This is a genomic window from Undibacterium sp. Ji83W (genome assembly GCF_049340385.1).
Lineage (GTDB): Bacteria > Pseudomonadota > Gammaproteobacteria > Burkholderiales > Burkholderiaceae_D > Undibacterium.
Genome location: NZ_JBMPOZ010000005.1, coordinates 172091 through 229761, shown reverse-complemented (window position 1 = coordinate 229761; position 57671 = coordinate 172091). Strand labels below are relative to the sequence as shown.

General features: G+C 51.4%; 49 protein-coding genes (2 of these 49 running past the window's edge). 29 read left to right on the top strand and 20 right to left on the bottom strand.

Annotation, left to right across the window (positions count from 1 at the left end; genetic code table 11):
• Both ACO0LD_RS11695 and ACO0LD_RS11690 read right to left on the bottom strand, forming a co-directional pair.
• Positions 1–686 carry the 5' portion of a sugar phosphate isomerase/epimerase family protein gene (locus tag ACO0LD_RS11695; RefSeq protein ID WP_423006861.1) on the bottom strand. It extends 145 nt beyond the left edge of the window, so 686 of the gene's 831 nt are visible here — the first part of the coding sequence; the start codon lies at positions 684–686; the stop codon falls past the left edge of the window.
• 6 nt (positions 687–692) lie between these two features.
• Complete coding sequence (locus ACO0LD_RS11690; protein WP_423006859.1) at positions 693–1532, bottom strand: phytanoyl-CoA dioxygenase family protein; 840 nt, start codon at positions 1530–1532, stop codon at positions 693–695.
• Between the two features lie 153 nt (positions 1533–1685).
• Here ACO0LD_RS11690 and ACO0LD_RS11685 point away from each other — a divergent pair, with 153 nt between their 5' ends.
• Both ACO0LD_RS11685 and ACO0LD_RS11680 read left to right on the top strand, forming a co-directional pair.
• Positions 1686–2615: a LysR family transcriptional regulator gene (locus tag ACO0LD_RS11685; RefSeq protein WP_423006857.1), complete on the top strand. Its 930-nt coding sequence runs from the start codon at positions 1686–1688 to the stop codon at positions 2613–2615.
• A 129-nt stretch (positions 2616–2744) separates the two neighbouring features.
• Positions 2745–3284, top strand: a complete 540-nt coding sequence (locus ACO0LD_RS11680) for a M50 family metallopeptidase (RefSeq protein WP_423006855.1) — start codon at positions 2745–2747, stop codon at positions 3282–3284.
• 12 nt (positions 3285–3296) lie between these two features.
• Here the strand turns inward: ACO0LD_RS11680 and ACO0LD_RS11675 are convergent, their stop codons facing one another.
• On the bottom strand, positions 3297–4733 hold the full coding sequence (locus ACO0LD_RS11675) for a PLP-dependent aminotransferase family protein (protein WP_423006853.1): 1437 nt from the start codon (positions 4731–4733) through the stop codon (positions 3297–3299).
• An 88-nt stretch (positions 4734–4821) separates the two neighbouring features.
• On the opposite strand from ACO0LD_RS11675, the gene ACO0LD_RS11670 reads away from it, so the two are divergent.
• Positions 4822–6075, top strand: coding sequence for a benzoate/H(+) symporter BenE family transporter (locus tag ACO0LD_RS11670; RefSeq protein ID WP_423006851.1), 1254 nt, complete (start codon positions 4822–4824; stop codon positions 6073–6075).
• Positions 6076–6085: 10 nt separating this feature from the next.
• On the opposite strand, the gene ACO0LD_RS11665 is transcribed toward ACO0LD_RS11670, so the two are convergent.
• From ACO0LD_RS11665 to ACO0LD_RS11655, 3 genes are all read right to left on the bottom strand, one after another.
• Positions 6086–8353, bottom strand: a complete 2268-nt coding sequence (locus ACO0LD_RS11665; RefSeq protein WP_423006849.1) for a CHASE2 domain-containing protein — start codon at positions 8351–8353, stop codon at positions 6086–6088.
• Positions 8354–8438: 85 nt separating this feature from the next.
• Positions 8439–10079 carry a GAF and HD-GYP domain-containing protein gene (locus ACO0LD_RS11660; RefSeq protein WP_423006847.1) on the bottom strand — a complete coding sequence of 547 codons (1641 nt, stop codon included), beginning with the start codon at positions 10077–10079 and terminating at the stop codon, positions 8439–8441.
• A gap of 144 nt (positions 10080–10223) precedes the next feature.
• Positions 10224–10988, bottom strand: a complete 765-nt coding sequence (locus ACO0LD_RS11655; RefSeq protein WP_423006845.1) for a 3',5'-cyclic-nucleotide phosphodiesterase — start codon at positions 10986–10988, stop codon at positions 10224–10226.
• Between the two features lie 377 nt (positions 10989–11365).
• On the opposite strand from ACO0LD_RS11655, the gene ACO0LD_RS11650 reads away from it, so the two are divergent.
• Both ACO0LD_RS11650 and ACO0LD_RS11645 read left to right on the top strand, forming a co-directional pair.
• Positions 11366–13738 carry an ATPase, T2SS/T4P/T4SS family gene (locus ACO0LD_RS11650; RefSeq protein WP_423006843.1) on the top strand — a complete coding sequence of 791 codons (2373 nt, stop codon included), beginning with the start codon at positions 11366–11368 and terminating at the stop codon, positions 13736–13738.
• A 95-nt stretch (positions 13739–13833) separates the two neighbouring features.
• Entirely contained in the window at positions 13834–14253 is a 420-nt protein-coding gene (locus ACO0LD_RS11645) for a VOC family protein (protein WP_423006841.1), read from the top strand.
• 424 nt (positions 14254–14677) lie between these two features.
• Here the strand turns inward: ACO0LD_RS11645 and pgi are convergent, their stop codons facing one another.
• Positions 14678–16384 (bottom strand): glucose-6-phosphate isomerase, encoded by a 1707-nt coding sequence (gene pgi, locus ACO0LD_RS11640; RefSeq protein WP_423006839.1) that lies wholly within the window; start codon positions 16382–16384, stop codon positions 14678–14680.
• Positions 16385–16533: 149 nt separating this feature from the next.
• On the opposite strand from pgi, the gene ACO0LD_RS11635 reads away from it, so the two are divergent.
• A complete protein-coding gene (locus ACO0LD_RS11635) occupies positions 16534–16980 on the top strand; it encodes a response regulator (RefSeq protein WP_423006837.1) in 447 nt (148 codons plus the stop codon).
• A 26-nt stretch (positions 16981–17006) separates the two neighbouring features.
• Here the strand turns inward: ACO0LD_RS11635 and rsmA are convergent, their stop codons facing one another.
• From rsmA to ACO0LD_RS11615, 4 genes are all read right to left on the bottom strand, one after another.
• On the bottom strand, positions 17007–17789 hold the full coding sequence (gene rsmA / locus ACO0LD_RS11630; RefSeq protein WP_423006835.1) for a 16S rRNA (adenine(1518)-N(6)/adenine(1519)-N(6))-dimethyltransferase RsmA: 783 nt from the start codon (positions 17787–17789) through the stop codon (positions 17007–17009).
• A 50-nt stretch (positions 17790–17839) separates the two neighbouring features.
• Positions 17840–18880: a 4-hydroxythreonine-4-phosphate dehydrogenase PdxA gene (pdxA, locus tag ACO0LD_RS11625; protein ID WP_423006833.1), complete on the bottom strand. Its 1041-nt coding sequence runs from the start codon at positions 18878–18880 to the stop codon at positions 17840–17842.
• Positions 18880–20238 carry a peptidylprolyl isomerase gene (locus tag ACO0LD_RS11620; protein WP_423006831.1) on the bottom strand — a complete coding sequence of 453 codons (1359 nt, stop codon included), beginning with the start codon at positions 20236–20238 and terminating at the stop codon, positions 18880–18882. Before ACO0LD_RS11620 ends, pdxA begins: the two co-directional genes overlap by 1 nt.
• Positions 20239–20424: 186 nt before the next feature.
• Entirely contained in the window at positions 20425–22767 is a 2343-nt protein-coding gene (locus ACO0LD_RS11615; RefSeq protein ID WP_423006829.1) for an LPS-assembly protein LptD, read from the bottom strand.
• Positions 22768–22914: 147 nt separating this feature from the next.
• Here ACO0LD_RS11615 and ACO0LD_RS11610 point away from each other — a divergent pair, with 147 nt between their 5' ends.
• From ACO0LD_RS11610 to ACO0LD_RS11595, 4 genes are read left to right on the top strand one after another with little or no spacing between them, the layout of a single operon-like run.
• Complete coding sequence (locus tag ACO0LD_RS11610) at positions 22915–23979, top strand: aminoglycoside phosphotransferase family protein (RefSeq protein ID WP_423006827.1); 1065 nt, start codon at positions 22915–22917, stop codon at positions 23977–23979.
• Positions 23980–23988: 9 nt separating this feature from the next.
• Positions 23989–24705 (top strand): N-acetylmuramate alpha-1-phosphate uridylyltransferase MurU, encoded by a 717-nt coding sequence (gene murU / locus ACO0LD_RS11605; protein WP_423006825.1) that lies wholly within the window; start codon positions 23989–23991, stop codon positions 24703–24705.
• An 8-nt stretch (positions 24706–24713) separates the two neighbouring features.
• The gene (locus ACO0LD_RS11600) at positions 24714–26099 is read left to right on the top strand and encodes an aminopeptidase P N-terminal domain-containing protein (protein ID WP_423006823.1); all 1386 of its coding nucleotides are present in this window, start codon (positions 24714–24716) and stop codon (positions 26097–26099) included.
• A gap of 14 nt (positions 26100–26113) precedes the next feature.
• Positions 26114–27295 carry an FAD-dependent monooxygenase gene (locus ACO0LD_RS11595; protein WP_423006821.1) on the top strand — a complete coding sequence of 394 codons (1182 nt, stop codon included), beginning with the start codon at positions 26114–26116 and terminating at the stop codon, positions 27293–27295.
• A 31-nt stretch (positions 27296–27326) separates the two neighbouring features.
• Here the strand turns inward: ACO0LD_RS11595 and ACO0LD_RS11590 are convergent, their stop codons facing one another.
• Positions 27327–28676: an MFS transporter gene (locus ACO0LD_RS11590; RefSeq protein ID WP_423006819.1), complete on the bottom strand. Its 1350-nt coding sequence runs from the start codon at positions 28674–28676 to the stop codon at positions 27327–27329.
• 181 nt (positions 28677–28857) lie between these two features.
• Between ACO0LD_RS11590 and cyoA the strand changes: the two genes are divergently transcribed.
• The 8 genes from cyoA to ACO0LD_RS11550 all read left to right on the top strand — a co-directional run bounded on the left by cyoA (position 28858) and on the right by ACO0LD_RS11550 (position 36403).
• Complete coding sequence (cyoA, locus tag ACO0LD_RS11585; protein ID WP_423006817.1) at positions 28858–29922, top strand: ubiquinol oxidase subunit II; 1065 nt, start codon at positions 28858–28860, stop codon at positions 29920–29922.
• Complete coding sequence (gene cyoB / locus ACO0LD_RS11580; protein ID WP_423006966.1) at positions 29922–31928, top strand: cytochrome o ubiquinol oxidase subunit I; 2007 nt, start codon at positions 29922–29924, stop codon at positions 31926–31928. The genes cyoA and cyoB overlap by 1 nt, the downstream gene beginning before the upstream one ends.
• Positions 31921–32595: a cytochrome o ubiquinol oxidase subunit III gene (gene cyoC, locus ACO0LD_RS11575; protein ID WP_423006815.1), complete on the top strand. Its 675-nt coding sequence runs from the start codon at positions 31921–31923 to the stop codon at positions 32593–32595. The genes cyoB and cyoC overlap by 8 nt, the downstream gene beginning before the upstream one ends.
• Entirely contained in the window at positions 32592–33119 is a 528-nt protein-coding gene (gene cyoD / locus ACO0LD_RS11570) for a cytochrome o ubiquinol oxidase subunit IV (RefSeq protein ID WP_423006814.1), read from the top strand. Before cyoC ends, cyoD begins: the two co-directional genes overlap by 4 nt.
• A 113-nt stretch (positions 33120–33232) precedes the next feature.
• Positions 33233–33985: an SURF1 family protein gene (locus tag ACO0LD_RS11565; protein WP_423006812.1), complete on the top strand. Its 753-nt coding sequence runs from the start codon at positions 33233–33235 to the stop codon at positions 33983–33985.
• 83 nt (positions 33986–34068) lie between these two features.
• Positions 34069–35421, top strand: coding sequence for an ATP-binding protein (locus ACO0LD_RS11560; RefSeq protein ID WP_423006810.1), 1353 nt, complete (start codon positions 34069–34071; stop codon positions 35419–35421).
• A gap of 138 nt (positions 35422–35559) precedes the next feature.
• Complete coding sequence (locus ACO0LD_RS11555; protein WP_162040025.1) at positions 35560–36096, top strand: response regulator transcription factor; 537 nt, start codon at positions 35560–35562, stop codon at positions 36094–36096.
• A 94-nt stretch (positions 36097–36190) separates the two neighbouring features.
• Entirely contained in the window at positions 36191–36403 is a 213-nt protein-coding gene (locus ACO0LD_RS11550; protein WP_423006808.1) for a hypothetical protein, read from the top strand.
• On the opposite strand, the gene ACO0LD_RS11545 is transcribed toward ACO0LD_RS11550, so the two are convergent.
• Positions 36400–36555 carry a hypothetical protein gene (locus ACO0LD_RS11545; protein ID WP_423006806.1) on the bottom strand — a complete coding sequence of 52 codons (156 nt, stop codon included), beginning with the start codon at positions 36553–36555 and terminating at the stop codon, positions 36400–36402. The two genes, ACO0LD_RS11550 and ACO0LD_RS11545, sit on opposite strands and share 4 nt — an antisense overlap.
• Positions 36556–36747: 192 nt before the next feature.
• Here ACO0LD_RS11545 and ACO0LD_RS11540 point away from each other — a divergent pair, with 192 nt between their 5' ends.
• The 4 genes from ACO0LD_RS11540 (at position 36748) to ACO0LD_RS11525 (ending at position 41550) form a co-directional block, all read left to right on the top strand.
• Positions 36748–38403 (top strand): S-layer protein, encoded by a 1656-nt coding sequence (locus ACO0LD_RS11540; RefSeq protein WP_423006804.1) that lies wholly within the window; start codon positions 36748–36750, stop codon positions 38401–38403.
• Between the two features lie 239 nt (positions 38404–38642).
• Positions 38643–39260, top strand: coding sequence for a LysE family translocator (locus ACO0LD_RS11535; RefSeq protein WP_423006802.1), 618 nt, complete (start codon positions 38643–38645; stop codon positions 39258–39260).
• A gap of 254 nt (positions 39261–39514) precedes the next feature.
• A complete protein-coding gene (locus tag ACO0LD_RS11530) occupies positions 39515–40657 on the top strand; it encodes an HD-GYP domain-containing protein (protein WP_423006800.1) in 1143 nt (380 codons plus the stop codon).
• A 68-nt stretch (positions 40658–40725) separates the two neighbouring features.
• Complete coding sequence (locus ACO0LD_RS11525; RefSeq protein ID WP_423006798.1) at positions 40726–41550, top strand: response regulator; 825 nt, start codon at positions 40726–40728, stop codon at positions 41548–41550.
• Position 41551: 1 nt separating this feature from the next.
• Here the strand turns inward: ACO0LD_RS11525 and ACO0LD_RS11520 are convergent, their stop codons facing one another.
• Positions 41552–42007: an Lrp/AsnC family transcriptional regulator gene (locus ACO0LD_RS11520; protein ID WP_162057814.1), complete on the bottom strand. Its 456-nt coding sequence runs from the start codon at positions 42005–42007 to the stop codon at positions 41552–41554.
• 370 nt (positions 42008–42377) lie between these two features.
• Between ACO0LD_RS11520 and ACO0LD_RS11515 the strand changes: the two genes are divergently transcribed.
• The gene (locus ACO0LD_RS11515; RefSeq protein ID WP_423006796.1) at positions 42378–43457 is read left to right on the top strand and encodes an ornithine cyclodeaminase; all 1080 of its coding nucleotides are present in this window, start codon (positions 42378–42380) and stop codon (positions 43455–43457) included.
• A gap of 35 nt (positions 43458–43492) precedes the next feature.
• Positions 43493–44404 carry an arginase gene (gene rocF, locus ACO0LD_RS11510; protein WP_423006794.1) on the top strand — a complete coding sequence of 304 codons (912 nt, stop codon included), beginning with the start codon at positions 43493–43495 and terminating at the stop codon, positions 44402–44404.
• Between the two features lie 21 nt (positions 44405–44425).
• Here the strand turns inward: rocF and ACO0LD_RS11505 are convergent, their stop codons facing one another.
• Both ACO0LD_RS11505 and cadR read right to left on the bottom strand, forming a co-directional pair.
• Positions 44426–45493 carry a DMT family transporter gene (locus ACO0LD_RS11505; RefSeq protein ID WP_423006792.1) on the bottom strand — a complete coding sequence of 356 codons (1068 nt, stop codon included), beginning with the start codon at positions 45491–45493 and terminating at the stop codon, positions 44426–44428.
• A 28-nt stretch (positions 45494–45521) separates the two neighbouring features.
• Positions 45522–45968, bottom strand: a complete 447-nt coding sequence (cadR, locus tag ACO0LD_RS11500; RefSeq protein ID WP_423006790.1) for a Cd(II)/Pb(II)-responsive transcriptional regulator — start codon at positions 45966–45968, stop codon at positions 45522–45524.
• A 208-nt stretch (positions 45969–46176) separates the two neighbouring features.
• Between cadR and ACO0LD_RS11495 the strand changes: the two genes are divergently transcribed.
• The 5 genes from ACO0LD_RS11495 (at position 46177) to ACO0LD_RS11475 (ending at position 55002) form a co-directional block, all read left to right on the top strand.
• A complete protein-coding gene (locus ACO0LD_RS11495; protein ID WP_423006788.1) occupies positions 46177–48480 on the top strand; it encodes a heavy metal translocating P-type ATPase in 2304 nt (767 codons plus the stop codon).
• A 33-nt stretch (positions 48481–48513) separates the two neighbouring features.
• The gene (locus ACO0LD_RS11490) at positions 48514–48870 is read left to right on the top strand and encodes a hypothetical protein (protein WP_423006786.1); all 357 of its coding nucleotides are present in this window, start codon (positions 48514–48516) and stop codon (positions 48868–48870) included.
• A gap of 146 nt (positions 48871–49016) precedes the next feature.
• Complete coding sequence (locus tag ACO0LD_RS11485; protein ID WP_423006784.1) at positions 49017–50297, top strand: TolC family protein; 1281 nt, start codon at positions 49017–49019, stop codon at positions 50295–50297.
• Between the two features lie 8 nt (positions 50298–50305).
• Positions 50306–51835 carry an efflux RND transporter periplasmic adaptor subunit gene (locus tag ACO0LD_RS11480; RefSeq protein WP_423006782.1) on the top strand — a complete coding sequence of 510 codons (1530 nt, stop codon included), beginning with the start codon at positions 50306–50308 and terminating at the stop codon, positions 51833–51835.
• A gap of 20 nt (positions 51836–51855) precedes the next feature.
• On the top strand, positions 51856–55002 hold the full coding sequence (locus tag ACO0LD_RS11475) for an efflux RND transporter permease subunit (RefSeq protein ID WP_423006780.1): 3147 nt from the start codon (positions 51856–51858) through the stop codon (positions 55000–55002).
• Between the two features lie 66 nt (positions 55003–55068).
• Here ACO0LD_RS11475 and ACO0LD_RS11470 read toward each other — a convergent pair whose 3' ends face one another.
• The 4 genes from ACO0LD_RS11470 to ACO0LD_RS11455 all read right to left on the bottom strand — a co-directional run.
• Positions 55069–56502 carry an NAD(P)(+) transhydrogenase (Re/Si-specific) subunit beta gene (locus ACO0LD_RS11470; protein ID WP_423006778.1) on the bottom strand — a complete coding sequence of 478 codons (1434 nt, stop codon included), beginning with the start codon at positions 56500–56502 and terminating at the stop codon, positions 55069–55071.
• Positions 56502–56825, bottom strand: a complete 324-nt coding sequence (locus tag ACO0LD_RS11465; RefSeq protein ID WP_423006776.1) for an NAD(P) transhydrogenase subunit alpha — start codon at positions 56823–56825, stop codon at positions 56502–56504. The genes ACO0LD_RS11470 and ACO0LD_RS11465 overlap by 1 nt, the downstream gene beginning before the upstream one ends.
• A gap of 85 nt (positions 56826–56910) precedes the next feature.
• A complete protein-coding gene (gene panD, locus ACO0LD_RS11460; protein ID WP_110255112.1) occupies positions 56911–57276 on the bottom strand; it encodes an aspartate 1-decarboxylase in 366 nt (121 codons plus the stop codon).
• Positions 57277–57317: 41 nt separating this feature from the next.
• Positions 57318–57671: the end of a Re/Si-specific NAD(P)(+) transhydrogenase subunit alpha gene (locus tag ACO0LD_RS11455; RefSeq protein WP_423006774.1), read on the bottom strand. It continues 762 nt past the right edge of the window; 354 of the gene's 1116 nt are visible here — the last part of the coding sequence; the start codon falls outside the window, past its right edge; the stop codon is at positions 57318–57320.

Sequence of the window (57671 nt, the reverse complement as noted above, 5' to 3'; positions counted from 1 at the left end):
CCGGAAGCGCGTTGCAGGCTGATGATAGCGTCCCACCAGGACAGATGTTGCTGCAAGGCTGCTGAATGTTCAGGCGCGCGAAAATCATTGACTTGTGGTCCCTGGCTATGGCCGACGCGGGCATGGATGTGGCGCACATGAGGGAATACTTTTTCCAGTAATTGCGCCTGGTCTTCCAGCAGGGATTCGCAGGCACAACACCAGTGTGAGAGGTCAGCATTAAGTTGCAATTGCGGGCGCTGCTCAAGATAAGGCAAGAGCAACATGGGATGCCCACTGAAGCGGCTGCGGTGAATTTCATGGACAATGGCGATACCGGTTTCAGCAGCTATCTCGTCAGCCAGGTCCAGCAATTCATTGTTTTGCGCCTGGCTGTAAAAGTCCTTGCCGGTATGCGTGTTTACGAACAGGGGTTTTGCTGCGCAGGCATTGCGTAACAAATCTACGAGTGCTTGCTTGTGCGCGGAAAAATCGCTGTGAAAAACAGTTTCCCATTGCTGGGCAATCAGTTTAAGTCCAGCATCGTCAATCGCTGTGGTCCATGCATCGCGTTCAGCCACATCCATCGGCAAAGACATTTCTATGCCATCAAAACCTGCTTCCAGTACCTTGCCAATGAAAGCTTCACGGCTCAGGTGAGCATTGCCCCAGTGCGGGGCGAAAATCAATACTTCAGAATTCATCATGGTTACTTACATAAAACCACGGACAGAGAAACTGGCATCGCGCTGTATCCAGTTTTGTGGCGAATAACTGGTCTTTCCATCCGTCACATGCAGGGTGTAGGCATGACGTGAAACTGCTGAGCGATTTGGTGCGCTGTAATGTGGCAGCAGACCATGGAAGCACACCAGGCTGCCTGCCTTGACTTCCAGCGGGATGGCTGTGCTGTCGTCTGGCCAAGGCATGCTGTCGAGTTTTTCTACCCGCACCTGATCACCTTCACGTACGAAGCGCTCACGCATGGGCGTGCGATGACCACCCGGTTCTGCCCACATGCAGCCATTTTCCAGCGTCGCATCTTCCAGCGCAAACCAGAAGGTGGTGACACTGACAGGATCAGTTTCAAAATAAGTCGCATCCTGGTGCCAGCGCACTTCACCGCCTATGCCAGGCTGCTTGAAGATATACATGGACTGGTAAATCTGTGGCTCTTGCAAACCCAGTTGTTCCGCCACTTTCGCCAGTGCAGTACCACGCGAAAACGCGCTGAAGACCGGATCAAGATCATGTATCGCATGGCCTATCTTGTTGATGGACAGGGATTTGGCCTGGCGCAGATTACCTTGCTCATCAAAAGCTTCTTCTTCAAAAAAACAACTGATGTTGTTGGCTGAATTCAGGAAGTAATGATCGACCTTTTTTTCCTGTTCCTTGGTCGTGAAGATGGATTTGGAAGATGCCGGATCAAATTCATCAACGATTTTGGCTGCACGCTCACGCAGGGCTGCGATTTCTTCGGCATTCTTGAAATTGGGGACGACGACGTAACCATCTTGCTGAAATTGCTGGATTTGTTGTGCGTTGAGCATGCTGACTCCTGGCTATAAATGCGGGGGAAGCAAAAGCCCCTCATTTATTGTGAGGCTTCAGCTTGATATGCATCAAGTGTAGCTAAATTAGCTTGTCATCCACAATACCAACAATAGTTGACAGATTGTCGTCAATTTGAAGACAATAGCCAGATGGACCAACTAAAAGCAATGGAAATCTTTGTCGAAGTGGCAAGGCAGCGCAGTTTTAGCGCGGCCGGACGCCACCTGGGCATCAGTCGCGCCATGGTCAGCAAACACATCATGCAACTGGAAGCTGAACTGGGCGCGCGGCTGCTGCACAGATCGACCCGCGAAGTCAGCCTGACTGAGTTGGGGCAGGCCTACCTGGAGCCTTGTAGCGCCAGCGTTGAACATGCACGGCAGGCACGGTTGGTAGTCAGCCAGGCGGGCAATGAGCTGGCCGGTGGCATACGCATACAGGCACCGAATAGCTTTGGCAGCGATTGGCTGGCCGATGCACTGGCGCGCTTTACTCTGCTCCACCCCATGCTGCAACCTACCCTGCATGTGGATGACAATTTGCTGGACCCGTTCAAGCATGGCTTTGACCTCAGCATACGGGTAGGCGGCATCCCTGACAGCCCCGGCTTGCATGCGCGCAGGCTGGCCCCCTGCCGCGGCCTGCTGTGTGCCAGCCCGGCCTACCTGGCAGAGCATGGCATGCCAGCACACCCGACAGAATTGAACCGGCACCGCTGCCTGCACTTCAGCCACCTTACACAGGGCAATACCTGGCATTTTGAACGCGATGGCGAAACCCTGGCGGTGGATATCACGCCCGGCTTTGCCTCAAACAATGGCAAGGTCTTGCACCAGGCGGCCCTGCGTGGGCTGGGCATAGTGTATGACACGACTTTTCTGGCATGGCGTGATTTAATTGATGGTCGGCTAGTTACTGTCTTACCAGACTGGGCTTTGCCGCTGAATGACTTCACTGCGCTTTATCCGGCCACCCGCAAGGTCAGCCCCAAGGTGCGGGCGTTGATTGATTTTCTGGTGGAAGAGTATCAGCCTGTGCCGGAATGGGATAAGGCCTTGCTGGCTGCCAAGCTCTTGTAGAATAACGTATCGATCAAAAACATTGGCTATATGGAATCAGGTTACTGGAAGCTCGCGCACTGGAAAAAGATACCAGTTTACGCACATTGGACTATCCTGCTTTGGTTTCCCTGGGCTTTGATACAGGGAATGAACTTAGTCTGGTTGTTCCCTGGCTTCCTGGCATTCGTCACCATACTGCTATTCCATGAATTTGGTCATGCGATTGCGGCAAGATATACAGACACCAAAGTTTATGCCATCAAACTATTCCTGATGCATGGTGAATGCACACATGAGTCACCGTATTATGAATCAGAGGATATTTTAATTGCCTGGGGCGGCGTGCTTGGGCAGTTGTTGCTCCTGGTATTGGCTATTGTAGCGCAATATCTGTTGTTCCATTTCTCACCTATGTGGATGTTTCAATTGTCCTCGGTGTTCGACGTCCTGACTAAAACCAATCTGATCATCATCGCATTCAATTTAATCCCGGTGAAGCCTTTGGATGGTGTCATCGCATGGCGGATCATCCCTTTCGTTTTACTGAAAATCCGCACCAGAAAGGCGGGCATCTTGTCCAGATTTGCCAAACGCCAGCAACCATCTGAGAGCAAAACTGAACAGCAAACTGAAGAGGAAAATGCAGACAAGATAGCCCAGGATTTATTTGACCGGCTAAAAAAGTAAACCGTATTTCATCTACATTTCTGAAACCAGCCTACCCAGGGTTTTGATACCCTGCTCCATCTCGCGCCCCCAGGGCCGCCCTATGTTCATGCGCAGATAATTTGCGTATTTACCGGCGCCAGAAAACAGGCTACCGGGTGTAAACGCTATGCCTTGCGCTACCGCCTGCCGCAGCAAAGGCAGGCTGTCTATATGTTCAGGCAATTCCAGCCATAACCACCACCCACCTGCCGGGCTGACGACTTGCGTACCCAAGGGGAAGTAGCGAGCTATGGCAGCGGTCGCCAGCGGGATATTGGCGGCCAGACGTTCGCGCAATTTGCGCAGGTGGGAAGGCAAGGCCCCGGATTGTATAAATTCTGCCAATACTGCCTGTTCAAACAAGGGTGTGATCAGGGAAGCGCTGAGTTTCAATGAATTGATCCTGGCCTGATAACGCCCACCTGCGATCCAGCCTATGCGAAATGCCGGGGCCAGGCTTTTGCTACAAGAACCGCAATAGATGACCCTGCCCTGCTTGTCCCAGGCCTTGATGGCTTGCGGTCTTTCCTGCTGATGCGAAAGGTCGCCGAAGACATCGTCTTCTATCAAGGCCAGGTCGTATTGTTCAACCAGACGCAGCAGGCGTTTCTTGTTTTTATCCGGCATGGCACAACCGAGGGGATTCTGGAAATTCGGCATTGCGACGATGGCGCGCACCGTGCCTTGATGTTCGAGCGCATATTCCAGCGCTTCCAGGCTGATGCCCTGGCCTGGCACGCAAGGGATTTCTATGGCCTTGATGCCGAGGTTTTCCAGCATTTGCAGCAAGCCAAAATAAACGGGAGATTCAACAATGACGGCATCACCTGGCTGGGCGACCGCACGCAGGGCCACACTCAGGGCTTCTGTGCTGCCATTGGTGATGAGCAGATCGCTGGCCTGCAAATCCATGCCTGCATTTTTTAACCAGTGTATGAGGCTGGTTTTCAGAACTGGCAAACCCGTACCACCGGGATAAACACCTATCAGCATGGGGTCTTGCCGCAGCAGGCGCTGGGCGATTTTGGCGAGAGCTTCGCAGGGATACCATTCTGGTGCGGCACTAGCCAGGTGCAGACCCAGATGCAGGGGTTGCGCTGTTAGAGAATATAGCTCCGTCATCCTGTGCTGCAGAGACATGAGTTTGTCGTACTCAACTGCCGGTGCCGCCTGGCTGTTTTTTTTCTGAGTAACTGTGCTTGTCGTTTGCCTGGTTTTCCAGTCAGCGACATAGATGCCAGACTTATTGCGCGCCTCGACCAGGCCCTGGCTTTCCAGGTAACGGTAACAACGTATCGCAGTAGAAACACTGACATGCTGCGTCTCTGCAATCAGGCGCACCGATGGCAGACGCTCGCCTACCTGATAGCGGCTAGCCCTGATGTCTGCACTGATGGCGTCTGCCAGCTGTCTGTAACTGTGCTGCATAACAGATACCTTGAATGTGAATCTGTATAGCATAAGACAGACTGATACTGTAAGTAAACGCCGGACTGCACTGAACTAGACTAGATGTATGAATACACCACACTCTCCCCCTCTCCTTGCCCCGGCAAATGCCATCAAGCCGGGTTTTGCCGCTACGGCGGCAGATTTTTTCCCTGCGGTGCTGGCTGGCCTGATTGCCGTGCTGATCTCCTACGCTGGCCCCATGTTGCTGATATTGCAGGCAGCACAAAGCGCAAAACTCACAACAGCGCAAACCAGTTCATGGATATGGGCTATCTCCATAGGATCTGGTCTGGTAGGCGTATGGATGAGCTGGCGGCACAAGATACCGGTGATTTGTGCCTGGAACACGCCAGGTGCGGCCTTGCTGGTGACGGGCCTGGCAACGGTGCCTTATCACCAGGCCATAGGTGCCTACCTGGTTGCAGCGGCGGCGATATGGCTGATAGGCATTACCGGCATCTTTGAAAAACTCATGGCAAAAATACCTAAAAGCCTGTGTGCAGCCATGCTGGCGGGTATCCTGTTCCGTTTTGGCGTCGATGTATTTGCCAATGCGCGTAGCGAGGTTGCTGGCGCACCCTGGCTCGTGACTGCCATGTTTGTGGCTTACCTGATATTCAAGCGCCGCAGTGCACGTTATGCCATCGTCCTGACTTTACTCAGTGGCGTCATGCTCTGGAGTGCACTGGGTTGGGGTGACAGCAACCAGGGTCAGTCTATTGCCGTGCAACTGGGTCTGACGATGCCAGTCTGGACCATGCCTGAATTTTCTTTAAGCGCCATCATCAGCCTCGGCTTGCCATTGGCGCTGCTATGTCTGACTGGCCAGCAGGTGCCCGGTGTGGCTGTCATGCGCGCCGCTGGTTTCGAACAGGCACCGACCAGCAAGCTGGTCAGTGCCACCGGTTTTGTCAGCATATTGCTAGCACCATTTGGCTCACATGGTGTCAACCTGGCGGCGATTACTGCAGCAATTTGCACAGGGCCAGAAGCGCACCAGCAGCCAGAAAAACGCTGGGTCGCCGGTGTTGCCTGCGGTGGTTTTTATTTATTGATAGGCAGTTTTGCCGGTTCCCTGACTGCCCTGTTCCTGCACCTGCCACATGCACTGGTCACCACGGTGGCTGGCCTGGCCTTGCTGGGCGCAATTCAGAATGGTCTGGTGAACGCCGTGCAGGAAACGACAGAACGTGAAGCTGCGCTGATCACCTTCATCGTCACTGCATCAAATATCAGCTTGCTGGGCCTGGGTTCTGCCTGTTGGGGCATAGTCTTGGGTGTCATCAGTTATTACCTGCTGCGGATAAAAGCCAAATAAGGTACTGGATTTATTCACTGAACTTGCTGACAAAGGTGGCCACCCCATCCCAGTCGGCAGGCAGCGGGTTTTGCCGGTAGTGGGCAATACGTTCCAGAAAGACCTGGGCAGCCAGGTCTTCTGCACAGACTTCCAGATATGAGCGGAAGGATTTTTCGGCAACATCCCACTGCTGCGCACGGAAATCATCGAGTGCCTGATGCCAGAGTTCCAGCAAGGCAAATTGTGCTTCGTCAAGCAAGGCCACACCGGCAATCGGTTCAAAGATCGATATGGGCCTGGTCTTGCCTTTGACTCTGACCCTGTCCAGCTCTCTATAAGCGAATTCTGGCGTGGCAGCTTTTGTCGCTTCACCGACCACGATGCCGACCCCGTACACTTTAGTGATTCCTTCCAGGCGGGAAGACAGATTCACTGCATCGCCCATGACGGTATACGCCAACCTGATCTGGGAACCCATATCGCCGACGCGTACTTCGCCAGTATTCAAGCCCACCCCTATCTTAAGTGCAGGCCAGCCGCGCTTGACAAAATCTTCACTCAGAGCTTGCGCAATAGACTGCATTTTCAGCGCACTTGCAACTGCCAGCCTTGCGTGATCTTCCAGACGCACTGGAGCTCCCCAGAAGGCCATAACACAATCACCTATGTATTTATCCAAGGTGCCGCGATTACCGCGTATTTCTTCCGACATCGCGGTCAGGTAGATGTTGATATATTCTCGCAAATCCGCTGCACTCAGCGTTTCGGAAATGGTCGTGAAACCACGCACATCTGAAAACATCACGGTCAGTTCACGAATTTCACCTGCCATGGTATAGCTGTCGGGTTCTTCTGCCATCACGGCAACCAGTTCCGGCGCTACATATTCACCAAAGCGCCTGACCACACCACGCAGCTTTCTGGATTCAACCAGATAACCCCAGGCGAGGTTAAAGACAAACAAGGCGGATATCAGCAGCAGTGCTGACGCCAGTGGAAGCACCAGATTGAAGGACTGGTACATCCAGTAATTGAATCCTATAACAACGACAAAGGTAAGCGACGTAAAGAAGATCGCCGCCAGCGCCTTGAAACGGCTCAGAGCAAATGTCAACAGCAATCCCAGCAAGATCACCTGCACTACTTCAAAAGCACGGCTGGTGTCTGGCCGTTGTTTGAAGTCGCCATCCAGTATTGAAGCGATCACGTTGGCATGCATCTCTACTCCAGGAAAATCCAGACCCACAGGCGCTGTGCGCAAGTCTTTCAAGCCCGCTGATGTAGTACCTATCAATACAATCTTATTAGCCAGTTTATTTTCTGGAAGCTGCTTTTTTATTACATCGGCTGCAGACACATACACAAAGCCGCCGCCGTGCGGCCCGCCCTTGCTTTTGTACTGAATCAAGGCTGTTAACAAAGGCTCCAAGGGAACCGTCAGCCTGGGGGTAGAATTGAGTTTGATGGCTTCGATATTGCCATATTCATTCAGGTAATTTTGCGAGTTCACTCCATCCGACTGCAAAAAAACCGGTTTGACTTTGCTCGCATTCAGCGCCACTCTGGCTGTGGCCAGGGACAATGATTCGTAATAAGCAGTACCAAATTTAGCTAACAGGGGAATGCGGCGGATCACCCCATCAGAATCAGGCGAAGGATTAAAGAAACCACCTGCAATAGCCGCTTTTTGTAATACCGGAAGATTGCTGATGTACTTGCTGAACACGGCTGATTCAAGGTGACGACCACCAAGTTCTTCATCAGTAAAAGCCGGAGTGGGTAACAGCCCTTTGGAAAGATCGTCTACCTCATTTGATAAAGAGAAACCAAGGACCACTGGACGCCCAGCCAAGGTTTTTGCCAACCGGTCATCAAAATCCAGTTGCGTCCTCAGGACATCCATTTGATTTACGAAACCCTGATCGCCCTTCAGTTCTTTCTTCGCCAGCTCTTCCAGAACCTGCAGTCCAGAGCTACCATCCGACTCAGGAAAAACTGCATCGACGCCAACAGCTCTTACATGATAGTCGTCCGTCAGCCTTTCTATCATGCTGGCAATAACGCTACGCTTCCATGGCCATTGTCCATATTCCTTGAGACTTTTTTCATCGATATTGACGATGACAATGGCATCATTGAGCTTGGTCGGCTGCACCCGCATGCGCATGTCATAGATAAAATGATCCATCCTGTCCACCAGAGTCACGGGGAGTATGGCATTTGCCTGCAACACCGCCACAAAGGTCAGCGTCAGACAGGCCAGCCACCGCACCATTTTATTGACCTGTCTACGCAAGTTGCATCTCCCTGTGAAGCTGTATCAAGTTCAGATATTGATGGGGCGAATCCTCAGGACCAAGCGCGGCTTTGATCAGACATCGCTACGCTTTGTACCCTGGCACCTTGCCCAGATCAACATTATCAATCTGCGTCTTGTCCATGAATCGTTCAGCATAAGTCAGGTAGACTTTTTTCTTGACGAAGATATTGAACAAGTCTGGATCAATATGGCCGTTCAGGGCAAAGCTGCCGAGGATGTGCAGGGATTCTGTCAGGGTTTTGCCGTCCTTGTAAGGGCGGTCTTTGGCTGTCAGGGCTTCAAAGATATCAGCGATCGCCATGATCTTGGCTTGCACTGACATTTGCTCACCGCGCAAGCCGCGTGGGTAGCCTTTACCATCCATGCGTTCATGGTGGCCACCAGCGTATTCAGGCACGTTTTGCAAATGCTTGGGCCAGGGCAAGGCTTCCAGCATCTTGATGGTGGTGGAGATATGATTATTGATGACGGCGCGCTCTTGCGCATTCAGGGTGCCCGCGCGCACGGACAGGTTTTCTGCTTCATCGACATTCAGGAAGGGCTGTACTGCACCATGTGCATCCGTTATTTGCCACGCAGCGATATCAGTCACACGTTGCAAATCTTCAGGGCTGGTTCTTTCTGAGCCTATATTCAATTTATGTAAAAAGTTTCTGGCATCTTCGATTTTAGCCAGCTCGGTTTGCAAGCCCTGTTCCAGTTCGGCGATCAGGTTTTCATTATTGACGCTGGCCTGGTAAAGGGCACATTTGCTTTTCAATACCCGGATCTCTGCATCGCGTTTCAAGACTTCAAAGCGGGTATCCAGCAAGTATATGCGGTCAAAAATGGTTTCCAGCTTGGTGGACTTTTCAACCACATGCACGGGCGTGGAAATCTTGCCGCAATCATGCAGGATGCCAGCCATCCACAATTCCTTGCGGTCTTTGTCCGTCATGGAAAAATGTGCCAGCGGCCCCTCCCGCGTTTCATGCACGGCGTTAGCCAGCAACATGGTCAGCTCAGGAACATGCTGGCAATGTCTACCAGTATGGGGGGACTTTTCATCAATGCCGATATTGATCAGATGTACCAGCGAGACAAACAGGTTTTCCAGCTGCGATATCAACTGCTGGTTGGTCAGCGCTATTGCAGCCTGCGATGCCAGGGCTTCAATAAAGCGCTGGTCGGTCTCGGTAAATGGGCAAGGTTCACCTGTGTTTGGATCTGTGGCATTGATGAGTTGCAGCACGCCTATCAATTCACCCTCGTGATCATGCATGGGCACGGTCAGCAGGGATTTGGTCTTGTAGTTGAATTGCTGGTCAAAATTGCGGGTACCAGAAAAATTGAATACACCTACGGTATAGACATCCTGGATATTGACGGACAGTTTGTAGTTGGCGGCATAGGCGGCCACTGCATTCAGGTTTCTGTTGCCATTGGCATCAATCAGGGGGATGTTGGGTATATCTACCGTATGCCCTTTCACCCCGCCCTGATACATGTTCAAACTATCATTCAGGGAGATATTGAAGCACAGGCTTTGTTTGTCTTTACTGGTACGGTATAGAGTGCCACCGTCGGCATAGGTAATGCTTTTTGCCGAGCGCAGTATGTTTTCCAGCAATAATGGGGTGTCGTGATTATTGCTCAACTCCAGGCTTAATTCCGTCAGTTTTTCCAGGCGTTGTGCAATTTCGCTACTGCTTAGTGCAGTCATAAACACTTTCTCCAGATCGTATTCAAATTCTTGCTTAACCATATTCGCTCATATTGGTACTTCATTATTTCCGCCATATGAACAATGCATGATTTCAGGCATCTCATTTCCAATCGCGTTTCAATTCGCGTTTCAAATAGCATTTCAAAAATTGAAGTGATCACCAATTTTCAGAGCTTTAAAATTCCTGTCCTTATTTTGCCCGAGTTCTGCCATGATTTGTGTTTCTTGCCCCGGTTTCAGGTGATAGATGTAAAACTCTATCTCAGCGGACACTGCTGCAATGTCATTGATAAGTGCCGCCGGACAAAAATGTTTGGAAAGCAGTGCCAGTTCAGCTTCTGCATTAGGAAAAGAACAATCGACAATCACCATATTCAAGGCAGCCTGCCCAGCCAGGTTTTCCCATAGTGCTGGCGTACTGCCCATATCACCGGTGAACAAAAAGCCCTTATCTGCAGAGCGCACCCAATAAGCGACTGAACCCGCGACATGGTCTACCGTATGGGAAGTAATCACGCGCTCACCCAGCGTCAGGGTACTGCCAGCCAGCATTTCCTGATATTGCATGGATGGTTGGTCAATATTCGGCAAAGTGCTGAAATCTGGCCAGATGATCCAGTTGAAGATATGGGTTTTCAAGGCATGCAAAACTTCTGCGGTGGCATGCACAGTGACTGGCTTGCTCCTTTTGCCAAATACGGCATCCATCAGCAATGCCAGACCAGCAACATGATCGAGATGGCTATGGCTGATAAACACATGGTCTATTGCCACCAATTGCTCCAGGGTGAGCCGTGACAAACCAGTGCCTGCATCCAGCAAGACATCACTGTCAATTAATAAGCTGGTCGTGTAGGGCTCACTGCCACCGATACCACCTGCACAGCCGAGAATTTGTAAGTTCATAAATACAAAAATAGTGTGCCTCTGTCCATCCAGGGCTTTGTTATCCCGAGGTCAACATTGCATCAATCCAGCCTCTGAGCAAGCTTAACACTTTCTTTGAAGACAAGAATATCTTCTACGCTATTCCTTCCCTGAAGATAGGCTAATTTGTCGCTTTACGCTATAAAGAGTTGACTTTGTGGTCAGACATTCGACTTCCGTGATACATTTTTGTAAAAATTGACTTAAGAGAATAATAATTTACAGTATCTTGCAATGACTGCCCTGTTAAAGCTGATAATTCAGCTATGGGTTTACGCTGCGGTTTTAAGCTAAGCTAGTAAGCAGCTTCCTAAACTGCTGCTTCAGGCTGCAGGACATGCAACAAAGGAAAACGAATGGCGGTAACTGCTCAAGTCGCAAATGCTCCACAGGACGGTCTGGACCACAGGCTGCAATTCTTTAAACGCCTGCAAGCCCTGACCAACAAGATACATGGGGCAGATGCTTTGGACCAGATCATGCTGGATGTGTCACCGGACATCTGCAATCTGTTTGAATGTGATCGCCTGACCATTTATGTCGTGGCCCAGGACAAGGTCACCCTGATTTCCAAGATCAAGACTGGCCTGAATTCTTTCAAGGACTTGCGCCTGTCCATTTCTGACCAGAGTATCGCTGGTCATGTCGCCCTGACCAAGACCATGATCAGCCTGCGCGATGTATATGACGACAATGAGTTGCGCTCACACTCCCCTACCCTGAAGTTCCAGCGCGCCGTTGATCAGCGTACCGGTTACCGCACCAAGCAGATGCTGGTCGCCCCCATAGTAGAAGCACAGAGCAATGATTTGCTGGGTGTAGTGCAATTCATCAACCATCGTCTGGGTGATGCTTTCACTGCCATCGCTGCCGAAGGCGTGCAAGCCCTGTGCGAAACCCTGGCCGTGGCCTTTACCCAAAAGAGCAAGGTGCTGCCAACCAATACACCGCGCACCAAATTTGATTTCCTGGTGTCGGAAGCCATATTGTCTGCGCAGGAAATGGAATTGGCCGTCAGGTCGGCACGTCGCAACCTGCTGGATCTGGAAGATGTACTGATCGATGAATTCCAGGTGCAGCGTGGGATTTTGGGACAGGCTTTGTCCAAATATTTCAATGTGCCGTATGAAGAATACAAGGCTGAGCGGATTATTCCTGTCGATCTGGTGAAACGCCTGAAACGCCAGTATGTGGAACAGAATTCCTGGCTGCCCATCATGGAAGACCAGAATGGCCTGACGGTCTTGGCGATAGACCCGGAACATACCAATACCACCCATGTCGTCAACCATGTGTTTGCTACGTCAAAAATCCATTACCGTGTCACCACCAAGAAAGAATTCCGCCAGACCATAGATCAATTTTTTGGTGGCGTTTCTGACGGCGGTTCGGTCGACGAATTGCTGTCCGGCATGGAGGATGATGACGAAGATCATAGCGGCCAGGCTATCGCCGAAGTATCCGCTGCAGTCGAAAATGAACTGGTCAAACTGATCAACAAGATCATTATCGATGCCTATCAACAGGGTGCATCAGACATCCATATCGAACCGCGCCCTGGTAAAGAAAAAACCCTGATACGCTTCCGCAAGGATGGCTCGCTGTCGCCATATATAGAAATACCATCAAGCTACCGCAGTGCCCTGCTGGCGCGTATCAAGATCATGTGTGACCTGGATATCTCGGAGCGCCGCAAGCCCCAGGATGGCAAGATCAAGTTCAAGAAATATGGTCCCTATGACATAGAACTGCGGGTTGCTACCATCCCGTCTTCTGGCGGCATGGAAGATGTGGTCATGCGTATACTGGCTGCAGGTGAGCCTATCCCTATCGATAAGCTGGGTGTATTGCCATACAATCTGGAACGCCTGAAAAATGTGGTCAGCAAACCCTATGGTCTGTTCTTTGTCTGCGGCCCTACAGGTTCCGGCAAGACCACGACACTGCACTCAGTCCTTAGCCATTTGAATACGCCAGAAACCAAGATCTGGACCGCCGAAGACCCGGTAGAAATCACCCAGAAAGGCCTGCGCCAGGTTCAGGTCAATCGCAAGGCCGGCATGGACTTTGCGACCGTCATGCGGGCTTTTTTGCGGGCTGATCCTGACATCATCATGGTCGGCGAAATGCGCGACAAGGAAACTGTTTCCATAGGTCTGGAAGCATCGCTGACGGGCCATCTGGTATTCGCCACCCTGCACACCAATAGTGCGCCGGAATCCATCGTCCGCTTGCTGGACATGGGCATGGACCCTTTCAATTTTGCCGATGCCTTGCTGGGCATACTGGCGCAACGTCTGACCAAGCGCCTGTGTGGCAAGTGCAAGGAAATTTATCATCCAGGTAAAGAAGAGGTGATGGAATTACTGGATGAGTACTGCCAGGAATTGCTGAATACCGAAAACTTCGTCAAAAATCCAGTGGAAGCCAAGAAAAAAGTCTTCACCACCTGGCAGACACAATATGCCGACAAGGCCGGTAAATTCACTTTATACAAGGCTGTGGGATGTGAGCATTGCTCAAAAGGTTATAAAGGCAGGCTAGGTTTGCATGAACTGATGGTAGCAAATGACATGGTCAAAAAACTGATACAAGACCATGCCCGCGTATCTGAATTACTGACTGCCGCACTGGCGGATGGCATGCTGACCCTGAAAATGGACGGTATAGAAAAAGTTCTTTCGGGACTAACCGATATGAAGCAAGTCAGGATAGTCTGCATAAAATAGTTTTCTGCAAAATCAGCTAAAATCCAGCCTATCTTCTGCACTGCCCTGAGTACGCATGGCAAACATGCTCAGGCAGGATTTTTTCGAAAGCAAACATGAAATATCTGCACACCATGGTGCGCGTCACCGATCTTGAGGCTTCCCTGCGTTTTTATCGCGATGCACTGGGTCTGGAACTGGTACACCAGAAAGAATATCCCAAAGGCCGCTTCACCCTCGTCTATCTGGCAGCCCCTGGCGACCATGATGCACAGGTTGAACTGACCTACAACTGGGACCCGGAAGAATATACCGGCGGCCGCAATTTCGGCCACCTGGCTTATCGTGTTGATGACATCTACCAGCTATGCCAGCGCCTGGCGGATCACGGCATCACCATCAATCGCCCACCACGTGATGGCCACATGGCATTTGTACGCTCGCCTGACAATATCTCGATAGAATTGCTGCAACAGGGCGAACCACTGACACCGGCTGAACCCTGGGCTTCGATGCCGAATACAGGTAGCTGGTAATCAGTCAGTAATATAAAAAACGCAGACTCTGGTCTGCGTTTTTATTTCAATTTTGGTGATCTGTGCGACGTGCTTCCTTATTCATGGCGCGTATCAATACAACCATACTCAATACGATGACGACTGAGACAACACCAAAAATTCCTGTCCACATAGACGCATCCTGAATTGATTTAAGAGCTTACTTTATATCAAGCAAGATTCTTTGCGTCAACTTTGCAAAGTGGGTTTCGAGGAATTTTAACTATTTCTTTCAATCACACCAGCTCCTTAAAACCTGTTTGCGATCTGTAGCGAGCGTGCGTCAGCGGGGTCAGGGTAACAAAAACGCAGCGCAAAAAGCGGAATGTACTTCTAGTACATGAGCATTTTGAGCAGCACATGAGCTCCAATCACGCTCGCGCTTAAGATCGGGAACAGGTTTTCAGACATGTCCATGCCTGCGGAAGTAAGCAATCAAGCCACTGGTCGATGTGTCCAGATGCGAGTCATAGTCCTGATTACCTAAAATCGCTGGCAAGAGGCGGTTAGCCAGTTGCTTGCCAAGCTCCACACCCCATTGATCAAAAGAGTTGATGCCCCAGATCACACCCTGGACAAACACCTTGTGCTCATACAGCGCCAGCAACATACCAAGCTGGAAAGGATCAAGACTGGGCATGAGTATCGTAGTCGATGGCTGGTTACCGGCAAATACCTTGTGCGGCAAGAGCTTGGCGATATTGGCATCGCTGAGGCCTGCTTGCGATAATTCCTCACGTGCTTGCGCCTCGGTCTTGCCAAAGGCCAGTGCAGCGCTCTGCGCCAGGCAATTTGCCAGCAAAGGTGCCTGGTGACCTGGCAGAGGATAATCACTGGATGCTGCCACCACAAAATCGCAGGGTATCAGCCAGCCCCCCTGGTGCAAAAGCTGGAAGAAGGCATGTTGACCATTCACACCTATCTCCCCCCAGACAATGGGGTTGGCGCGGCAAGTCAAGGCTTCACCATCGCGGCTGACAGTCTTGCCATTCGATTCCATTTCCAGCTGTTGCAGGAAGGCTGGTAAATGGCGTATTGATTCGTTATAAGGCAGGATGGCGGTGGTTTCTGCACCGAGAAAGTTGGTATTCCAGATCGAGATCAAGGCCAGCAAGACTGGCAAATTCTTTTCCAGCGGCGCATTGCAGAAATGCTTGTCCATGGTCTCAGCCCCGGCCAGCAGGCGCTCGAAGCCATTCATACCTATCGCCAGGGCAACTGACAGGCCAACAGCCGACCACAAAGAATAACGTCCGCCTACCCAATCCCAGATTTCCAGGATATTCGCATCCGGGATGCCAAACTCATGTGCCTTGCCCGGGCTGGACGTGACCGCAATGAAGTGCTTGCTGACCGCCCATTCCTCCATCGCGGCTGCCATCAGCCAGGTGCGGGCAGTCTGGGCATTGATGCTGGTTTCTTGCGTAGTGAAGGTTTTGGAGGCGACGATGAACAGGGTCGTGCGCGGATCGAGTTTTTCCAGCAAGGGAGCCAGGTGTGCACTATCGAGATTTGAGACATAGTAAAACGTCAGACCAGGATGCTGGAAAGCCGACAAGGCGCGCGTGGCCAACTTGGGGCCAAGGTCAGAGCCGCCTATACCTATGTTCACCACAGTCTGTATCGCATCACCCTTGAAGCCGCGCCACAAGCCACTGCGTACCCGTTCGACAATGTCACGCATTTGTTTGCGCACTGCCCTGACCTTGGGCATGACATCATCTGCTTCATTCGGGAACGGTGTGAAATCGGTATGCCGCAAAGCTGTGTGCAAGACTGCGCGGTCTTCACTGATATTGATTTTTTCACCGGCAAACATGCGGTCGCGCCACCCTTCCACTTTGGACAGCCGCGCCAGGGCAATCAGGCTATCCAGCGCAGACTGGTCTATGCGTTGCTTGGAATAATCCACCAGCAAGCCATCCAGCTCCACCGAAAAATGCCTGAACCTGTCGCTGTCGGCAGCAAACAACTCGCGCAGATGTTGCTGCTCCAGCCTTTGCTGATGTGCCAGCAGGGCTTGCCATTCGGGGGTATGGGTAATGTTCATGTTCTGTAATTCCTTGAGGTAAGTCTCTTGCCTCAGATTATAGGCCAGACAATTATGCATGCAGCCAGCTTATTTATTGTTAAAATAAACATTAATTAACTAATTCAAGTTTTTGCAGACAAAAACCTGAACTGGAATTATCGTAAACAGAAAATTAATGTGGCTCTGAATGTAATTCTGAATGTAGTTCTGAAAATCAGGGGAAACAGATGGACATGTTAGACAGACAGGACATAGGCATCTTTATCGTGGATGATAACGATATCAGTCGCTCCATGCTGCGGCATATCCTGCACAGTGAGGCGTTTAATGTCATCGGCGAGGCATCCAGCGGCGTGGCAGCGCTGGACTGGCTGGAAAAGACCATACCTGAAGTAGTGTGTCTGGATGTGATGATGCCTGACATCGGCGGCCTGGAAATTCTTGAACATATCAAGAAAATCTCGCCTGACACTGTGGTCCTGATGGTCACAGGCAGCAATAACAAGGAAACTGTAGTCAAGGCCATCAAGGCCGGGGCCAATGGCTTTATCGTCAAACCATTCAACCCTGCGACCTTGCTGCAGTCCGTGCATTATTCAGTGGGCAAATCCCACAAGCAATTGAAAACCCTGATAGACCGCAGAAAGGCCTGGCGTAACAGCGGGCTGCTATAAGAAGGATGAAGCAGGGTCAAGCAAAATCAGGCCTGGCGTGCACTCAACAAATTGGCCAGGGCGACGTAGGCTTCAACTGCGATGGTTTCGGGACGCAGTTGAGGATCAACGCCGCAAGCCAGCAAATCAGCTTCTGTCAGCAAACCAGCCACGCAATTGCGCACTACCTTGCGTCTTTGTGAAAAGGCCTTGGTGACGACTTCTTCCAGCTTTTTGATATCGCAAGGCAAGGCACCCGGCTTGGGTATCATGCGCACGATGGCTGATTCTACCCTTGGTGGTGGGTCAAAGGCCTCTGGCGGCACAATGAACATCAACTCCATATGGTAGCGCACTTGCAGCATGACCGACAGGCGGCCATAGGTCTTGCTGCCTGGCCCGGCGACCATGCGCTCAACCACTTCTTTTTGCAGCATGAAATGCTGGTCTTCTACCAGCGGTGCTATCTCGGCCAGATGAAACAGCAAAGGGCTGGAGATGTTATACGGCAGGTTGCCCACCACACGCAGCTTCTGACCTTCAGGCACAGGGATGCTGGCAAAATCAAATTGCAGAGCATCGCCCTCGTGGATGATGAGTTTTTCTGGCGAGAAGTTTTTCTTCAGGCGAGCGACCAAGTCACGGTCCAGCTCGACCACATGCAGTTGCGTCAGGCCATCCAGCAATTGGCGTGTCATGGCGGCAAGACCAGGGCCAATTTCCACCATGGTTTGACCAGGACGCGGATTGATGACGCGCGTGATATTGCTCAAGACCAATTCATCGGTCAGGAAATTCTGGCCAAAACGTTTGCGAGGGATATGTTTCATATTGATTCTTGCTTATTTTTGCTTATTTTTTGCTGGTGTTACTACTTATTTTACTTGTCTTGCTTGTTGACCATACTGGCAGCAACCCGCATCGCTACCAGCATGCTGCTGACATCCGCGAAGCCAGTGCCTTTGGCAGCCAGGTCCAGTGCCGTGCCATGATCAACTGAAGTACGTATCAGCGGCAGGCCAAGGGTGATATTCACACCCAGCCCAAAACTTGCATGCTTAAGCACAGGCAAACCCTGGTCATGGTACATGGCCAGTATGCAGTCAGCCTGCTCCAGGTATTTTTGCTGGAACAAGGTGTCGGCAGGATAAGGGCCGCTGACTTGCATGCCAGCCGCCTGGGCCTTTTTGATGACGGGCGTGATGATTTCGATTTCTTCCATGCCCAGATAACCGTTTTCACCCGCATGCGGGTTCAGGCCTGCTACCAGGATGCGCGGGTTTTCTATACCGAATTTGCTGCGCAAGTCGGCATGGATGATTTCTATCGTTTTCCACAAATCATCAAACTGTATGGCCGCAGCGACTTTACTGAGTGGCAAGTGTGTGGTTGCCAGCGCCACCCGCAAAGCTTGCGGCAGATGGGCATTGGCTTCACTGGCCAGCATCATGACGACACGGCCGGTATAGGTTTTCTCGGCGAAATATTCGGTATGGCCGCTAAAAGCGACACCGGCATCATTGATCGTGCTTTTTTGCAAGGGAGCCGTGACAACTGCTTCACACCATTTGCGCTGCACGCTTTCGATTGCGACATCCAGGGTCTGTAAAACCGCACGGCCATTGCGTGGGTCTAGCTGACCGGCAATGACAAAGGCATTCAAAGGGCAATCGATGATGGTCAGGCGCTCATTGCCAGAAGCAGGCAAGCCCTGATGACGCAAGGCTTGCAGTGACACCCCCATCATGCTGATGGTGGGGTCCAGCTCAGCTGCCAGCATGGACAGATAGGCGGTGTCGCCTATCAATACCGAGCGGATTTCATGCCTTAACTGCCAGGCCGCCCGTATTGCAATTTCAGGCCCTATGCCAGCCGGCTCGCCTACGGTTACCGCGATGACCGGCAAACTGGGCTGTGGCATTATTTTTCTTCCAGGCGGAAATCAACGTAGGCACGATCACGGATTTCACGCAACCAGTCTTGCAAGGCTTCATCTGATTTGCGTTCACGCACTGCCTGGCGGGCGGCGATACGTTGTCTGTCTTTTGACAATTCGTCTGTCTTGCGCTCTGTCACCTGGATCAGGTGCACACCAAATTGCGTGGTCACTGGCTCGCTAAGCTGATTAATCGCCAGTTTGTCCATGGCTTGTTCAAATTCTGGCAGAGTAGAGCCAGGGAACAACCAGCCCAGATCGCCACCTTTAGCGGCAGAACCATCTGCAGAGTGGGTCTTGGCCAAGTCTTCAAAAGTGGCTTCCTTGGCTTCTATCTTGCGCTTGAATTCCAGCAATTTCTTGCGAGCTTCTTCTGCCGTGACAATCTGGCTGACTTTGATCAGGATATGACGTACATGGCTTTGCTGCTCGGCTGCGGCAGCCTTGGTGTCGTTGGCAGCGCGCTTGCCATTTACTTTAACGATGTGGAAACCATTCGGGCTGCGCACGATGTCAGAGAATTCACCTACCTTGATCTTGCTGATGGCATCGACAAACAATTGCGGCAAACGGTCTTGCTCACGCCAGCCTATGTCGCCACCTTTCAATGCTTCAGAACTGTCTGAATAAGTCACGGCGGTCTTGGCAAAGTCTGCGCCTTCGCGCAATTTCTTCAAGACTTCTTCAGCGCGTGCACGACGTGCTGCGATTTGTTCGGCAGAGGCTTTTTCAGGAATACTGATGAGGATGTGCGCCAGATTCAACTCTTGCTTGGCGGCCGCCTTGTTGTTGGCTTCTGCTGCCAGGTAGTTGTCGATTTCAGTTTCAGATACCTGTATCTTGCTGTCTACTTCACGCTCGCGTATGCGCTGCATGAGGATATCGTCACGAATTTGTTCACGGAACTTCGCATAAGGTGTGCCTTCGCGTTCGATCTGGTTACGGAACTCAGGCAGGGTCATCTTGTTTTGTTCAGCCAGACGCAACATGGTACGGTCCAGCATGACATCATCAACACGCATGCCGTTTTCTTTGGCCAGCTGCATTTGTGCACGGTCAGTGATCATGCGTTCCAGCAATTGCTTTTGCAAAACAGCACGGTCTGGCAAGGGTGTACCCTGCTTTTTCAGCTGCATCTCTATTTCCAGTATGCGCGTATCGAGTTCCTGCCGGGTAATCACCTCGTCGTTGACCACGACGACGATACTGTTGACTTTTTGCGCCTTGCTGCTTTGCGTCTTGGGAGCAACGATAGGGCTGAGTTTAACTTGTGACCATGCTGTCGAGCTGACGAGCAGGCCAGCAGACACTGCCAGTACCATGAATAAGTTACTTTGTTTCATTTGCAATAAAGGTCGCATATTGGTCCAAAATCCTGTTAAGCCATTCCCGTGAGAGCATCAAAGCGGGCAAAAGTTGCAATATACACGTTCGTTCCGGTTTCACAAACTGCGGATGACAAGGTGCTTATTGTGTATTCATTGTGTGTTTATTATTACTACAGCCAATTATTTACCTTCAGCAACAAGCTAGCGCTCGCTGCCAGACTGGTAACCTGAAATATTTTTCCTCAAAGCATCGATGGGGTTAGCACCAAAGCCCAGCCTGGCGAGACCATTCAACTCCAGTTGTATGGAAAAGCCAGATGTATTGTTAACGCTGTTGGTTGCAAAGCGTTGCGCCAGGAAGCGCAAAGACCAGCAATCTGCCTTGTATTCAAAGCCCAGCAAGCCATCCACCATTTTTTTATCCATCATGGAGTAATTGCTCCTGCCCACCATATACCAGCGGTCTGCCATTGGCCATTGGGCCGAGACATCCACCTGCTCGAGGCTGTTGCGCTGATAACGGTATTCCAGGTTCAAGACTTTTTTCGGCGAAGGCTGCCAGTGTATGCCATAGTTGGCACGCACTGATTGCCTGTCAGTCTGGCTCAGTTGCAAAGCCATTTCACCGCTCAGGGTGGACGATAGTTTACCAGTTGCTGCCAGCAGCAAATCTGAACGGCTGGGGCTGACAGTATTGTCGAGCGTCACTCTTTGCGTATTGAAATAGAAACGCTGACCGATGGCCAGTTTCAGGCTTTCATCGCCATTACCTTCAATAAAGCGTGAAATCAGGGCGGCGGTGATCTGGTTAGAATCGCCTATCCTGTCCTGACCGGTAAAACGGTTTTCACTGAAAATCTGGGCGAAATTGAAATCGGCAACGGCGCTGTCAAAGTTAGGCATGCGCGACTGATCGCGGTAAGGCGTATTGACATAGAACAGACGTGGTTCCAGGGTCTGTGTCAATTCTTTGCCAAACATCTCGGTCTTGCGCTCAAACACCAGGCCACTGTCAACTGAGAAAGTTGGCACTACGCGATGAAAATCGGATTCCTTGCCTGGTTCAGGATTAACCAGGTGATAGTTGGTCGCATGGAAAGACACTTTGGGAATAACAAATCCACCAGCCTGCACCAAAGGTAAAGAAATCTGAGGATTGAAAACTGCACGGTCACCACGCACCAAAGTCGGATGCCAGAAGCGCGTCAATATACTATCCATGGACCAGTCCAGACCGGCGACATCATGCTGTTCTGCATGCAATTGCAATTGTGGCAGCCGGTCATACGGGCGGGCTATCGGTGCAGCCAAATCTTGCAAAACCTGATAGTTCGAAGTCCTGAGAGCCAGGTTCCAGAAAGAACCGTAATACGTCAGGTTAGCTTCACGCAATAACAGGCGCTGCGCTGTTTTGGTAATCGTTCGTGAAAAGTCGGTAGGATAATCATCGTCCGAGGCTGAATTGATATTCCAGGACAATTCCAGTTGCGGTAGCAATTTTTGTTGATGTATGGACGCCACCGCATAGCGGTTGGTACCTGTCACACGGTCATTAAGCAAACCTTCAACGCTGGTTTCCCCCGCATAGGTTTCACCCAGATAGCGCCCTTCCAGTCCCAATTGCAGACCACGTCTGGCGATCAGTTTGGGGTAGATAGTCAGATCACGGTTGGGGGCGATATTAAAATAATACGGCAACGACATTTCCGGGCCACCCTTGGATGAAGCACCAAGAATAGGCGGCAAAAAGCCAGAATGACGTGCACCCGATAAAGGGAAGGTCAGCGAAGGCGTTGCCAAAATAGGCATGCCCAGGAAATACAGTACAGACTTGCCTGCCACGCCCCTGTCCAGGCCGGTGTCCAGACTCAGCGTATCAGATTGCAGATACCAGTCCGGGTTCAGGCCTTCACAAGTGCTATAGGTGCCGCGCGTGATGATGGAGCGTTCTTCATCCTGAAAATCGATGCGCGCAGCATGACCCTGGGCATTATTGCGCAAGAGTTTATAGACAGGATTGGCGACATAACCGGAGCTGGCATCAAGTTGCATGCGCAAGGCGTCACCGGTATAGCAATCACCATAGCGCGTCATGCGTATCTTGCCGCTGGCCTCGACTTCGTCTTCCAGGTTGCGGTAGGTGGCTTCGTCTGCATTGATGCGGGTGCCGCCTTTGACGACTTCGACATCATGCTCAAACTTGATATAGCGCTCTGGCCTGCCGGTGAAATTTTCAGCGCGGATACTGACAGGAGCATTCTTGTCGTCCTGCTTTTGTTTTTCGCTCAGCTTTTCAAGCTGCTTTTCACTGGGCAAAGCTTCTTTGGACGACTTGTCGCCAGGCTGCGCTTGCGGTTGCGAAGAAAGTTGCGCTGGTAGTTGATTTTGTAGCTGAGTTGCTGCCTGAGCTTCTTCCGGTTTGGAGGTAATCACGTTCTGGGCCATTGCCTGAGAAAAGTAGGCAGGCACCAAAACCGACACCAGAATTGCCGGGATAGTAGGAAACAACAGCGGTGAGTGAGATAATACGGGTTTCCTGCGCATGAATTCAGTGGTCAATAAGCGTTTTGCCAACAATGCTGGACGATGTCATACAGACAATATGCCAGAAATCAGTCGCCTATTATAGGTTAAATGCTGGCAAAACCACTTGAAGTATGCAGACAAACTAACTTCTATTAATATTTATACATGCCTTCTACCGCAATCCCAGGGAATTCTGCAGCATCTGCAGCGATCTCCCCCGAAAAAGAACAACGCAAGCAAGCACTGCAAACCTGGCTTGCCAGTGTAAATGGACATGCCATGAAGCTGGCCAGCATGCGTGCAGCATCTGCCGATGCCAGTTTTCGCCAATATTATAGAATTGATACCGAAGATGGTAACAGCCTGATCGCCGTTGATGCACCGCCGGTGACAGAGAATAGCGCGGCCTTTATCAAGATGGCGAATCTCTTGAAAAGTATCAACCTGACTGTACCCGAAGTACTGGCACACGATCTTGAACAAGGCTTCTTGCTGGTGACCGACATGGGCATGCATACTTATGGCCAAATCCTGAACAGCGACAATGCGCACAAGCTGTATCTGGATGCCATCGACAGCCTGATCCTGTTCCAGGCACAAAGCCAGGCGGATGTGCTGCCTGAATATGACCGGCCTTTCCTGCTTCGTGAATTGAATATTTTCAAGGAATGGTATCTAGGCAAGCATCTGGGCGTAACGCTCACCGATGTACAAAATGCGACGCTGGATAAAATATTTGATCATTTGCTGGCCAGCGCGCTGGCACAGCCGCAAGTGTATGTACACCGTGACTATCACTCACGCAATCTGATGTGGATGGACAAGGGCAACCCCGGCATTATCGATTTCCAGGATGCCGTGTATGGCCCCATCACTTACGATCTGGTGTCGCTGTTGCGTGATGCCTATGTACAATGGGATGAAGAAATCGTGCTCGACTGGGCCATCCGTTACTGGGAAAAAGCCAGGCGTGCAGGCTTGCCGGTAGCACCGGACATCGACAGTTTCTACCGTGATTTTGAATGGATGGGCTTGCAGCGTCATTTGAAAATCCTCGGCATCTTCGCCCGCCTGTCACACCGCGATGGCAAGCACCATTACATAGGCGATATCCCTACCGTCATGGAATATGTACGCAAGACCTCGAATCGCTACAAGGAGCTGATCCCGCTGCTGCGCTTGCTGGACGAGCTGCAAGACAATGCGCCGCAAGTTGGCTACACTTTCTAAGGCTGCATTATGAAAGCCATGTTACTTGCTGCCGGGCGCGGCGAACGTATGCGCCCATTGACTGATGCCTGTCCCAAGCCGTTATTGAAAGTGCGTGGCAGGCCGCTGATAGTCTGGCATATCCTGAACCTGGTGAAAGCCGGGATCACAGAAATGGTCATCAATCATGCCCACCTGGGACACATGATAGAAGATGCTCTTGGTGACGGTTCGCGCTTTGGCGCAAAGATACAATACTCAGCCGAAGAGCAGGCGCTTGAAACTGCAGGCGGCATCGCCAAAGCTTTGCACTTGCTGGGTGATGAGCCGTTCATTGTGGTGTCTGGCGATATTTACATCCCGCACTTCAATTTTGCTGAATGCCTCAATACCCTGGAAGAAAAAGATCCATGGGGTAATCCACACAAAGAAGATGAACGCGATATTGCCTGGCTGTATATGGTGAAAAACCCCAGCTTCCATCCGACTGGTGACTTTGCCCTGACACTGATGGGCTTGTCGAACGAAGGCACGCCGCGTCATACCTTTGGCAATATTGGCGTGTATCGCCCTGAAATGTTTGCGTCGATACGCCCGGGTGACCATGCCAAGCTCGGCCCCCTGCTGCGCGAATACATAGATGCAGGCCGCATAGGTGGCGAGCTGTATCGCGGTGAATGGCATAATCTGGGAACACCGGATCAACTTGAAGCGCTGAACGCACCATTGAATTTCAACAAAGGCTAAGGACTAGCATGAGCATCGACACCACTACCAAGTTTGCTGCCTACTCTGCACGTCGCCAGCAACTCATGTCGCAAATGCAGGCGCAAGGTGGTGGTGTGGCGGTGATACCAACTGCACGCGAATGGATACGCAATAGCGATAATCATTTCCCTTTCCGCCACGATAGTCATTTTTATTATTTGTCTGGTTTCACCGAGCCGGAAGCGGTCGTCGTGCTGGTCGCCACTGCGGACAAACAGCAATCGATTTTGTTTTGCCGCGAAAAAAATCCTGAGCGTGAAATCTGGGATGGCTTTCGTTTTGGGCCAGAGGCAGCGGCCAAAGAATTTTCTTTCGATGCCGCTTATCCCATCGCCAGCCTGGCAGAAAAACTGCCTGAATTGCTCAGTGATGTCCATAAGCTGTTTTACAGCGCTGCGCAAGAACCACATATCGACAGCCAGGTACAACAAAGCCTGCAAGCAGTGCGCGACAAAGGCCGCAGTGGCATCAAGGCACCTGGCATTACAGTTGATGTACGTGAACTGATAGATGAAATGCGCCTGTTCAAGGATGCAAAAGAAATCGCGTTGATGCAACGTGCTGCCAGCATTTCTGCCGAAGCGCACGCACGCGCCATGCGCAGTACCAAGCCTGGAAAATTTGAATATGAACTGGAAGCGGAATTGTTGTATGAATTCCGCCGCAATGGTGCGCAGGCACCAGCCTATGGTTCGATTGTCGCGACGGGTGCCAATGCCTGCATCCTGCATTACCAGAGCAATCAGGCACAGATCAAAGAGGGTGATCTGGTGTTGATCGATGCCGGTTGCGAATTCGATAGCTATGCATCCGACATCACCCGCACTTTCCCTGCCAATGGCAAGTTCAATCCTGCGCAAAAACGCCTGTATGAAATCGTACTGGCATCGCAGCAGGCAGCACTGGAATATGCCCGCCCTGGCTCACAATACATGGATGGCCACAACGCAGCAGTACGTGTGCTGACTCAAGGCATGCTTGATACTGGCCTGCTGGATAAAAACAAAGTCGGTAGTCTTGACGATGCAATAGCCAGTGCCGCATTTCGCCAGTTTTACATGCATGGTACTGGTCACTGGCTGGGGCTGGATGTGCATGACGTCGGTGATTACCGGACAACAGAAAAAACCGCAGAACAACCTGCAGAGAAAACTGAACATATCAGGCCTTATCGTCAATTACAGCCTGGCATGGTCATCACCATAGAACCCGGCATCTATGTGCGGCCTGCCGAAGGTGTGCCGCAAGAATATTGGGATATGGGCATACGCATAGAAGACGATATCCTGATCACAACTGGTGGTCATTTGAATTTGAGCCGGGACACACCAAAAACCGTGGCAGAGATTGAAGCCGAAATGCGTACGCGCTGAAGGTGCAAAAATAAATGACTCATACCATCAATGACGTCGATATCGCGATCTGTGGCGCAGGCCCGGCAGGCCAGGCTCTGGCCCTGCTGCTCCAGCAGCAAGGCTATGCGGCAGACCGCATTGCCCTGTTTGATGCAAAGACAGCTGAACAGGCAGAACAGGATGCACGCTCCATTGCCATTTCCTATGGTAGCAGGCAAATTCTGCAAGCTGCCGGAGCATGGCCGGTCAAGGCGACTGCCATTCATGAAATCCATGTTTCACGCCGTGGTCATTTTGGCCGAAGCCTGATGCGGGCGGCTGACTATGCAGTGCCTGAGCTGGGTTATGTAGCCCGCTATGGCGATATCATACGGCCACTGCAAGCAGCGATCAGCAGAAGTGGCATACGCATACAGAGACCCGTAAGTGTCAGCAATATCGAAGAAGCTGCAGACCATGTGCGCCTGACACTAATCCATGCAGACACGAGGGAAACCAGCCATGTCAGCGCCGGCATTGTCATACAGGCAGAAGGTGGTACTTTTGGTGATCAGGAACAGCGTAGCCAGCGCCATGATTATCAGCAAACCGCCATCATCGCCCATGTCAATACCGATGCCCAGATAGCAGGACGCGCCTTTGAACGCTTCACCGAGCAAGGCCCGCTGGCCTTGTTGCCGCAAGAAGATGGCTATGCCCTGGTCTGGTGTGTACGACCTGAGCAGGCAGAACATTTGCTGGCACTGGATGAACAGGGTTTCAAACAAGCCTTGCAAACCGCTTTTGGTCATCGTCTTGGCAACTTCATCAAGACCTCAGCGCGCTTGTCCTACCCGCTGGGCCTGAACGCCCAGGCACACGCGACGGCACGCACAGTCGCCATCGGCAATGCCGCGCAAACCCTGCACCCGGTAGCAGGACAAGGTTTGAACCTGGGCTTGCGCGACAGCATGGTATTGGCACGTGCACTGACTCGCCACTTGCATAACGCGGCGAGCAGCGATCCAGCATCCGCCTTGCAAGCCTATCTGGCTGAACGCCAGCCCGACAGGAAACTGACCATACGCATCACCGACAGCATGGCCCGCGTATTTGCCAGCAGCCCCGATGGTTCAATCAGCCAGACCTTGCTGGGCCTGGGGCTGGGTGCACTGGATATGGTGAAACCGGCAAAACGCATGCTGGCAGAACAGATGATGTTTGGCTGGCGTTGAGCGCACACAACGATGCGCTCAATATGATCAACTAATTCCTGATCTCCAAAGCACGATTCAAGCTCAGCGCCGCTATCGAACAGGCTGCGCCGGACAACAGGTACAGGCTGACATATTCCAGCCCGAAGTGGGAAGACAAGCCCAGCGCCACCAGCGGGGCGAAACCTGCACCGACCAGCCATGCCAGATCAGATGTCAAGGCAGCGCCAGTGTAACGGTATTTTGGCGCAAAATTAGAGGTCACAGCACCTGATGCCTGTCCGTAAGACAAACCCAATACAGCAAAGCCCAACAGAATAAAGAGATCCTGTCCAAACTCGCTACCACCCAGCAAGGCTGGGACGAAACCACTGAGCACGGCAATCATCAGTGCCAGCGCAAATAGCATTTTGCGACGGCCAATACGGTCTGCAATCACGCCAGAAATAATGATCCCCAGGATCATGAAGACGGCACCAAACATTTGTATTTCGAGGAACTCGCTCAGAGAACGTTTGGAATAAATCGTGATCCACGACAACGGGAACACGGTGACAAGATGGAACAATGCATAACTGGCCAAAGCCGCCAAAGCACCAATCAGCAAGTTACGGCCTTGTGAACGGGTCATCTCGACAATATTGGTGGGCTCCAGTTCGCGTTCATCGAGCAAATGCTTGTATTCATTGGTAGAAACCAGGCGCAGCCGGGCAAACAAGGCAACCACGTTGATCGCAAACGCGACATAGAAGGGATAACGCCATCCCCATTCCAGGAAGTCTTCAGTCGACAGATTGGCGAGCATATAGGCAAATAAACCCGCCGCGATCATGAAGCCTACTGGCGCACCCAATTGCCCCAGCATGGCATACCAGCCGCGCTTGTTTTCCGGTGCGTTCAAAGCCAGCAAGGAAGGCAAGCCGTCCCAGGAACCACCCAGCGCAAAGCCCTGCCCTATGCGCAGCAAGGACAGCAAGACGATAGAAGTTGCCCCCAGATGCGAGTAGGTTGGGAGAAATGCAATGCCAGCAGTAGATACGCCCAGCAAAACCAGGGCAATGGTGAGCTTGGCTTCACGTCCCAGTCGCTTCTGGATTTCCATAAAAGTCACGGTGCCAAACGGACGTGCCAAAAATGCAAATGAGAAGATGACGAAGGCATAGAGAGTGCCCTCTAGTCTTTGTTCAAATGGAAAGAAAACCTGGGGGAAAACCAGCACAGAGGCCAGTGCATAGACAAAGAAGTCAAAATATTCCGATGCCCTGCCGATGACGACGCCAATGGCGATTTCACCAGGAGCAATCGAGGAATGATCCGAATGATTGTCTTTGACATTCCTGCTTTCAGAAGCTGCTATATAGCTGGAAGACAGTTTATTTTCATTGGTGCTGATGCTGGCCATGATGTTACCTCAAATCTTATCTCTAATAGTATTGCAAATCGTCTCTGGAATTGCTGGCAGGTCCTTGAGCGCTCTTCATTTTTGATGCTTATTTGAAAACTAGGACAAAACGTCCAATCGCCAAGGCCTTTTTGTAAAGGTACATTAGCACAAATTTCTATAATCATTGACCTATCTCAATATGATTCCCTTATTGGCACGACGCGCATTTGCTATTTTTTCTGCAATTTTGTTGACGGCTTGCAACACGGTGGTGATGAATCCATCCGGCGATATCGCCTCCCAACAAAGCCATTTGATATGGGTATCTACACTACTGATGCTGCTGATCATCGTGCCAGTGATCTTTCTGACCATCCTGTTTGCCTGGCGTTACAGACAAAACAACACTTCAGCAAAGTACGAACCAGACTGGGATCACTCCACCCAGCTTGAACTCGTCATCTGGGGTGCGCCGCTGCTGATTATCATCGCCCTGGGCCTGATCACCTGGATCAGCACGCATACGCTGGACCCTTACCGCAAATTGTCGCGCCTGGATGAAAATCGCCCTATTCCTGCTGATACAAAGGTATTGAACGTCGAAGTCGTAGCGCTGGACTGGAAATGGTTGTTCATTTACCCCGACCTTGGCATCGCCACAGTCAATGAGCTTGCAGCACCGGTGGACGTGCCTGTGCGCTTCAAGATTACCGCATCCACTGTCATGAATTCCTTCTTTATCCCCGCACTGGCTGGCCAGATCTATGCCATGCCTGGCATGCAGACGACGCTCAATGCAGTGATTAACAAGCCTGGTGAATTTGATGGCTTTTCGGCCAACTATAGTGGCGCTGGTTTTTCTGACATGCGCTTCAAGTTTCATGGGATGAGTGCGCAAAATTTTGATTCGTGGGTGCAAGCGACAAAAGCAAAAGCGCAGGCACTGGACAGGACGACTTATCTGCAGCTGGAAAAACCAAGTGAGCGTGAACCGGTGCGTCACTACGCCAGTGTCGATGCAGATTTGTATCATGCCATCCTGAATCGTTGTGTCAGCGCTGGCGAAGTGTGCATGGACAAAATGATGATGAGTGATGCCAAAGCAAATGCCAAGGCCTATGCCGCATCCGATGCAAAAATGGATTTCAGCAATTTATTCACGCAGCGCCTGGAACAAGATAACGTAGACCGCGCAGCACGATTGTCCGCCTATATCGACGCTGACATTTGTAAAGCATCCCCCCTTATCATCGGAAGTAAATGATGCAAGACCATCTCGATTTGACGAAGCTCATCTTTGGCCGTCTCTCCTGGGACGCGATTCCTTTTCATGAACCTATCCTGCTGGCGACCTTTGCCGCTGTCGCTATCGGTGGCGTCGCCGTTCTTGCAGCAATGACCTATTTCCGCGTATGGGGCATGTTGTGGCGTGACTGGTTTACCAGTATCGATCACAAAAAGATAGGCATCATGTACGTGATTTTTGCATTGGTGATGCTGCTGCGCGGCTTTGCTGACGCTCTCATGATGCGGCTGCAACAAGCGCTGGCATTTGGTGATGCTGCAGGTTTCTTACCGCCACATCACTATGACCAGATCTTTACGGCGCATGGCGTGATCATGATCTTTTTCGTGGCCATGCCGCTGGTAACTGGCTTGATGAATTACGTAGTGCCACTGCAAATCGGTGCGCGTGACGTGGCTTTTCCTTTCCTGAATAATTTCAGTTTCTGGATGACTGCCTTTGGTGGCGGCCTGGTCATGGTGTCGCTGTTCGTGGGCGAATTCGCCCGCACTGGCTGGCTGGCATATCCACCGCTGTCTGGCATCATGGCCAGCCCGGATGTCGGGGTTGATTACTATATCTGGTCATTGCAGATCGCCGGGGTCGGGACTTTACTTTCAGGGATTAACCTGATCGCCACCATCATTAAAATGCGTGCGCCTGGCATGAGCATGATGAAGATGCCAGTGTTTACCTGGACTGCGCTGTGCACCAATGTACTCATCGTCGCTGCCTTCCCTGTGCTGACTGCGGTGCTGGGCATGTTGTCACTTGACCGTATGGTAGGCACGCATTTCTTCACCAACGACCTGGGCGGCAACGCCATGATGTATGTGAACCTGATCTGGATCTGGGGCCACCCTGAAGTTTATATCCTGGTCTTGCCTGCGTTTGGTGTCTTCTCTGAAATCGTATCGACCTTCTGTAGCAAGCGTTTGTTTGGCTATACCTCCATGGTGTATGCGACCGTGGTGATCACTATCCTGTCTTACCTGGTATGGCTGCATCACTTCTTCACCATGGGGTCTGGCGCGAGTGTCAATTCCTTCTTTGGCATCACGACCATGATTATCTCGATTCCTACCGGAGCGAAGATATTCAACTGGCTGTTCACCATGTACCGTGGCCGTATCCGTTTTGAATTGCCAATGTTGTGGACCATAGGTTTTATGATCACTTTCGTTATCGGTGGCATGACAGGTGTCTTGCTGGCGGTGCCGCCTGCGGATTTCGTTTTGCACAATAGCCTGTTCCTGATTGCCCACTTCCATAACGTCATTATCGGTGGTGTGTTGTTCGGCATGTTCGCCGGAATTAACTACTGGTTCCCAAAAGCTTTTGGCTACAAACTCGATGACTTCTGGGGTAAATGCTGTTTCTGGTTCTGGACCATAGGCTTCTACTTTGCTTTCATGCCTTTGTATGTACTTGGCCTGATGGGTATCACAAGACGTTTGAGTCATTTTGAAGATCCATCCCTGCAGATCTGGTTCCAGATCGCTGCTTTCGGTGCCGTCCTGATTGCCCTGGGTATTGCCTCCTTCATCATCCAGTTATACGTCAGCTTCAAGCGTCGCGCATCCCTGCGTGACTTTACAGGTGACCCATGGGGTGGCCGCACGCTGGAATGGTCAACCTCATCACCACCTGCTCCTTATAACTTTGCCTTCACACCAAAAGTGTATGACAACGATGCCTGGGCTGATATGAAGAATAATCAATACAACAGGCCAACGGATGGTTTTGTACCTATCCACATGCCGAAGAATACTGGCGCAGGTTTCATCATTGCCTTGTTGAGTGCGGTATGTGGTTTTGCCCTGATCTGGCAAATGTGGCTGCTGGCGGGCCTGGGCTTTGTTGCCATGATGGCGGCGATCATCATCCATACCTTTAATTACAAGCGTGACTACTATATTCCCGTTGCCGATGTCATCCGTACTGAAGATGAACGTACTCGCCTGTTAGGTGCCAGCTATGTCTAATACTGCGACTTTCCCAAATGAGGGTACGAACTTGAATACCGGCGATACCAGTGTAACTCCCCAAGCTGCCAGGCATGCCAGCAGCGATTTTTATGTCAAGGAACATCATCCGGAAAACGGCACCTTGCTCGGATTCTGGATGTACCTGATGAGCGATTGCCTTATCTTCGCCTGCCTGTTTGCGACCTATGCCGTACTTGGCCGTAACTATTCCGGCGGCCCTACAGGTGCAGAATTATTTGACCTGCCGCTGGTTGCCATCAATACGTCATTGCTATTGCTGTCCTCGATCACGTATGGCTTTGCCATGCTGGAAATGCAGCGCAAGCGTGTTAAAGCCACCTTGATCTGGCTTGCTGTTACCGGTTTGCTGGGAGCAGGTTTTATCAGCCTTGAACTATATGAATTTGTGCACCTGATACACGAAGGCGCAGGCCCGCAACGTAGCGGCTTTTTGACCTCGTTCTTTGCACTGGTGGGCACACATGGCCTGCACGTGACTTTCGGTATTGTCTGGCTGATTACCCTGATGTTCCAGATAGGTCGTCATGGCCTGACTCCAGAAAATGGCAGAAGGCTGATGTGCCTGTCGATGTTCTGGCATTTCCTGGACGTGATCTGGATCGGCGTATTTACCTTTGTTTATTTGATGGGAGTCTTGCCATGAGCGCACACCAAGAACATACCGCGCATGGTCATGACCATCATCACGGCGATCATGATCATACGCACGCCAGCCATGGCAGCCTGAAAGAATACGCCACCGGATTTATGCTGGCCGTGATCCTGACTGCAATCCCCTTCTGGCTGGTCATGGGCAAAGTCATGAACAAATCGAGTACCACGGGCATGGTCCTGCTGGTATTTGCGGCGATACAGATCGTGGTACACATGGTGTATTTCCTGCACATGAATAGCAAGTCCGAAGGCGGCTGGACCATGCTGGCATTACTGTTTACCGGCATGCTGGTGTTTATCATGATGAGCGGATCATTGTGGGTGATGTACCACCTGAATCACAATATGATGCCCGCCATGATGCATGAAGCAGAGACAAAGCCAGAATCGATTAAAGGTGAGCCCATGCCCATGTCAAAGCCAGAAGCACAATCGATGCCGGCAGCATCGGCACCTGGTCCGGCATCCAGTCCGGCAGCGGACAGCACGAAGTCTATGCCATCCATGCAATGAATGAGCTTGGTCAAGGAATGACAGGCAAGAGGACTGATCTGAGCTTAGAATCAGGTCAGTCAAAACATCTTGCCCGTCATTCCAATTTATTCAGGCTGGGCTTCACAGCCTGCATGTTTGCTGTTTTTGCAGGCCTCATTTCACTTGGCACCTGGCAAATCATCAGGCTTCAATGGAAGCTTGACCTGATCACACGTGTTGAGCAACGGGTGCACGCAGCACCAGTACCCCTTCCCGAATTTTCTTTATGGCCAAACATAACTGCAAGCGCAGATGAGTATCGCCATGTGCAGTTGAGCGGCGTTTTCCTGCATGAGAAAACAGTGCTGGTCCTGGCCTCGACGGAATTGGGTGGCGGCTTTTGGGTCATGACACCTCTGGTGACAGCAGATCACGCTACGGTTCTGGTCAACCGTGGTTTTATCCCGGAAAAAATGGCCGCAACTTATCGGAAATCTTCAACAAAAGAGCAGGCTAACTCTTCTGATACCAACACCATTCTTCTCAGTGGACTATTGCGCATGACTGAACCGGGCGGAGGATTTTTGCGGGAAAATGATCCTGCCGGAAATCGCTGGTATTCGCGCGATGTGAATGCCATTGCGACTGCAACTGGCTTGACCAGGCCCGCCCCTTTCTTTATCGATGCTGATGCAAACCCGGCAAACGATAAACTCAGTGCGCAGCAAAATGAAGCCTCAGCAAACCATCCGGTCGCGGGCTTGACCGTGATTCATTTCCACAACAACCATTTAATTTATGCCGTAGTCTGGTTCCTGCTGGCAGCCATGACGGCAGCAGCCTGGGCGTATGTCGTCAGGGATAGAAAAAACGTCAGCGCCACCAGTACAGGAAACACAGCGTAAGTTAGTCTGGAATTGCAAATTTAATATATAACTCCTGATCTGTTAGCATGCACTAAAAAGCACAATAACGGGACATGGCAAGCATGATAAAAAAAGTACTTTCTCATCGTATCGGGCAAGGCATAGTGGCCAAAACTGCAAGCAAAACACCAGAAAAACAGTCTGCTATTGCGATAGCCTACGAAAACTCGGCAGGTCACAAGAATATGTTGCAACTTATTCAGTTGCGCTGGCTTGCCGTGTTTGGTCAGTTATCAACTATCTTGATCGTCATGTTTGGCTTTGGCATACAGTTGCCCTTGGTCAAAATGCTGGTTGTGCTGATCTGCCTGATAGGCTTTAACATTGCCAGCCATTTGCGCTGGCATGAGCGCGTGTATGTGACGAATGGCGAACTGGTTTTTGCCTTGTTGATTGATGTATTCAGCCTGACGGCACAATTGTATTTTGGCGGAGGCACCTCAAACCCCTTTGCTTTTCTGTATCTGCTGCAAGTAATTTTAAGTGCCGTCTTGCTGGAAGCCTGGTCAACCTGGATCATCGTCGTCATCACCAGTGCCTGCCTGGCTGGGTTATCGCTGTTTTCTGAGCCCTTGCCTCTGCCACCAAACGAGACCGGCGGGCTATCGCGCTTGTATGTAGCTGGTTTCATTATTTGCTTCATGCTCAATGCTGCCCTGCTGGTTTTCTTTATCACCCGCATAGGCCGCAACCTGCATGCGCGGGATGTTCAACTGGCTGATCTGTACCAGCGCGCAGTGGAAGAAGACCATATCGTACGCATGGGTCTGCTGGCTTCTGGCGCAGCGCATGAATTGGGTACGCCACTGGCAACGCTGTCCGTCATCCTCGGTGACTGGCGACGCATGCCAGAGTTCAAGAAAAATCCCGAGTTGCTGGAAGAAATCAGTGAAATGGAAACGCAATTGCAGCGCTGTAAAAGCATCGTCAGCGGCATCCTGCTGTCTGCCGGAGAAGCGCGTGGCGAATCTGCGGTCAAAACCACGATCAACACTTTCTTGAATGATCTCACCAAAGAATTTATCTCGACCCGGTCTATCGCCTCATTTGGCTTCGATAATCAGATCAAGGAAGATATTCCCATCGTCTTTGATACTGCTTTGAAGCAGATGGTTTGTAATGTGCTCGATAATGCCCTGGAAGCTTCACCAGACTGGCTGAGCATGGAAACCAGGCGTGAGGGCAATGCATTGATATTTACGGTCGTCGATCGTGGACCCGGCTTTGATCCAGCCATCTTGTCGCGTATAGGAGAACCGTATCAATCAACCAAGGGTCGCCCGGGCAGCGGACTGGGACTATTTTTTGTCGTCAATGTAGCACGCAAACTGGGTGGTCATTTCACCGCGTCCAACCGCGAAGATGGCGGTGCCATCGTACAATTAAGTCTGCCACTTTCGGCGATCATGCTTTAGGAAGCTCTGATTAAGCAGATTTTTTCCGGCAAGAAGATCAGCAAAGACTTTACAATGTCGCAAGAGCTGGAATAGCTTGAATAACAGCTCTGCTCCGCCTCATCGAAATACAGCTTTAACTTCAGGAATTGTTTCCCTATGCCAGAGAATCGTCTGCTACTCATTATCGAAGACGATACTGCTTTTGCCCGTACACTGGGCCGTTCTTTTGAGCGGCGCGGCTATACCGTCCTGCACGCGAGCAGCAAGGAAGATGCTGAAAAATTATTATCAGATCATACGCCCGCTTACGCTGTGGTTGACCTGAAGTTGAATGGACACTCGTCTGGCCTGGCCTGCGTACAGCTTTTACACCAGCATAATCCCGATATGCTGATCGTGGTACTAACTGGTTTTGCCAGTATTGCGACTGCAGTGGAAGCGGTCAAACTAGGGGCTTGCCAATATCTGTCCAAACCTTCCAACACCGATGATATTGAAGCCGCCTTTGGACATATCGCTGGCACGGCAGATGTAGAAATCACGAATCGCTCCACTTCCATCAAGAACCTGGAGTGGGAAAGAATTCACGAAGTCTTGGCAGAAACCGACTTTAATATTTCCGAAACGGCCCGCAGACTAGGCATGCACAGACGCACGCTGGCGCGTAAGCTTGAGAAACAAAGAATCAAGTAAATTACTGACTCCTTATTTTTTAACCAGGAAAACAGTAAATACCAGCTTCATCAGGATTACTCTATAATCCGCCCTTCAACTGAAAGGAAACACCATGAAAATGCGCATCAAAAGACGCCATCTGAATTTTGGACGCTTGTACAATCACCAACTGGCTGCTGTTCTGGAAGCTGCATTTGAAGAATTCAAAAGCAATTTCAGCGAGCAAGGCGCATCCCTTAGTGAGTCCATAGACTCACTGCAGGACCTGGGTGCCAGCTATCGCCATTTCAAAAAATTTGCCCTGCGTTTCGCCAAGGCACATTAAGTCATACCTTTGACGAGTCGTTGCTGATGGCTTGCGCCGACAAACACGACTCGTATCCCATTGCCGGCTGCATAAAATCCAGCCTGTTCAAGTATCCTGCCCTGAAATAAATTCCCGTCCCTGTCATCAGCATGACGGATTAATTCGCTCATCACGCACCTATCCTGCTCGTATCTCCCAAATGACGACAGAAACGCATTCGATATCCAACGATGCTTTCTCCTGCATGAAATCGATTGTAATTATGACGTCACAGTCAATTCCTACAATGCACTCATATACAGAAAATATATTTAACTACCTGTATATGAAAATTTCCATGCATCAGAGAAAAGGATTTTCCCATGCGCCCCCGTTTTTTGAGTTTAATTGCTATTTCTTGTGTTGTTCCTTCTGCAGTCTTTTTACTGCATGGCTGCGGTAGCTCGTCTGATAATCCCACGCAAGCACAAAACCCGAATCTGCCCGCCACTTCACAGGCTGGATGGACCACCGGCGACTTGCATGTACACACCATACAATCAGACGATGCCCGCACGACGCAAACACTGGATACGGTACTGGACAAAGCATTTACCAGCTATGGCCTGGACTGGACTGCCATCACCAATCACCTGCGCTCTTCGAAATATGACAATAACGGTGCCCTGCTGACGAACCCCGTGCCTTTTGCGTATGGCATGGAATCTTATGAAATCCCCAGGATCAAGGCCTTGCAAGCTTCTGGTCGTTATACAGACAAAACCATCTTCTCCGGTTTTGAATGGGATATGCCCACGCATGATCATCTGGGTGTCAGTATTTTTGATGTCACAGATGGCAAATTGATGTCGTCCGCATCTGCGGCCAAGGAATTTCAATACCTGTTCACGACACTGGAAGACAGCAAGTTTGATGCTGCGGATGTCAACAAATGGAAAACAAAATATCCGCAGCGTTTCAACAGCACGGCAGCAGATGCCTTGCAAGCCATATCGTGGCTGAAGAAAAATTATCCTGACAGCAGTTTTATCACCATCAACCACCCTTCACGCAATCCAGGCAAATACACGATTGCCGATTTCCGTGCCATGAACGACATGGCCCCCGCTATCATGTTCTCGATAGAAGGCATGGTCGGTAACCAGATGGAACCTGATCGTGGCGGTTATACCTCTAGCTATACCGATGCCAACAAGCCGAATCGTGTCTATGGCGGCGTCGATGCCATCGTGGCCCAGGTCGGTGGTGTCTGGGATGCCTTGCTTGGCGAGGGTCGCCGTATCTGGAATATTGCCGATTCTGACTCGCATTTCAAAATCGATGATGCTGGTAATAGCAGTGGTTACTTCCCTGGCGAATATGCGAAAAACTATGTGTGGATGAACGACAAGAAAGCTGGCGTCAACGAATTAATCAAGAGCCTGCAGTCGGGAAGAATGTTCAGCGTCTTTGGTGATCTCATCAATGCCATGGAATTCACGGTCAGTAATGTCAGCAATGTCAGCAACACTGGCGATGTCAAAAACATGGGGCAAGAGCTGAAGGTAGCAAACGGTAGCACGGTTGAAGTCACCATACGTTTCAAGAGCCCGGCCAGGAATAACTATGAATTTCCGGCAGGTAGTGGCGTATCCGGCAACAAGGCACCGAAAGTGGATCATGTGGATTTGATTGTAGGCGACGTTGGCAGTAAAGCAGCACCGGATTCCAGCGCCTACAATGTGGCGACCAACCCCAGCACCAAGGTCTTGAAACGCTTCACCAGCGCCGACTGGAAAACAGATGCCGATGGTTACAACGTCATCAAGTACCAGATGCTCGTGCAGAAAAACCAGTATCTGCGCTTGCGTGGAACCAATCTGGGCATCAACGTCGCAGATCTGACAGACAATGGCGAACCTTTGGCTGATGCAAAAATCACCACTACAGACAATCCCACGCGCCACAACCAGATCAACGACCGTAACTACGCCAGTTTATGGTTTTATTCCAACCCCATCTTTGTAAGCGTGAATTAGGCCTGGTCGTACCCTTGGTAAGGGGAAATATGATGCTGGACAGTAATTGCATACCCCTTACCTCATCCTGCCCCACCCTGCCCTCTCTGGTCCGCAACGCAAAATACTCCTGCAATCCTTACTTCAATTGGTGTACCAGCAAGCACATCTGTTACTGCCCCGTCGGTCAAATCTGTATTCCTTTTGTACGGATATTCAGGAGTACAATTTCCGCTATGACATAACAAGGGGCGACTGCCATGAAACTGTATCCACTATTCCTGTTGATGGCGACTGCTACCGTGTTCAGCCCTGGCCCTGGTGTAGTCATGACACTGACAAATGCCTTGCGCTATGGCATGCGCGGCACCTTTGGTGGCATCCTGGGTATTGCCTTTGGGGCACTGATCGTTGCAGCAATTTCTGCTACCAGCGTCGGTGTCATTCTGGCAGCTTCTGCTACTGCATTTACTATCCTCAAACTACTCGGTGCGGCTTACCTGATTTTTCTGGGTATCAAACTCTGGCGCGCACCTGCTTTCCGTTTTACCGAAGGCAATGCCCATGAAGCGAGTTTCAAGAAACGCTTTCTGGAAGGTCTGTCTTTGCAAATGACCAATCCCAAAGCGATTTTTTTCTTCCTGTCGATATTCCCGCAATTCATAGACCCGGCCATGAGTTATGGATTGCAGTTTGCCGTACTGGTCATGACTTACAGTGGCCTGATTGTCATCATCCATAGCAGCTATGCGATTTTTGCAGGGCGCGCCAAGACCTGGCTCACATCTGAAAAAGGTGGTTCTTACATGAATAAAATCGGAGCAGCCACGTTTATATTTTTCGGCTGCGCCCTGGCTGGTGCTAAACGTACGGTGTAAGCAGGGCATAAGCAGGGTATAAACAAGGTACAGGCAAAACACTGGCAAGACACAAGCAAGATACAGACATTCCATCAATATCCGTTCAGTTGTCAAGAAATTGCTGTGCAGTGCACAAGTGCAAGGCTGCAACGGATTCATCCAATCTTGACATTTGATAACAAGTACGGACAAAGATTTCTGCTAGGATAATTGTATGTATAGGGCACTTCTGCAAGCTTAATCCCCAGCATCATTCACCGTCCGAGGTGTGCATGTCAACCAGACGTATAGGGATGTCTGACATCGTCATAGGCCAGGCTTTGCCCTGGGATGTCTATGGCAGCGATGGCAGCCTGTTATTACGCAAAGGCTTTATTGTCACCCATGCCGGTCAGGTATCTGCTCTGATAGAACGTGGCTTGTTCGCAGATACCGGCAAATCAGAGGGTGGCTTGCGTAGCGATGGCAAACCTGCAGAAAAAGCCAGTGAAGCCCCGTCGGTCGTACGCACCATCAATGCAGTGCGCACGGAATTGCGCAGGCTGGTTTATAACCTGAATACCGAAGCCGATGTACAAGCGCAGATTATCTCCCTGGCAAAAAAAATGGGCGCAGCAGTCTTCATGGCACCCGATGTGGCGCTGGGTTGCATCTTGCTGAATCAGGACGACAACTATGGCCCCCGGCATTCTGTCGATACTGCAGTAGTGTCCCTGCTGATTGCCCGTACACTCAAAAAACCTGCAGACGAAATGCTCTTGCTGGCCGCTGCCGCACTGACCATGAATGTCGCCATGCTGAGGCAGCAAGAGAAACTGCAAGAGAAAAGCGAAACACTGAATGCGGCAGAACAGGAATTGATTTCGCAACATCCTGAAGCTGGCGTCGCCATGCTGCGTGCCGCAGGCATCAACAACGAAGACTGGCTATCCTGGGTTTTGCATCACCATGAGAGTGAAGACGGCAGTGGTTACCCGGCCAAAAAAACCAGCGCGGACATCCCGCAAAATGCCAAGATCATTTCCCTCGCCGACCGTTACTGCGCACGCGTATGTGCACGCAGTTACCGCAAATCCATGCTGCCGAATGCGGCATTGCGCGATATTCTGGTAGAGGGTAAATCCAAGATCGACCCCATGCTGGTCACGGTTTTTATCAAGGAACTGGGCACCTACCCCATAGGTACTTTCGTCAGGCTGGAAAGTGGCGAAATTGCCGTGGTGACGGGCAAAGGGGAGACCACAACCACACCTTATGTACACGCCCTTCTGGGGCCACGCGGCACACCGTTATCCATGCCACTCAGGCGCGACACGCAAAAACCCCTGATGGCGATACGCGAAGTCTTGCACCGCGACCAGGTATCAGTCAAATTTACCATGCGTCATTTATGGGGCGATATCGCCCGCTTATGAAAACACCAGTCTGACCTGCACGGACAAATGACGATTGCTCTTTCCACCGGAATCAAGTAGCCACTATCATGAATAACGACCTCCCTGAGTCTGCCACAATCAGCAGTGAAGAAAGTTTCGAAGAGTTGAACAATCCAGATTATCGCAGCCTGGTGTATTTGTACTTCTCTGATAACGATGCAGGCCAGCAATTGGCCGCAACTCTGGAAATGTATCATCATGAAGTCATCTGCTTTGACGAAGCAGATGAATTGCAATCTGCCATCATGGTGAGGATACCGCAGGCGCTGATCATAGACGTGGATAGCCCGGCAGGAATGGCGGCGAGAAAGAAAATGGGCAACCGGGTCATCAGCAACTTCCCCATCATTTACATTTCGGCGATAGATGATTTCACGCAGCGGCTGGCCGCTGTCAGGGAAGGTGCTGCAGGCTACTTTCTCAAACCTCTGGATGTCGAAGCACTGAGCGCCAAGATAGATGAAAAAATCGCCAAGAATGAAGTGCTGGCCTATCGCATACTGGTGGTCGATGATGATGAAATGCTGGCCGCCTATTTCGATGCCATACTGAGCAGCGCTGGCATGCATGTGAGATCCATCAATGACCCCAGTGAAATTCTTGATTCCCTGAAAAAATTCAAACCTGAGCTGGTGCTGACAGATTTGAACATGCCAGTCTGCAATGGCCTGGAAATGGCGCAAATCATCAGGCAAAATAATCGCTATCTGGATGTACCCATCGTCTTTTTATCCAGTGACATACAAAAAGAGATGAACGCCATAGAAACCGGCGCAGATGATTTTCTCAGTAAACCCATAGACCCGGAAAAGCTGATTTCGACTATCGCCAGCAGGGCAGAACGTTATCGTAATCTGCGCAAGCAAAGATAAATTAGTCTATCGGCAAGCCGCTGACGGGTTTGATTTCTTCCATGCAAATCATCGACCGCAGAGAGGCAACACCCGGCACCTGCATCAGGGTATCGGTCAGGAATTGCGAAAGACTTTTCAAATCACTGGCAACCACCTTGAGGATGTAATCAAAGTCACCGGAGATGGTGTGGCATTCTATGATTTCAGGGAAGGCCTTCAATTGCCGTTCTACCTCGCGCACATTGCGAAACTGTTCGCGGTCCAGTGACAGGTTCACAAATGCCATCACGCCCAGGCCCAGCGCCTCAGGGGCAACCTGCGCGACATAGGCACGTATTACCCCTTTTTCTTCGAGAGTCCTGACCCTGCGCAGGGTCTGTGGCGCGGACAAATGTATGCGCTCAGCCAGGCTTAAATTACTCATGCGTCCATCTTGTTGCAAGTGACGCAAGATACTGCGGTCATACACATCCATTTTCGCCTCCCGATCACATCCCGAATTTCAGGATATTTTGTCATTTTCCATAAATGAGAAATTAAAACACATTAATTATCAATAAATGAAATTTAATTTCTATTTACATGAAATTTACATCTTATTTAGCAATCTAATTCTTTGCCCGGCTGGCTACAATGGTAAACAGAATACATAGCACAACAGGTGCGCAAGAGCCTGATGCGAAATGGGTCTGGTGGATTTTCAAAAACCTCACTCTTATTTGAAAGAGTGAATGGAAGTCTCGCAACATCAGGAAAACCAGGGTGATTTCGCAATAGCCTCTGAAATGTGTTCCCGCAAGTCCCTATATATAAATACTGTAAATACGGTAAACACGGAGAACAACATGGTGACCTTCATCGGCACGAAAGAAATGCAAAACCACTTGAAGAAGACCAGGCTGGAAGATGCCATTGCGCGTCTGGCTAGCATGATCAAGGAGGATTATTTGCGCTGGCAGTCATTCGACAAGTCTGCACGTGTAGCCAATCACTCAGACGTGGGTGTCATAGAACTGATGCCCATCTCTGACGGTAGCCAATACTCATTCAAATACGTCAATGGACACCCCAAGAACACCCAGGCTGGTTTGCTGACGGTAACTGCATTTGGCGTGCTGGCGGATGTAAATACCGGCTACCCTCGCCTGCTGTCAGAACTGACACTGACAACTGCCATACGCACTGCTGCCACCTCTGCTCTGGCAGCGACTTACATGGCCAGGCCAGACAGCCGCGTCATGGCCCTGATAGGCAATGGTGCGCAAAGTGAATTCCAGGCAGTGGCTTTTCATGCCATGCTGGGCATCAAAGAGTTGCGCGTATATGACATAGACCCTGCAGCAACCGACAAATTAATTCATAATTTGCGTATGTATCCAGAATTACGCGTGATACGTGCCAGTTCAACTGCCGAGGCAGTCAAGGGCGCGGATATCGTGACCACAGTGACAGCAGACAAAACCAATGCCATCATACTGACCCCGGACATGATAGAACCCGGCATGCATATCAATGGCGTAGGTGGCGATTGCCCAGGCAAGACAGAATTGCATGCGGATATTTTGAATAACGCGCATGTGGTGGTGGAATATGAACCGCAATCGCGCATAGAAGGTGAATTGCAGCAAATGCCGGCGGACTTCAAAGTGACTGAGTTGTGGACTATCCTGGCAGGTAATGCCACAGGTCGCAGCAATGCAGAGCAAGTCACGGTATTTGATTCTGTAGGATTTGCGCTGGAAGATTTTTCTGCCATGCGTTACCTGGAAAAATATGTCATGCAGGCCAACTCACCGGTACTGGATCTGATCCCTGAAATGATGAACCCGAAAGACCTGTTTGGTATGGGGATGGCAGCAACAAGCAGCAATGTTGCCAGCCCTGCCCGTAGCAATACAGAATGTGCAGTACCAATAAACGCTTGAAGTCAATGTTGACCCAGGCATTACACTAGAAACGAATGAAAACCATTTCCTTAATTGGAGCGCCTACCGATGTAGGCGCAAGCGTCAGAGGCGCGGGCATGGGGCCCGACGCATTACGTGTGGCGGGCCTGAACGAGGCTTTGACGGCACGCGGCCTGAAAGTCATCGACCTTGGCAATTTGCATGGTCCGGCCAATCCCTGGGAACAACCAGTGAATGGTCTACGCCACTTGAAAGAGGCGATAGACTGGAACCAGGCCGTGTATGACGCCGTCGACAAGGCCTTGCAAGATGGCCACATGCCCATGATGCTCGGTGGTGATCATTGCCTGGCGATAGGTTCCATCAGCGCGGTGGCAGCCCACTGCCGCCGTGTTGGCAAGAAATTGCGTGTCTTGTGGTTTGATGCCCATGCCGACAGCAATCTTTCGACCATCAGCCCTACCGGCAATATCCATGGCATGCCTGTCGCCTGCCTCATGGGTCATGGCCCCAAGGAGCTGATCAACTATAGCGGCCAGACGCCAGCCATACAACCTACCGACATACGCCTGATAGGCATACGCAGTGTCGATGATGGTGAACGCAAGTTCATTCATGAAATGGGTATGCAGGTTTTCGACATGCGCTACATCGATGAATATGGCATGCGCAATGTCATGTCTTCCGTACTGGCGAATCTCGACAGCAATACCCATCTGCATGTGAGCTTTGACCTCGACTGCCTGGACCCAGGCATCGCTCCTGGCGTAGGCACGGCAGTGCTAGGCGGCCCCAGCTACCGCGAAGCACAGTTGTGCATGGAAATGATTGCCGACACCGGCCTGATGGCATCGCTGGATGTAGTAGAACTGAACCCGGCACTGGATGTACGCAACCAGACTGCCGTGCTGGCAGTTGATTTGATCGAAAGCCTGTTTGGCAAATCAACGCTGGTCAGGATGTAATACCAGAAAGAATATGCGTCATCAGTGTACGTGCTGATGATGCATATCCGGGTAATGCGGATGTTTGTGCCTTACTGGATGGTGCTGGTGCTGATGCACATGCGGTTCGGTGCCATCCCAGCCAGTATCATGTTCATGCTGGTGGTGCAGGTCATGCGTATGTTCATGCACATGCAGCAAGGCTTCGTGCTCATGTTCGTGCTCATGATTTTCGCTCAGATGCAGCCAGATACCCGCCACCATCAAAACCGCTGCCAGCCAGAACATGCTGCCAGGCTGTTCACTCAACAAGAGTAAAGACATGGCTGTGCCGACAAAGGGCGCCGACGAAAAATACGCCCCGGTACGTGCCGCCCCCAAATGCCGCAGCGCCAATACAAACATGACCAGGCTAAGGCCGTAGCCAGAAAACCCGATCATGCCAACCGACAACAAAGTATGAGCCTGGGGCAGTTGATACCCGTAGAACAAGGCAATACTGAGATTGACAGTACCGGCAACCAAACCCTTGATGCCAGCAATTTGCAAGGCATCACTGGCTGCCACCTTGCGGGTCAGATTATTGTCAATGGCCCAGCACAGGCAGGCCGCCATGATGGCCAGAGCCCCCCAGGGTACTCCCAATACGGGCGCTTGTTCCCAGGATAAAAGCACACCTGCCACCACGATCAGCAGCATGCCCAGAAAGATGCGCCGGTCAAAATTTTCTTTGAAAACAAACCAGGCCAGCATTGCTGTCAACACGCCTTCCATATTCAGCAACAGCGACGTCGTGGAAGCTGGAGTCAGCGTCAAACCTACCATCAGCAATACTGGCCCTGCTATACCGCCGGTAAGAATGGCAGCGGCAAGCCAGGGCAAATCTGGCCGGGTGAGTGGCACACATTGATCCTGCCTGTGATGAAAAATGGCGGCGCGCAAAATAAAAATCAGCAGCAAACCCAGACCACTGCCCAGATACAAGACACCCGCCAGCATGACTGGGGCAATATCCGCCACCATGGTTTTGGCGAATGGTGTGCTGACGCCAAACAAGGCGGCTGCCAGCAATGCGTAAATAACGCCTTTATTCATGACATGATATTTCATATATTTTTCCGGCAAATATCACTCACCATCAATGACAGCCGCTACCGTGGCTACCCAGATTACGCACCGGATGTTCTTCCGCCGTACCCAGGTTTTGCAAAATACCGCAATCCTTTGTTGCCTGCGCACTGGTGCATAGCTTGCGCAGGGACTTTAACTGCAACTCCAGTCCCTTCAATTCCCTGATGCGGTGTGCAACATGTTCTATATGCTTGTCGAGCAAGGCATTTACTTCTGAACAATTGTCCTCAGGCGCATCGCGGAACTGCAATAGCTGGCGTATTTCATCCAGCGTCATATCCAGAGAACGGCAATGCCGTATGAATTGCAGGCGCTCTGCATGCATTTCGCCATACAGTCGGAAATTACCCTGTGAGCGGCTTGCCTGTGGCAGCAAGCCTTCTTTTTCATAGTAGCGTATGGTTTCTACCAGACAGCCGGAGCGTTTTGCCAATTCGCCAATTTTCAATTCCATTTGTGTACCTCAATCATTTTAATATTACAAAGATTTACGCAAAATTGTCCCAGCAAGGCGTCAGCGACGAAGACAGTACTTTAGTACGGCTAGGAGCTGCAACGCAGCTGGGGCGGTTTTGCGTAAGTCCATATTTCCATATCAGTGCTTGACTCTATACCTGCTACAGGGTGTCTAATACTCACTATACCTCTTTTCCGGAGTCAGCATGGCGCATCAGCATCAACACGATCATTCAGGGCACGACCATGGACATCATCATGGGCACACTCATGAACATGGTCATGAACATAAGCATGAACCAGCGCACAAGCATGCGCATAGCTGTTGTGATCACGGTGACGTCAAAGTGGCGCCGGAGAATGAAAAGCCTATAGCAGCGCCTGCCGGTACATCGACCGTGGTGTATTCCATAGAAAATATGGATTGCCCGACAGAAGAAGGCTTGATACGCAATAAGCTAAGCCCCATGCCCGGCATAGCCCAGCTTGATTTCAATCTCATGCAACGCAAACTGACGGTCAGCCATACGATGGAAGACCAGGCAAAGATACAGGCTGTCCTGACTTCCATAGGCATGCAAGCCGTGCTGTTAAGCGAAGATGGCAAAAACAATGAGGATGCAGCCGCCATCACACCAACAAACCTTACGCACAAATGGTGGTTGCTGGGAGCTGCCGGCGTAGCTGCGGTACTCGCCGAAACCTATGCCTATATCAGCGGCGCAGAAAAAGCCTGGCCCGTCATGCTCTTGTCTGCGATGGCGATACTGCTGAGCGGCACCAGCACCTATAAAAAAGGCTGGATAGCACTGAAGAACCTGAACCTGAACATCAATGCCCTGATGACGATCGCCGTCACCGGTGCGCTGATCATAGGACAATGGCCAGAGGCTGCCATGGTCATGGTCTTGTTCAGTCTGTCAGAAGCCATAGAAGCAATGTCGCTGGACCGCGCCCGTAATGCCATACGCGGCCTGATGGCAATGACGCCAGAAACTGCCAGCGTCTTGCAGGCAGATGGTAGCTGGCAGGATATTGCGGCCAAAACTATCGCCATAGGCGCTACGGTAAGAGTTGCTCCGGGTGAACGCATCCCGCTGGATGGTGAACTCAGCAAGGGCCAATCCTCAGTCAACCAGGCCCCCATCACGGGCGAGAGCATACCGGTTGCCAAGACAATCGGTGACAAGCTGTTTGCCGGCACCATCAATGAAACCGGTTCTTTTGAATACCGTGTCACTGCTGCACAAACTGACTCCACCCTGTCACGCATCATCCATGCGGTGGAAGAGGCGCAAGGCAGCCGTGCGCCGACACAACGTTTTGTTGACAGCTTTGCCAAGGTATATACACCCATCGTGTTTGTCCTGGCACTGGGCGTCATGTTCATCCCTCCGCTGTTGCTGGGGCTGCCATGGATGGTCTGGATATACAAGGCGCTGGTCTTGCTGGTGATTGCCTGCCCATGTGCGCTGGTGGTCTCTACCCCGGTGACTGTAGTCAGCGGGCTGGCGGCTGCGGCCAAGGCGGGCATACTTATCAAGGGTGGCGTATATCTGGAAGAAGGCCGTAAGCTGAAGTCACTGGCACTGGACAAAACCGGCACCATCACCCAGGGAAAACCTGTTGTCACTGATGTCAAATTGCTTGACGGTGACCAGGCCACGGCATTGCAACTCGCAGCCAGCCTGGCTGATCGCTCTGATCATCCGGTATCAGGTGCAGTGACTGCCTATTCAGCAAATCAAGGCAGCAGCGCATTGGAGGTTGTTAATTTTGAGGCGATTGCAGGCCGTGGCGTCAAAGGCCAGATAGCGGGTAAATGGTATTACCTCGGCAATCACCGTCTGATAGAAGAACTCAAGATTTGCAGTCCGACTACCGAGGCGGCACTGTTTGCGCTGGAAGCGGAAGGCAAGACAGCCGTGATCATTGCCGATGAAGAAAAGGCCTTGGCGGTAATCGCCGTGGCAGACACTATGCGTGAAAGCAGCCGCCAGGCAATTGCAGAATTGCATGCGCTGGGCATACGCACTGTCATGCTGACTGGCGATAATGAAATGACTGCAAAAGCCATCGCAAAAAATGCGGGCATTGATGACGCACGTGGCAATCTGCTGCCTGAAGACAAACTCGCCGCCATCAACGACGAACTTGCGAATCACGGCACAGTCGGCATGGTCGGCGACGGCATCAATGACGCGCCAGCGCTGGCAAAATCCAGCATAGGCTTTGCCATGGGTGCAGCAGGTACCGATACAGCCCTGGAAACTGCAGACGTCGCCCTGATGGATGATGACTTGCGCAAGATCCCGCAATTCATTCGCCTGAGCCAACGGACTGCCGCCATACTGAAACAGAATATCGCGCTGGCACTGGGTATCAAGCTGGCCTTCCTGGTCATGGCAGTGATGGGTGTGGCGACTTTGTGGATGGCAGTATTTGCTGATATGGGTGCGAGCCTGCTAGTCATCTTCAATGGCTTGCGCTTAGTCCGTCGTCTAAAATAATGACAATGTACTTTAGGGTTTATAATTCGCATCATGCTTAAAAAGTTCATCCTCATGATCATAGTCGCTTTCACTCTCCAGTTAAGCTGGTCGGTGGCGAGTGCGTATTGCATGCATGAGACGGACAAGACTTCGCAACACTTTGGGCATCACCCGCATGAGCATGAAGCGCAAGATGGCGAAACACATGCAGACAAATCAGCGGCAAAAAAAGCAGCGTCCCACCCAGATTGCGCGTCGTGCGCACATAGTCCACTGGGTGCGCATTCATCCAATCTGCCGCTGACAAAATCAGCGTTGATGACTTACCAACTCACTGCAGCATCACTGCAGACTCCTGCGCCTTTTCTGGCGCAACCTGAACGTCCCAAATGGATGGCTTTCGCCTAAGTCCGGCGAGGCATCTGTCTACATTCATTTCTTTGCTGTTGTGTTTCGTCACGTATTTTCTTGCGTGCCGTATAAGGCATTTCCAAAGCTAGAAATTTGACAGCTACTTGCTGGATTCTTCCTTTTCGTTTTTTCAGGAGAATGCCATGCAAAAATTATTCTTGCCACTCGCGGTAGTGGCTGTACTACTGTGCCCAACGCTGCTTCCAGCATCAGCACAGGCACAAAACCCATCGTCCTCTGCCAACGCTGGCGTGATCACCCTGACTACAGCAATAGCACAGGCGCTTGCCAACAATCCTGACATCGCTGCAGTCAGGCATGAAGTGCAAGCCAGTGACGGCGCTTTGCGCCAGGCTGGTGTCATGCCCAACCCGGAACTGTCTGTCCTTATGGAAGATGCCAGGCAAGACAGCCGCAGCACCACTATACAAATCAATCAGCCTCTGGAACTGGGCGGCAAACGCAGCGCACGAATCAGCGTCGCCGAGCGTAGTCGCAGCGCTGCCTTGAATGAACTGGCGATCAAATCCGCAGAAATCAGGGCGGCAGTCACCACACATTTCTTTGCTGTGCTGATTTCACAAGAACGCCAGCGTCTGGCGACAGTTTCACTTGAACTGGCACAGCGGGCCAGCCATGCTGCCAGCCGCCAGGTCAGCCTCGGCAAAATCCCGCCACTGGAAGCCACCAGGGCAGGCATCGCAGAATCTGGGGTGCGTGTAGAGCTTGCGCAAGCCAATAGCGAATTGCTGATGGCCAGGCAAGGTCTGGCAACAGCCATGGGTAGCAAACTGGCTGTTGAGCTGCAACTGCAGGCTGAATTCCATACCCTGCCTGCCTTGCCCGACTTGCAAAAATTGACGCAAGCCCTGGCACGCTCGCCATTGATGCAACGCGCACAACTGGAAGTGGACAAACGACTGGCCATGTCTGCACTGGAAAAAAGCAGGCAAATACCGGACCTGACTTTAAGCATAGGCAACAAGCGTGAACTGCAAACGGGCCGCAACCAGGCCATAGTCGGCATCAGCATCCCGCTGAACCTGTTTGACCGCAACCAGGGCAATTTGCAGGAAGCCCTGAGCCGAGCAGACAAAGCCAGGGATGAATTAACAGCCACAGAAAACCGCCTGCACGGCGAGGTACTGCAAGCCCATCAACGCCTGAGCCTGGCCAGGGAGGAAGCTGAGATGCTGAAGAAGGACCTGCTGCCCGGCGCGCAGCAAGCATATGAGCTTGCCATCAAGGGCTTTGAATACGGCAAGTTCAATTTCATGGACGTGCTGGATGCCCAGCGCTCATTGCTGCAAGCCAGGGCGCAATACTTGCGCAGCCTGTCAGAAGCCCAGCGCGCCGCTGCAGATATCGAGGCTTACATAGGTGACAGTGAATTCAGCCTGTTCACCGCCACCTCTTCATTTTAGGATTTTGTATGAAACTGAATATCAATAAAAAAACTGCTGTACCAGTCGTCATCGTTATCCTCATAGGCGCAATATTGGCTGCGCTGATACTGAGCACAGGCAAAACGAAAAAAAACGATGAGCATGGCAGCCATGCAGAGCAGGCTGAACATGCCGACAAAGAACATCATGACGAAGCCAGTGAAGCCGAAGCTGCCACCAAAGGCCCGCATGGCGGCAAGCTGTTCAGCAAGGATGGCTATGCGCTGGAAGTGACTATCTTCGAGCAAAACACGGCACCAGAATTTCGCCTGTATACCTACCAGGATGGCAAGCCGCTGCCACCTGCAGCCAATAACGTCACCGTCAGTCTGGAGCGTCTGGGCGGGGCAGTACAAAACTTCAAGTTCAGTGAAGAAAAAAATTATCTGAAAAGCGATGCGATAGTCGAAGAACCGCATTCCTTCAAAGCCAGCGTCACTGCCCAGCATGCGGGCAAAAGCTATCAGTTCAATTATGAACAGATAGAGGGTCGCGTCAGCATGAATGCCCTGAAGCGCAAGCAAAATAGCGTGGAGACAGAAATTGCAGGCGCAGTGAAACTGCAAAGCAATTTGAATTTACTGGGTGAGGTACGCCTGAACGAAGACCGCATGCTGCAAATCGTGCCGCGTCTCGCAGGCATGGTGGAAAGCGTGACTGTCAATGCTGGTGACAAGGTCAGCAAAGGACAACTTCTGGCCGTGATATCCAGCGAGGCACTGGTGGACTTGCGTACAGAAGTGCTGGCAACACAAAAACGCCATGCACTGGCACGCAGTAATTTTGAACGCGAGAAAAAACTCTGGGAAGAAAAAATCTCTGCCGAGCAGGATTACCTGCATGCCCGCAATACCATGCAGGAAGCCGACATCACCCTGCAAAGTGCGCAGCAAAAACTGGCGTCCCTGGGTGCAGGTATGGCTACAAAGGGTAATCTGAACCGCTATGAAATCCGTTCACCCATCGCAGGCACAGTGACCGAAAAGCATATCAGCATGGGCCAGTCACTCAAAGATGATACAGCTATTTTTACGGTGGCTGATCTCAGCAGTGTCTGGGTAGAAATCGCGATACCAGCAAAAGACCTCAACAATGTCAGGACAGGCCAGAGCGCCAAGGTCAGCGCCAATGCCTTTGATGCAACGGCAGAAGGCAAGCTCAGCTATGTGGGTGCCGTCATGGGGGAACAAACCCGCACGGCCAAGGCACGCTTGCTGCTGCCAAATACCGAGGGTGTATGGTATCCCGGCCTGACGGTGAATGTGGCCCTGCTGTCAGCAGAAGTGGAGGTGCCGGTTGCGATCGTCAATGAAGCCATACAAATCATAGACGAGCAAGCCACGGTGTTTGCCAGCTATGGTGACCAGCTGGAAGCCAGACCCGTGGAACTGGGCCGTAGCGACGGCAAATACACAGAAATACGCAAGGGCTTGCAGGCCGGTACAGCCTATGTCGCAAAAAACAGTTTCCTGATCAAGGCTGAGCTGGGCAAAGCTGCCGCCAGTCATGAACACTAAGAGCATGAGGAAAACACATCATGTTTGAAAAAATCATACAATTCTCCATAGCGCAGCGCTGGCTGGTCATCATGCTGACGCTGGCGCTGGCAGCACTGGGCATTTTCAGTTACCAGCGCCTGCCGATTGATGCTGTGCCTGACATTACCAATGTCCAGGTGCAGGTCAATACCGCTGCCCCCGGCTACTCACCACTGGAGGCTGAGCAACGCATCAGCTTTCCCATAGAAACCGTGATGGCTGGCCTGCCTAACCTGCAACAGACCCGTTCACTGTCACGCTATGGTTTGTCGCAAGTGACCATCATCTTCAAGGATGGCACCGATATTTACTTTGCCCGCCAACTCGTCAATGAACGCATACAGGAAGCCAAGGGCAAGCTGCCAGCAGGCATAGAACCCGGCATGGGACCTATCTCCACCGGCCTTGGCGAGATCGTCATGTGGACAGTCGAGAGCAAGGAAGGTGCACTCAAGGCCGACGGCCAGCCTTACACCGCCACCGATCTGCGTGAAATACAGGACTGGATAGTCAAGCCACAACTGCGCAATGTTACGGGCGTGACCGAGATCAATACCATAGGCGGCTATGCCAAGGAATTCCTGGTTGCACCATCGCCAGAAAAACTGGTGGCACATGGCTTGAGCTGGCAAGATGTCGTCACCTCACTGGAAAAAAATAATGGCAATGTCGGCGCGGGTTATATAGAAAGACGTGGCGAACAATACCTGGTCAGGGCACCGGGGCAACTGGCTTCCATGGATGACATACGCAATGTTGTTGTCAGCAGCCAGAAAAATATTCCTGTCCGCATCAACGATATTGCCGAAGTCAGCATAGGCCGTGAATTGCGCACGGGTGCAGCCACTGAAAATGGCCGTGAAGTCGTGCTCGGAACGGTGTTCATGCTGATAGGTGAAAACAGCCGCAAGGTATCGCAGGACGTGGCAAAAAAACTGGCTGAGATCAACCGCAGCCTGCCGCCCGGCATCGTTGCCAGCACAGTGTATGACCGTACCGTGCTGGTCGACAAGGCCATCAATACGGTAAAGAAAAATCTGCTGGAAGGCGCCGTGCTGGTGATTGCCATCCTCTTTTTGTTTTTGGGGAATATCCGTGCAGCCATCATCACCGCCATGGTGATACCGCTGGCGATGCTGTTCACTTTTACCGGCATGGTGGGCAACAAGGTCAGTGCCAATCTCATGAGTCTCGGTGCGCTGGATTTTGGCATCATCATCGATGGTGCCGTGGTCATCGTCGAGAATTGCGTGCGCAGGCTGGCTCATGCACAAGCCACCGCCGGACGTACCCTGAACCGCAGTGAACGCCTGCAGGAAGTTTTCGCTGCAGCCAGAGAAGCCCGCCGCCCCTTGCTGTTTGGCCAGTTAATCATCATGGTGGTCTACCTGCCTATCTTTGCGCTGACCGGTGTAGAAGGTAAAATGTTCCACCCCATGGCATTTACTGTGGTTGCTGCCCTGATTGCCGCGATGGTCTTGTCGATGACTTTCATCCCTGCGGCAGTCGCCCTGTTCATCGGTGAACACGTCAGCGAGAAAGAAAACCGCCTGATGCTATGGGCCAAACAACTATATCAACCCATGCTGGACTTTGTACTGCAAAGCAAGACACTGGTCTTGAGCATCGTTGTGGTGGTACTGGCACTAAGTGGCTTGCTGGCCAGCCGCATGGGCAGTGAATTTGTCCCCAGCCTGAATGAAGGCGATATCGCCCTGCATGCCATGCGCATACCCGGCACCAGCCTGAGCCAGGCATTGCAAATGCAGATAGAACTCGAACATGTTATACGCACCTTCCCCGAAGTTGACAAAGTCTTTGGCAAGCTGGGTACAGCAGAAATTGCGACAGACCCGATGCCACCGAATGTGGCTGACACCTTCATCATGCTCAAGCCACAAGAGCAATGGCCAGATCCCAAGCGCAGCAAGGATGATCTGCTAGCAGCGATACAGGAAGCCGTGGAAAAAGTGCCGGGTAATAATTATGAATTTACCCAGCCCATACAAATGCGCTTCAATGAACTGATTTCTGGTGTGCGCAGTGACGTCGCAATCAAGGTGTTTGGTGACGACATGGATATCATGAACCGCACTGGAGAGCAGATTGCCAGGGTGTTGGAAAAAATCCCCGGTGCTGCCGATGTCAAGTTGGAACAAACCACTGGCCTGCCGATGTTGAGCATCAACATCAACCGCGAAAAAGCAGCCAGGCTGGGTTTGAATATCAGCGATGTGCAGGACGTGATTTCTGCAGCAATAGGTGGCAAGGAATCTGGCACCCTGTTCCAGGGTGACCGCCGTTTTGATATCGTTGTGCGCTTGCCAGAAAATGTGCGCAGCGATATCGATGCCATCAGGCGTCTGCCGATACGTTTGCCGAATGTATCGAATGCACAAAATGGAGCAGCCAGTTTCATTACCCTGGCGGACCTGGCAAGCATAGACATGGCACCCGGCCCCAACCAGATCAGCCGTGAAGATGGCAAGCGCCGTGTCGTGGTCACCGCCAATGTGCGTGGCCGCGACATCGGTTCTTTTGTAAAAGAAGCACAGGAACAACTGGCACAAAAAGTCAAAGTCCCAACGGCTTACTGGACCACCTGGGGCGGCACGTTCGAGCAATTGCAGTCTGCATCACAACGCCTGCAAATCGTCGTACCCGCAGCCTTGCTGCTGGTCTTCATGCTGCTGTTCGCCATGTTTGGCAATATCAGGGATGGCCTGCTGGTATTCACAGGCGTACCGTTTGCCCTGACTGGCGGCATCGTCGCACTGTGGTTGCGTGATATACCGTTGTCGATTTCAGCCGGTGTAGGCTTTATCGCCCTGTCTGGCGTTGCGGTGTTGAATGGCCTGGTGATGATTGCCTATATACGCAGCCTGCGTGAAGAAGGCATGGCATTGGACAATGCCATCCAGCAAGGTGCATTGACACGCCTGCGCCCGGTGTTGATGACGGCACTGGTAGCATCGCTGGGTTTCATCCCCATGGCGCTGGCGACAGGCACAGGGGCTGAAGTGCAAAGGCCACTGGCGACGGTGGTGATAGGCGGCATACTGTCATCCACCCTGCTGACCTTGCTGGTGCTGCCTTTGTTGTATCAGCTAAGTCATCGCAGGACGGATAAACGTAATCCAGGCTAAAACAAAATGCCCGGGAGCGAATATCGCTCCCGGGCATTTTTATATGACTCAGCTTGGTTCAGCTAATTACTCAACAGCCTTCACCATGTCTTCAATGACTTTCTTGGCATCGCCAAACACCATCATGGTTTTATCCATGTAGAACAATTCATTGTCCAGGCCTGCATAGCCAGAAGCCATGGAGCGCTTGTTGACGATGACGGTCTTGGCTTTGTAGGCTTCCAGGATAGGCATGCCAGCGATAGGAGACTTAGGATCTTTTGCCGCAGGATTAACCACGTCATTTGCACCCAATACCAGTACCACATCAGCCTGAGCAAATTCGTTGTTGATGTCTTCCATCTCGAATACCTGGTCATAAGGTACTTCAGCTTCTGCCAGCAAGACATTCATGTGGCCAGGCATGCGCCCCGCCACAGGGTGAATTGCGTATTTGACTGTAATACCTTTGTGCGTCAGTTTTTCTGTCAACTCTTTCAGGGAATGCTGGGCACGGGCAACCGCCAGGCCATAACCAGGAACGATGATGACAGTTTCTGCATTACCAAGCAAGAAAGCCACGTCATCAGCAGAGCCTGACTTGACGTTACGCTGTGCCTGGCCACCTGTAGCGGCAGTAACCGCTTCGCCACCAAAACCACCCAAAAGCACATTGAAGAAAGAGCGATTCATCGCCTTGCACATGATGTAAGACAGGATGGCACCAGAAGAACCCACCAGCGAACCGGCAATGATCAGCATGGAGTTATTCAGTGAAAAGCCGATACCTGCAGCAGCCCAGCCAGAATAGCTGTTCAACATAGACACCACCACCGGCATATCAGCACCACCGATAGGGATGATGATGAGTACACCCAGCACGAAGGCCAAAGCCGTCATGATGATGAAGGGTATCCAGCTTTGCGTGACACAGAAGGCAATACCGCAACCGAACATGGCAATTGCCAATACCAGGTTCAACTGATGCTGACCACTGAAGCTGACGGGTGCGCCCTGGAACAAACGGAATTTGTACTTGCCCGACAATTTACCAAAAGCGATGACAGAACCAGAGAAAGTAATCGCACCGACAAAAGTACCGATAAACAATTCCAGACGGTTACCGAAGGGAATAGGCTGGTCTCTTTCAACGATATTGAATACCCAGGGTTCGGACACAACGGCCACGGCGATACACACCGCTGCCAGACCGATCAAAGAGTGCATCGCTGCGACCAGTTCCGGCATCTTGGTCATCTCTACGCGTTTGGCCAGAGTTGCACCTATGCCGCCACCGACGATGACGCCAATGGCAACCAGGCCATAGCCCAGACCTGCACCAGCGCTTTCGTTTTTCAGCTTGACGATCAGGGCAATGGTGGTCGCGACTGCGATTGCCATGCCTATCATGCCAAAGCTGTTACCACGACGTGCGGTGGAAGGATGCGACAAACCTTTGAGGGCCTGGATAAAGCAAACGGATGCGATCAGATACAGCATCGTTACCAGATTCATGCTCATTATTTGCCCTCCTTGTCAGCATGGGCAACGGCCTTAGGCTCTTTTTTCCTGAACATTTCCAGCATCCTCTGGGTGACCAGAAAACCGCCGAATACATTTACTGCAGCCAGTGCCACGGCGGCAGTGCCCATGACCTGGGCCAGCAGGCCTTCGGTCAAACCGGCGGCCAGCATGGCACCGACGATGATGATGGCAGAAATAGCATTCGTCACCGCCATCAAAGGCGTGTGCAGGGCTGGTGTTACTGTCCACACCACATGGTAACCGACATAAATTGCCAGCACGAAGATGATGAGGTTGGTAAGGGTATGACTAACTTCCATGATGTCCTCTCTTTAATTGGATTGAGACATGCAAATCGCTAGATAGGTAGGGGCAAGCAAGACTTTGCATACTGCCCCGGCCAGGTTATTTATACTCTTTAATACTGGTGATCTGATTCTTGCCATTCACAAAAACGACATTCGGTTTATACGCTTTTGCTTCTTCTTCTGTCATCGGCGCATAGGTACAGATAATCATCAAATCGCCCAGTTGTACGCGGCGGGCTGCAGCGCCATTGAGTGAAATTTCACCGCTGCCACGTTTGCCCTTGATGGCATAAGTGGAGAAGCGTTCACCGTTGTTGACGTTATACAGCTCTATCTGTTCGTTTTCGATGATGTTGGCAGCGTCGAGCAGATCTTCATCTATACCGCACGATCCTTCGTAGTGCAGGTCACACTGGGTTACAGTTGCGCGATGAATTTTGGCGCGGAGCATATTTCTTTGCATGGTCGTTCTACTTTCTGATACTTGTAACTAAAAACTTGACTCTATTTCTTTAAAACTTCGCCAGCCGAACATACCAGTGTGGCCGCGATAATTTCATCTTCACGGTTAATCGCCAGCGCAGCATCCTTGTCGATGATGAGCTTGAGGAAATCCAGCACATTACGGGAATACAGGGCCGAGGCATCAGCCGCCACCAGGGTTGCCAGGTTAGGCTCGCCTATGATGTGCACACCGTATTTGGTGACCGTCTTGTTGAGTTCAGACAAGGGGCAATTGCCGCCCTGCTCCACCGCCATATCGACAATGACTGAGCCTGGCTTCATGGCTTTTACTGTTTCTTCCGAGATCAGGATCGGGGCCTTGCGGCCAGGGATCAAGGCTGTGGTGATGATGAT

What these genes read in the sequence shown, in the direction of transcription:
- ACO0LD_RS11690 (WP_423006859.1), bottom strand. Translation starts at nt 1,532, where the DNA reads ATGCTCAACGCACAACAAATCCAGCAATTTCAGCAAGATGGTTACGTC.
- ACO0LD_RS11685 (WP_423006857.1), top strand. Translation starts at nt 1,686, where the DNA reads ATGGACCAACTAAAAGCAATGGAAATCTTTGTCGAAGTGGCAAGGCAG.
- ACO0LD_RS11680 (WP_423006855.1), top strand. Translation starts at nt 2,745, where the DNA reads ATGAACTTAGTCTGGTTGTTCCCTGGCTTCCTGGCATTCGTCACCATA.
- ACO0LD_RS11675 (WP_423006853.1), bottom strand. Translation starts at nt 4,733, where the DNA reads ATGCAGCACAGTTACAGACAGCTGGCAGACGCCATCAGTGCAGACATC.
- ACO0LD_RS11670 (WP_423006851.1), top strand. Translation starts at nt 4,822, where the DNA reads ATGAATACACCACACTCTCCCCCTCTCCTTGCCCCGGCAAATGCCATC.
- ACO0LD_RS11660 (WP_423006847.1), bottom strand. Translation starts at nt 10,079, where the DNA reads ATGACTGCACTAAGCAGTAGCGAAATTGCACAACGCCTGGAAAAACTG.
- ACO0LD_RS11655 (WP_423006845.1), bottom strand. Translation starts at nt 10,988, where the DNA reads ATGAACTTACAAATTCTCGGCTGTGCAGGTGGTATCGGTGGCAGTGAG.
- ACO0LD_RS11650 (WP_423006843.1), top strand. Translation starts at nt 11,366, where the DNA reads ATGGCGGTAACTGCTCAAGTCGCAAATGCTCCACAGGACGGTCTGGAC.
- ACO0LD_RS11645 (WP_423006841.1), top strand. Translation starts at nt 13,834, where the DNA reads ATGAAATATCTGCACACCATGGTGCGCGTCACCGATCTTGAGGCTTCC.
- pgi (WP_423006839.1), bottom strand. Translation starts at nt 16,384, where the DNA reads ATGCATAATTGTCTGGCCTATAATCTGAGGCAAGAGACTTACCTCAAG.
- ACO0LD_RS11635 (WP_423006837.1), top strand. Translation starts at nt 16,534, where the DNA reads ATGGACATGTTAGACAGACAGGACATAGGCATCTTTATCGTGGATGAT.
- rsmA (WP_423006835.1), bottom strand. Translation starts at nt 17,789, where the DNA reads ATGAAACATATCCCTCGCAAACGTTTTGGCCAGAATTTCCTGACCGAT.
- pdxA (WP_423006833.1), bottom strand. Translation starts at nt 18,880, where the DNA reads ATGCCACAGCCCAGTTTGCCGGTCATCGCGGTAACCGTAGGCGAGCCG.
- ACO0LD_RS11620 (WP_423006831.1), bottom strand. Translation starts at nt 20,238, where the DNA reads ATGAAACAAAGTAACTTATTCATGGTACTGGCAGTGTCTGCTGGCCTG.
- ACO0LD_RS11615 (WP_423006829.1), bottom strand. Translation starts at nt 22,767, where the DNA reads ATGCGCAGGAAACCCGTATTATCTCACTCACCGCTGTTGTTTCCTACT.
- ACO0LD_RS11610 (WP_423006827.1), top strand. Translation starts at nt 22,915, where the DNA reads ATGCCTTCTACCGCAATCCCAGGGAATTCTGCAGCATCTGCAGCGATC.
- murU (WP_423006825.1), top strand. Translation starts at nt 23,989, where the DNA reads ATGAAAGCCATGTTACTTGCTGCCGGGCGCGGCGAACGTATGCGCCCA.
- ACO0LD_RS11600 (WP_423006823.1), top strand. Translation starts at nt 24,714, where the DNA reads ATGAGCATCGACACCACTACCAAGTTTGCTGCCTACTCTGCACGTCGC.
- ACO0LD_RS11595 (WP_423006821.1), top strand. Translation starts at nt 26,114, where the DNA reads ATGACTCATACCATCAATGACGTCGATATCGCGATCTGTGGCGCAGGC.
- ACO0LD_RS11590 (WP_423006819.1), bottom strand. Translation starts at nt 28,676, where the DNA reads ATGGCCAGCATCAGCACCAATGAAAATAAACTGTCTTCCAGCTATATA.
- cyoA (WP_423006817.1), top strand. Translation starts at nt 28,858, where the DNA reads ATGATTCCCTTATTGGCACGACGCGCATTTGCTATTTTTTCTGCAATT.
- cyoB (WP_423006966.1), top strand. Translation starts at nt 29,922, where the DNA reads ATGCAAGACCATCTCGATTTGACGAAGCTCATCTTTGGCCGTCTCTCC.
- cyoC (WP_423006815.1), top strand. Translation starts at nt 31,921, where the DNA reads ATGTCTAATACTGCGACTTTCCCAAATGAGGGTACGAACTTGAATACC.
- cyoD (WP_423006814.1), top strand. Translation starts at nt 32,592, where the DNA reads ATGAGCGCACACCAAGAACATACCGCGCATGGTCATGACCATCATCAC.
- ACO0LD_RS11565 (WP_423006812.1), top strand. Translation starts at nt 33,233, where the DNA reads ATGTTTGCTGTTTTTGCAGGCCTCATTTCACTTGGCACCTGGCAAATC.
- ACO0LD_RS11560 (WP_423006810.1), top strand. Translation starts at nt 34,069, where the DNA reads ATGATAAAAAAAGTACTTTCTCATCGTATCGGGCAAGGCATAGTGGCC.
- ACO0LD_RS11555 (WP_162040025.1), top strand. Translation starts at nt 35,560, where the DNA reads ATGCCAGAGAATCGTCTGCTACTCATTATCGAAGACGATACTGCTTTT.
- ACO0LD_RS11550 (WP_423006808.1), top strand. Translation starts at nt 36,191, where the DNA reads ATGAAAATGCGCATCAAAAGACGCCATCTGAATTTTGGACGCTTGTAC.
- ACO0LD_RS11545 (WP_423006806.1), bottom strand. Translation starts at nt 36,555, where the DNA reads ATGAGCGAATTAATCCGTCATGCTGATGACAGGGACGGGAATTTATTT.
- ACO0LD_RS11540 (WP_423006804.1), top strand. Translation starts at nt 36,748, where the DNA reads ATGCGCCCCCGTTTTTTGAGTTTAATTGCTATTTCTTGTGTTGTTCCT.
- ACO0LD_RS11535 (WP_423006802.1), top strand. Translation starts at nt 38,643, where the DNA reads ATGAAACTGTATCCACTATTCCTGTTGATGGCGACTGCTACCGTGTTC.
- ACO0LD_RS11530 (WP_423006800.1), top strand. Translation starts at nt 39,515, where the DNA reads ATGTCAACCAGACGTATAGGGATGTCTGACATCGTCATAGGCCAGGCT.
- ACO0LD_RS11525 (WP_423006798.1), top strand. Translation starts at nt 40,726, where the DNA reads ATGAATAACGACCTCCCTGAGTCTGCCACAATCAGCAGTGAAGAAAGT.
- ACO0LD_RS11520 (WP_162057814.1), bottom strand. Translation starts at nt 42,007, where the DNA reads ATGGATGTGTATGACCGCAGTATCTTGCGTCACTTGCAACAAGATGGA.
- ACO0LD_RS11515 (WP_423006796.1), top strand. Translation starts at nt 42,378, where the DNA reads ATGGTGACCTTCATCGGCACGAAAGAAATGCAAAACCACTTGAAGAAG.
- rocF (WP_423006794.1), top strand. Translation starts at nt 43,493, where the DNA reads ATGAAAACCATTTCCTTAATTGGAGCGCCTACCGATGTAGGCGCAAGC.
- ACO0LD_RS11505 (WP_423006792.1), bottom strand. Translation starts at nt 45,493, where the DNA reads ATGAAATATCATGTCATGAATAAAGGCGTTATTTACGCATTGCTGGCA.
- cadR (WP_423006790.1), bottom strand. Translation starts at nt 45,968, where the DNA reads ATGGAATTGAAAATTGGCGAATTGGCAAAACGCTCCGGCTGTCTGGTA.
- ACO0LD_RS11495 (WP_423006788.1), top strand. Translation starts at nt 46,177, where the DNA reads ATGGCGCATCAGCATCAACACGATCATTCAGGGCACGACCATGGACAT.
- ACO0LD_RS11490 (WP_423006786.1), top strand. Translation starts at nt 48,514, where the DNA reads ATGCTTAAAAAGTTCATCCTCATGATCATAGTCGCTTTCACTCTCCAG.
- ACO0LD_RS11485 (WP_423006784.1), top strand. Translation starts at nt 49,017, where the DNA reads ATGCAAAAATTATTCTTGCCACTCGCGGTAGTGGCTGTACTACTGTGC.
- ACO0LD_RS11480 (WP_423006782.1), top strand. Translation starts at nt 50,306, where the DNA reads ATGAAACTGAATATCAATAAAAAAACTGCTGTACCAGTCGTCATCGTT.
- ACO0LD_RS11475 (WP_423006780.1), top strand. Translation starts at nt 51,856, where the DNA reads ATGTTTGAAAAAATCATACAATTCTCCATAGCGCAGCGCTGGCTGGTC.
- ACO0LD_RS11470 (WP_423006778.1), bottom strand. Translation starts at nt 56,502, where the DNA reads ATGAGCATGAATCTGGTAACGATGCTGTATCTGATCGCATCCGTTTGC.
- ACO0LD_RS11465 (WP_423006776.1), bottom strand. Translation starts at nt 56,825, where the DNA reads ATGGAAGTTAGTCATACCCTTACCAACCTCATCATCTTCGTGCTGGCA.
- panD (WP_110255112.1), bottom strand. Translation starts at nt 57,276, where the DNA reads ATGCAAAGAAATATGCTCCGCGCCAAAATTCATCGCGCAACTGTAACC.